This is a genomic window from Duganella sp. CT11-25 (assembly GCF_047302815.1).
Classification (GTDB): Bacteria; Pseudomonadota; Gammaproteobacteria; order Burkholderiales; family Burkholderiaceae_D; genus Rugamonas.
This window is the reverse complement of sequence record NZ_JBKBFD010000001.1, coordinates 1,490,530-1,546,748: the sequence shown is the minus strand read 5'-3', so window position 1 is coordinate 1,546,748 and position 56,219 is coordinate 1,490,530. Positions and strand designations below refer to the sequence as shown.

51 protein-coding genes and 1 tRNA gene (2 of these 52 only partly in view) are annotated in these 56,219 nt (G+C 64.3%); 32 read left to right on the top strand and 20 right to left on the bottom strand.

Going from position 1 to position 56,219, the window contains the following annotated elements; all coding sequences use genetic code 11:
- From ACEN9F_RS06340 to ACEN9F_RS06255, 18 genes are all read left to right on the top strand, one after another.
- Positions 1-822 carry the 3' portion of an MFS transporter gene (locus ACEN9F_RS06340; protein ID WP_413418933.1) on the top strand. Its footprint begins 531 nt before the window's first position, so 822 of the gene's 1,353 nt are visible here — the last part of the coding sequence; its start codon lies off the left edge, out of view; it ends in the stop codon at positions 820-822.
- Between the two features lie 19 nt (positions 823-841).
- Positions 842-1,801 (top strand): family 43 glycosylhydrolase, encoded by a 960-nt coding sequence (locus tag ACEN9F_RS06335; protein ID WP_413418931.1) that lies wholly within the window; start codon positions 842-844, stop codon positions 1,799-1,801.
- Positions 1,802-1,896: 95 nt separating this feature from the next.
- Entirely contained in the window at positions 1,897-2,961 is a 1,065-nt protein-coding gene (locus ACEN9F_RS06330) for an aldose epimerase family protein (RefSeq protein WP_413418929.1), read from the top strand.
- A 129-nt stretch (positions 2,962-3,090) separates the two neighbouring features.
- On the top strand, positions 3,091-4,833 hold the full coding sequence (locus tag ACEN9F_RS06325; RefSeq protein WP_413418927.1) for an IlvD/Edd family dehydratase: 1,743 nt from the start codon (positions 3,091-3,093) through the stop codon (positions 4,831-4,833).
- A gap of 21 nt (positions 4,834-4,854) precedes the next feature.
- Positions 4,855-5,847: an AraD1 family protein gene (araD1, locus tag ACEN9F_RS06320; protein ID WP_413418925.1), complete on the top strand. Its 993-nt coding sequence runs from the start codon at positions 4,855-4,857 to the stop codon at positions 5,845-5,847.
- Positions 5,844-7,412: an aldehyde dehydrogenase (NADP(+)) gene (locus ACEN9F_RS06315; protein WP_413418923.1), complete on the top strand. Its 1,569-nt coding sequence runs from the start codon at positions 5,844-5,846 to the stop codon at positions 7,410-7,412. Before araD1 ends, ACEN9F_RS06315 begins: the two co-directional genes overlap by 4 nt.
- Positions 7,413-7,452: 40 nt before the next feature.
- Positions 7,453-8,220, top strand: a complete 768-nt coding sequence (locus ACEN9F_RS06310; protein ID WP_413418921.1) for an SDR family NAD(P)-dependent oxidoreductase — start codon at positions 7,453-7,455, stop codon at positions 8,218-8,220.
- A gap of 87 nt (positions 8,221-8,307) precedes the next feature.
- The gene (locus ACEN9F_RS06305; protein ID WP_413418920.1) at positions 8,308-10,245 is read left to right on the top strand and encodes a glycoside hydrolase family 97 catalytic domain-containing protein; all 1,938 of its coding nucleotides are present in this window, start codon (positions 8,308-8,310) and stop codon (positions 10,243-10,245) included.
- 22 nt (positions 10,246-10,267) lie between these two features.
- Entirely contained in the window at positions 10,268-11,818 is a 1,551-nt protein-coding gene (locus tag ACEN9F_RS06300) for an alpha-N-arabinofuranosidase (RefSeq protein WP_413418918.1), read from the top strand.
- Between the two features lie 4 nt (positions 11,819-11,822).
- Positions 11,823-13,358: a glycoside hydrolase family 43 protein gene (locus ACEN9F_RS06295; protein WP_413418916.1), complete on the top strand. Its 1,536-nt coding sequence runs from the start codon at positions 11,823-11,825 to the stop codon at positions 13,356-13,358.
- Positions 13,359-13,371: 13 nt separating this feature from the next.
- Positions 13,372-14,394 carry an arabinan endo-1,5-alpha-L-arabinosidase gene (locus ACEN9F_RS06290; protein WP_413418914.1) on the top strand — a complete coding sequence of 341 codons (1,023 nt, stop codon included), beginning with the start codon at positions 13,372-13,374 and terminating at the stop codon, positions 14,392-14,394.
- A complete protein-coding gene (locus ACEN9F_RS06285) occupies positions 14,394-16,877 on the top strand; it encodes a beta-L-arabinofuranosidase domain-containing protein (RefSeq protein ID WP_413418912.1) in 2,484 nt (827 codons plus the stop codon). The genes ACEN9F_RS06290 and ACEN9F_RS06285 overlap by 1 nt, the downstream gene beginning before the upstream one ends.
- Before the next feature lie 109 nt (positions 16,878-16,986).
- Complete coding sequence (locus ACEN9F_RS06280) at positions 16,987-17,949, top strand: ABC transporter substrate-binding protein (protein ID WP_413418910.1); 963 nt, start codon at positions 16,987-16,989, stop codon at positions 17,947-17,949.
- A 3-nt stretch (positions 17,950-17,952) separates the two neighbouring features.
- A complete protein-coding gene (locus ACEN9F_RS06275) occupies positions 17,953-19,500 on the top strand; it encodes a sugar ABC transporter ATP-binding protein (RefSeq protein WP_413418908.1) in 1,548 nt (515 codons plus the stop codon).
- 100 nt (positions 19,501-19,600) lie between these two features.
- A complete protein-coding gene (locus ACEN9F_RS06270; protein ID WP_413426988.1) occupies positions 19,601-20,632 on the top strand; it encodes an ABC transporter permease in 1,032 nt (343 codons plus the stop codon).
- The gene (gene yjfF, locus ACEN9F_RS06265; protein ID WP_413426986.1) at positions 20,632-21,618 is read left to right on the top strand and encodes a galactofuranose ABC transporter, permease protein YjfF; all 987 of its coding nucleotides are present in this window, start codon (positions 20,632-20,634) and stop codon (positions 21,616-21,618) included. The genes ACEN9F_RS06270 and yjfF overlap by 1 nt, the downstream gene beginning before the upstream one ends.
- Before the next feature lie 25 nt (positions 21,619-21,643).
- The gene (locus tag ACEN9F_RS06260; RefSeq protein ID WP_413418906.1) at positions 21,644-22,618 is read left to right on the top strand and encodes a glycoside hydrolase family 43 protein; all 975 of its coding nucleotides are present in this window, start codon (positions 21,644-21,646) and stop codon (positions 22,616-22,618) included.
- 56 nt (positions 22,619-22,674) lie between these two features.
- Positions 22,675-23,613, top strand: coding sequence for a LysR family transcriptional regulator (locus ACEN9F_RS06255; RefSeq protein WP_413418904.1), 939 nt, complete (start codon positions 22,675-22,677; stop codon positions 23,611-23,613).
- On the opposite strand, the gene ACEN9F_RS06250 is transcribed toward ACEN9F_RS06255, so the two are convergent.
- Both ACEN9F_RS06250 and ACEN9F_RS06245 read right to left on the bottom strand, forming a co-directional pair.
- The gene (locus tag ACEN9F_RS06250; protein ID WP_413418902.1) at positions 23,610-24,029 is read right to left on the bottom strand and encodes a response regulator; all 420 of its coding nucleotides are present in this window, start codon (positions 24,027-24,029) and stop codon (positions 23,610-23,612) included. The genes ACEN9F_RS06255 and ACEN9F_RS06250 overlap by 4 nt on opposite strands.
- Positions 24,022-24,513, bottom strand: a complete 492-nt coding sequence (locus tag ACEN9F_RS06245; RefSeq protein WP_413418900.1) for a GAF domain-containing protein — start codon at positions 24,511-24,513, stop codon at positions 24,022-24,024. The genes ACEN9F_RS06250 and ACEN9F_RS06245 overlap by 8 nt, the downstream gene beginning before the upstream one ends.
- Positions 24,514-24,621: 108 nt before the next feature.
- On the opposite strand from ACEN9F_RS06245, the gene ACEN9F_RS06240 reads away from it, so the two are divergent.
- Positions 24,622-25,560: a GNAT family N-acetyltransferase gene (locus ACEN9F_RS06240; RefSeq protein WP_413418898.1), complete on the top strand. Its 939-nt coding sequence runs from the start codon at positions 24,622-24,624 to the stop codon at positions 25,558-25,560.
- A gap of 80 nt (positions 25,561-25,640) precedes the next feature.
- Positions 25,641-28,049: a penicillin acylase family protein gene (locus ACEN9F_RS06235; protein ID WP_413418896.1), complete on the top strand. Its 2,409-nt coding sequence runs from the start codon at positions 25,641-25,643 to the stop codon at positions 28,047-28,049.
- Here ACEN9F_RS06235 and ACEN9F_RS06230 read toward each other — a convergent pair.
- Complete coding sequence (locus ACEN9F_RS06230; RefSeq protein WP_413418894.1) at positions 27,985-29,196, bottom strand: acyltransferase family protein; 1,212 nt, start codon at positions 29,194-29,196, stop codon at positions 27,985-27,987. The genes ACEN9F_RS06235 and ACEN9F_RS06230 overlap by 65 nt on opposite strands.
- 191 nt (positions 29,197-29,387) lie before the next feature.
- Here ACEN9F_RS06230 and ACEN9F_RS06225 point away from each other — a divergent pair, with 191 nt between their 5' ends.
- A complete protein-coding gene (locus ACEN9F_RS06225) occupies positions 29,388-30,077 on the top strand; it encodes a PEP-CTERM sorting domain-containing protein (RefSeq protein ID WP_413418892.1) in 690 nt (229 codons plus the stop codon).
- Here the strand turns inward: ACEN9F_RS06225 and ACEN9F_RS06220 are convergent.
- The 4 genes from ACEN9F_RS06220 to ACEN9F_RS06205 all read right to left on the bottom strand — a co-directional run bounded on the left by ACEN9F_RS06220 (position 30,062) and on the right by ACEN9F_RS06205 (position 34,087).
- Entirely contained in the window at positions 30,062-30,562 is a 501-nt protein-coding gene (locus tag ACEN9F_RS06220; RefSeq protein ID WP_413418890.1) for a VOC family protein, read from the bottom strand. The two genes, ACEN9F_RS06225 and ACEN9F_RS06220, sit on opposite strands and share 16 nt — an antisense overlap.
- A gap of 78 nt (positions 30,563-30,640) precedes the next feature.
- A complete protein-coding gene (locus ACEN9F_RS06215) occupies positions 30,641-31,393 on the bottom strand; it encodes a LytR/AlgR family response regulator transcription factor (RefSeq protein WP_413418888.1) in 753 nt (250 codons plus the stop codon).
- Positions 31,381-32,388: a sensor histidine kinase gene (locus tag ACEN9F_RS06210; protein WP_413418886.1), complete on the bottom strand. Its 1,008-nt coding sequence runs from the start codon at positions 32,386-32,388 to the stop codon at positions 31,381-31,383. The genes ACEN9F_RS06215 and ACEN9F_RS06210 overlap by 13 nt, the downstream gene beginning before the upstream one ends.
- Before the next feature lie 64 nt (positions 32,389-32,452).
- Positions 32,453-34,087, bottom strand: a complete 1,635-nt coding sequence (locus ACEN9F_RS06205; protein WP_413418884.1) for a Na+/H+ antiporter — start codon at positions 34,085-34,087, stop codon at positions 32,453-32,455.
- A 114-nt stretch (positions 34,088-34,201) separates the two neighbouring features.
- Between ACEN9F_RS06205 and ACEN9F_RS06200 the strand changes: the two genes are divergently transcribed.
- From ACEN9F_RS06200 to ACEN9F_RS06190, 3 genes are all read left to right on the top strand, one after another.
- A tRNA-Gly gene (locus ACEN9F_RS06200) sits at positions 34,202-34,277 on the top strand.
- A 158-nt stretch (positions 34,278-34,435) separates the two neighbouring features.
- Complete coding sequence (locus ACEN9F_RS06195) at positions 34,436-35,398, top strand: chemotaxis protein (RefSeq protein WP_413418882.1); 963 nt, start codon at positions 34,436-34,438, stop codon at positions 35,396-35,398.
- An 84-nt stretch (positions 35,399-35,482) separates the two neighbouring features.
- Entirely contained in the window at positions 35,483-36,064 is a 582-nt protein-coding gene (locus tag ACEN9F_RS06190) for a DJ-1/PfpI family protein (RefSeq protein WP_413418880.1), read from the top strand.
- On the opposite strand, the gene fghA is transcribed toward ACEN9F_RS06190, so the two are convergent.
- The gene (fghA, locus tag ACEN9F_RS06185; RefSeq protein ID WP_413418878.1) at positions 36,054-36,899 is read right to left on the bottom strand and encodes an S-formylglutathione hydrolase; all 846 of its coding nucleotides are present in this window, start codon (positions 36,897-36,899) and stop codon (positions 36,054-36,056) included. The genes ACEN9F_RS06190 and fghA overlap by 11 nt on opposite strands.
- A gap of 85 nt (positions 36,900-36,984) precedes the next feature.
- On the opposite strand from fghA, the gene ACEN9F_RS06180 reads away from it, so the two are divergent.
- Both ACEN9F_RS06180 and ACEN9F_RS06175 read left to right on the top strand, forming a co-directional pair.
- Positions 36,985-38,172 carry a cation:proton antiporter gene (locus ACEN9F_RS06180; protein WP_413418876.1) on the top strand — a complete coding sequence of 396 codons (1,188 nt, stop codon included), beginning with the start codon at positions 36,985-36,987 and terminating at the stop codon, positions 38,170-38,172.
- On the top strand, positions 38,172-39,290 hold the full coding sequence (locus ACEN9F_RS06175; protein ID WP_413418874.1) for a YbdK family carboxylate-amine ligase: 1,119 nt from the start codon (positions 38,172-38,174) through the stop codon (positions 39,288-39,290). Before ACEN9F_RS06180 ends, ACEN9F_RS06175 begins: the two co-directional genes overlap by 1 nt.
- Here ACEN9F_RS06175 and ACEN9F_RS06170 read toward each other — a convergent pair whose 3' ends face one another.
- From ACEN9F_RS06170 to ACEN9F_RS06155, 4 genes are all read right to left on the bottom strand, one after another.
- On the bottom strand, positions 39,291-40,025 hold the full coding sequence (locus ACEN9F_RS06170) for a substrate-binding periplasmic protein (RefSeq protein WP_413418872.1): 735 nt from the start codon (positions 40,023-40,025) through the stop codon (positions 39,291-39,293).
- Between the two features lie 75 nt (positions 40,026-40,100).
- A complete protein-coding gene (locus ACEN9F_RS06165; protein ID WP_413418870.1) occupies positions 40,101-41,078 on the bottom strand; it encodes a gamma-glutamyl-gamma-aminobutyrate hydrolase family protein in 978 nt (325 codons plus the stop codon).
- A 99-nt stretch (positions 41,079-41,177) separates the two neighbouring features.
- Positions 41,178-41,549 carry a 4-fold beta flower protein gene (locus ACEN9F_RS06160; protein ID WP_413418868.1) on the bottom strand — a complete coding sequence of 124 codons (372 nt, stop codon included), beginning with the start codon at positions 41,547-41,549 and terminating at the stop codon, positions 41,178-41,180.
- 100 nt (positions 41,550-41,649) lie between these two features.
- Positions 41,650-42,549, bottom strand: coding sequence for a LysR family transcriptional regulator (locus ACEN9F_RS06155; protein ID WP_413418866.1), 900 nt, complete (start codon positions 42,547-42,549; stop codon positions 41,650-41,652).
- A 223-nt stretch (positions 42,550-42,772) separates the two neighbouring features.
- On the opposite strand from ACEN9F_RS06155, the gene ACEN9F_RS06150 reads away from it, so the two are divergent.
- The 3 genes from ACEN9F_RS06150 to ACEN9F_RS06140 all read left to right on the top strand — a co-directional run bounded on the left by ACEN9F_RS06150 (position 42,773) and on the right by ACEN9F_RS06140 (position 45,791).
- Positions 42,773-43,759 (top strand): DUF4105 domain-containing protein, encoded by a 987-nt coding sequence (locus ACEN9F_RS06150; RefSeq protein WP_413418864.1) that lies wholly within the window; start codon positions 42,773-42,775, stop codon positions 43,757-43,759.
- A 74-nt stretch (positions 43,760-43,833) separates the two neighbouring features.
- Entirely contained in the window at positions 43,834-44,574 is a 741-nt protein-coding gene (locus ACEN9F_RS06145; protein ID WP_413418862.1) for a substrate-binding periplasmic protein, read from the top strand.
- 248 nt (positions 44,575-44,822) lie between these two features.
- Positions 44,823-45,791, top strand: coding sequence for a glycosyltransferase family 2 protein (locus ACEN9F_RS06140; RefSeq protein WP_413418860.1), 969 nt, complete (start codon positions 44,823-44,825; stop codon positions 45,789-45,791).
- Here the strand turns inward: ACEN9F_RS06140 and ACEN9F_RS06135 are convergent.
- The 8 genes from ACEN9F_RS06135 to ACEN9F_RS06100 are packed head-to-tail and all read right to left on the bottom strand — an operon-like array spanning position 45,769 to position 53,279.
- Positions 45,769-46,485, bottom strand: a complete 717-nt coding sequence (locus tag ACEN9F_RS06135; RefSeq protein ID WP_413418858.1) for an ABC transporter ATP-binding protein — start codon at positions 46,483-46,485, stop codon at positions 45,769-45,771. The two genes, ACEN9F_RS06140 and ACEN9F_RS06135, sit on opposite strands and share 23 nt — an antisense overlap.
- Positions 46,478-47,191 (bottom strand): ABC transporter ATP-binding protein, encoded by a 714-nt coding sequence (locus ACEN9F_RS06130; RefSeq protein ID WP_413418856.1) that lies wholly within the window; start codon positions 47,189-47,191, stop codon positions 46,478-46,480. Before ACEN9F_RS06130 ends, ACEN9F_RS06135 begins: the two co-directional genes overlap by 8 nt.
- Positions 47,184-48,128, bottom strand: a complete 945-nt coding sequence (locus ACEN9F_RS06125) for a branched-chain amino acid ABC transporter permease (protein ID WP_413418854.1) — start codon at positions 48,126-48,128, stop codon at positions 47,184-47,186. The genes ACEN9F_RS06130 and ACEN9F_RS06125 overlap by 8 nt, the downstream gene beginning before the upstream one ends.
- Positions 48,129-48,163: 35 nt before the next feature.
- On the bottom strand, positions 48,164-49,036 hold the full coding sequence (locus ACEN9F_RS06120; protein WP_413418852.1) for a branched-chain amino acid ABC transporter permease: 873 nt from the start codon (positions 49,034-49,036) through the stop codon (positions 48,164-48,166).
- 6 nt (positions 49,037-49,042) lie between these two features.
- Positions 49,043-50,197 (bottom strand): ABC transporter substrate-binding protein, encoded by a 1,155-nt coding sequence (locus tag ACEN9F_RS06115; protein ID WP_413418850.1) that lies wholly within the window; start codon positions 50,195-50,197, stop codon positions 49,043-49,045.
- A gap of 10 nt (positions 50,198-50,207) precedes the next feature.
- Complete coding sequence (locus ACEN9F_RS06110; protein WP_413418848.1) at positions 50,208-51,749, bottom strand: class I adenylate-forming enzyme family protein; 1,542 nt, start codon at positions 51,747-51,749, stop codon at positions 50,208-50,210.
- Positions 51,746-52,903, bottom strand: coding sequence for an acyl-CoA dehydrogenase family protein (locus ACEN9F_RS06105; protein ID WP_413418846.1), 1,158 nt, complete (start codon positions 52,901-52,903; stop codon positions 51,746-51,748). Before ACEN9F_RS06105 ends, ACEN9F_RS06110 begins: the two co-directional genes overlap by 4 nt.
- A gap of 49 nt (positions 52,904-52,952) precedes the next feature.
- Positions 52,953-53,279, bottom strand: coding sequence for a flagellar basal body rod C-terminal domain-containing protein (locus ACEN9F_RS06100; protein WP_413418844.1), 327 nt, complete (start codon positions 53,277-53,279; stop codon positions 52,953-52,955).
- 180 nt (positions 53,280-53,459) lie between these two features.
- Here ACEN9F_RS06100 and ACEN9F_RS06095 point away from each other — a divergent pair, with 180 nt between their 5' ends.
- From ACEN9F_RS06095 to ACEN9F_RS06085, 3 genes are all read left to right on the top strand, one after another.
- Entirely contained in the window at positions 53,460-55,091 is a 1,632-nt protein-coding gene (locus ACEN9F_RS06095; protein WP_413418842.1) for an OFA family MFS transporter, read from the top strand.
- A gap of 86 nt (positions 55,092-55,177) precedes the next feature.
- Positions 55,178-56,047, top strand: coding sequence for an ABC transporter ATP-binding protein (locus ACEN9F_RS06090; protein ID WP_413418840.1), 870 nt, complete (start codon positions 55,178-55,180; stop codon positions 56,045-56,047).
- Positions 56,044-56,219 carry the start of an ABC transporter permease gene (locus ACEN9F_RS06085; protein WP_413418838.1) on the top strand. 1,396 nt of this gene lie beyond the right edge of the window, so the window shows 176 of its 1,572 coding nt (coding positions 1-176); its start codon is at positions 56,044-56,046; its stop codon lies off the right edge, out of view. Before ACEN9F_RS06090 ends, ACEN9F_RS06085 begins: the two co-directional genes overlap by 4 nt.

Sequence of the window (56,219 nt, the reverse complement as noted above, 5' to 3'; positions counted from 1 at the left end):
GCGGCCACCGGCTACCAGGCGGCGATGGCGGTGATGGCCGTCATGGGCGTGTTCCTGTTCCTGTTCTGCTTCTTCACCACCAAGGAGCGCGTGGTGCACAAGGTGCAGCGCCAGTCGCTGTCGGAGCAGATCAAGGTGCTGATGCTGAACGACCAGTGGCTGATCCTGTGCGCCGTGTGCGTCACCGGCACGATCGGCTACGTGGTGCGCGGCTCGGTCGCCATCTACTATGCCAAATACTACCTGGGCGCCGACGCGGCCACCGTATCGGCCTTCCTGTCGACCGGCGTGGCGGCGGCCATCCTGTCCATGATCGCCTCGACCTGGATCACCAAGTTCTATAGCAAGGTCAAGCTGTTCCGCTGGACCCAGATCGGCGTGGGACTGATCAGCGCCGCGATGTACTTCCTGGTCAAGCCGGGCGACACCATGCTGGCCTTTGTGCTGTACTTCCTGCTGTCCTTCGTGGTGGACCTGCACGCGCCGGTGTTCTGGTCGGCCATCGCGGAAGCCATCGACTATGGTACCGTCAAGACCGGCAAGCGCGTGTCGGGTTTCGCCTTCGGCGGCATCTCCGTGTGCCAGAAGGCCGGCATGGGCATCGCCGGCGCGCTGGTGGGCGTGCTGCTGACTTACTTTGAATACCAGCCGAATCACGAGCAGAGCGCCTTCGCCCTGCACGGCATCGTGCTGATGCTGACCCTGATTCCCGGCTTCTTCCACACTGTGATGGGACTGTTGATGTTCAAGTACCGTATCGATGACGAGTACTACGCCGAGGTCAAGGCGCAGATGGGAGTCAAGGGCTATGTGGCAGTCTAATTTTTTGGAAATCGAAGCAATGGATAACGTAGAAAATAAGGTCCTCACTCCGCTGATCGAGCAGCGCGCCGATCCGCACATCTATCGTCACACCGACGGCTATTACTATTTCACCGCGTCGGTGCCGCAGTACGACCGCATCGAACTGCGGCGCGCCAGCACCATCGCCGGCCTGGTGGAGGCCGCGAAGGTCGACGTCTGGCACAAGCCCGACACCGGTGCCTACAGCGAACTGGTTTGGGCGCCGGAGCTGCACTTCAACGACGGCGCCTGGTATGTCTACTTCGCCGCCGCGCCCAGCCGCGAGATCAAGCACAAGCTGTTCCAGCACCGTATGTACTGCATCCGCAACACCAGCGCCAATCCGCTGGAAGGCGAGTGGGAGTTCATGGGCCAGATCGATACCGGCATCGACACCTTCTGCCTGGACGCCACCACCTTCACGCACAAGGGCCAGCTGTACTACGTCTGGGCGCAGAAGGACGTGGCCATCGAAGGCAATTCCAACATCTATATCGCACCGATGAAAACGCCTTGGCAGCTGGGCGGCGCGCCGGTCATGCTGAGCAAGCCGGAATTCGACTGGGAGATCCGTGGCTTCTGGGTCAACGAAGGTCCGTCCATCCTCAAGCGCAACGGCAAGATCTTCATCAGCTACTCGGCCAGCGCCACCGACGAGAACTACGCCATGGGCCTGCTGTGGGCGGACGAAAATGCCGACGTGCTGGATCCGGCATCGTGGACCAAGCTGGCCGATCCCGTGCTGCAGACCTGCTTCGAGCACAAGGTCTACGGACCGGGGCATAACAGTTTTACCGTCGGCGATGATGGTGAAACTGTCATGTTGGTTTATCATGCACGTACCTACACCGAGATTATCGGCGACCCGCTGTGGAATCCGGACCGTCACACCTACGTCAAGCCGCTGAAGTGGGACGAGCAAGGCATGCCTGTCTTCGGAAAGCCGTCGATGGCCTGAAGCCGTCGCTCCCGCGCAGCGGGAGCCTATAGAACACATGCGGCGGCCGGCGTGGATTACATCCTGCCGGCCGCTGCGCCATTTGAGAGTCAACAATGTCGCAACCTAGTATCACCGAATCCCCATTTGGCCAACTGCCGGATGGCCGCGCCGCCACCCTCTACACGCTGACCAACGCCAACGGCATGATCGCCAGGATCAGCGACCTTGGCGGCGTGATCACGCAAATCCACGTGCCGGACCGCGACGGCGTGATGGCCGATGTCTGCTTCGGTTTCGACGACGTCGCGCCGTACATGGGCGAGTCGCATTACTTCGGCGCGCTGATCGGCCGCTATGGCAACCGCATCGCCAACGGCAGCTTCACGCTGGACGGCGAGATCTGTAACCTGGACCTCAACGACGGCGCCAACCACCTGCACGGCGGCACCGAGGGTTTCCACCGCCGCCTGTGGGAAGCCGAAACCTTCGTCACGCCGAAATCGGCGGGCCTGATCCTCAGCTACCTGAGCGCGGACGGCGAGCAAGGCTACCCGGGCAACCTGGAAACCACCGTGATCTACGAACTGCGCAACAATAATGAGTTGCGTATCGCGTTCCACGCCATCACCGACAAGGCCACGCCGGTCAACCTGACCAACCATGCGTATTTCAACCTGGCCGGCAAGGGCGACATCCTCGGCCACGAGCTGACCATCAACGCCGATGCGTACTCGCCGGTCGGCGCCGGATTGATACCGGCCGGCGCGCCGCTGCCGGTGGCCGGCACGCCGTTCGACTTCCGCGCGCCGCACGCGATCGGCGCCCGTATCGGTCAGGATGACGAGCAATTGCGTTACGGTTCCGGCTACGACCATAACTTCGTGCTGAAAAAATCGCAGCCCGAAGCGCTGGAAGTGGCGGCACGCGTGGTCGACCCGGCCTCCGGCCGCGTGCTGGAAGTGCTGTCCCAGGAGCCGGGCATCCAGTTCTACAGCGGTAATTTCCTGAATGACCAGATCACCGGAAAAGGGCAGATCTACGGTTATCGCAGCGGCTTCTGCCTCGAACCGCAGCATTATCCCGATTCGCCGAATCGCCCGGATTTCCCGTCGACGATCCTGCGGCCGGGCGCGGAATATACCTCGGTGATGGCTTACCGCTTCAGTATCGATCAGTGATATTGATTTCGGTATCAATATCGAATAATAATTTATTGGAAAGATATCTCAGTACATCTTAGTATGGCTTTATCGATGCGGGGGCATGACATTCACGTCCCTGCACAGGAAAATACTGAGGAGAAATGCATGTCTGAGAATGACAAGAAGGTGAAACTGCGCTCAGCCGAATGGTTTGGTACGCAAGATAAAAACGGCTTTATGTATCGCAGCTGGATGAAAAATCAGGGCATTCCTGATCACGAATTCCAGGGCAAGCCTATCATCGGCATCTGCAACACCTGGTCCGAACTGACCCCCTGCAACGCCCATTTCCGCAAACTGGCGGAACACGTCAAGCGCGGCATCCTCGAAGCCGGCGGCTTCCCGGTCGAATTCCCGGTCTTCTCCAACGGCGAATCGAACCTGCGTCCAACCGCCATGCTGACCCGCAACCTGGCCAGCATGGACGTCGAAGAATCCATCCGCGGCAATCCAATGGACGGCGTCGTGCTGCTGGTCGGCTGCGATAAGACCACGCCCGCGCTGCTGATGGGCGCCGCGTCGGTCGACATTCCCACTATCGTTGTCAGCGGCGGCCCTATGCTGAACGGTAAACTGAACGGCAAGAACATCGGCTCCGGCACCGCCGTATGGCAGCTGCACGAGCAGGTCAAGGCCGGCGAAATCACGATGCACGAATTCATGTCGGCGGAATCGGGCCACTCCCGCTCCGCCGGCACCTGCAACACCATGGGCACCGCGTCGACGATGGCCTGCATGGCCGAAGCGCTGGGCACCACGCTGCCGCACAACGCCGCGATTCCCGCGGTCGATTCGCGCCGCTACATCCTGGCCCATATGTCGGGCATCCGCGCGGTCGAGATGGTGAAGGAAGGCCTGAACCTGTCGAAAATCCTGAAGCGCGAAAACTTTGAAAACGCGATCCGCGTCAACGCCGCCATCGGCGGTTCGACCAACGCCGTGATCCACCTGAAAGCCATCGCCGGCCGTATCGGTGTGGACCTGGAGCTGGAAGACTGGACCCGCGTCGGCCGCGGCACGCCGACCATCGTCGACCTGCTGCCGTCGGGCCGCTTCCTGATGGAAGAGTTCTACTACGCCGGCGGCCTGCCGGGCGCCATCCGCCGCATGGGCGAGGGCAACCTGGTGCCGAACCCGGACGCGCTGACCGTCAACGGCAAGACCCTGTGGGAAAACTGCAAGGACGCGCCTATCTACGACGACGAAGTGATTCGTCCGCTGGAGAACCCGCTGCTGAAGGATGGCGGCATCTGCATCCTGCGCGGCAACCTGGCGCCGCGCGGCGCCGTGCTGAAGCCGTCGGCCGCGACCCCTGAACTGATGCAGCATCGCGGCCGCGCCGTGGTGTTCGAGGACTTCGAGCATTACAAGTCGCGCATCGTCGATCCGGATCTGGACGTCGATGCCAACTCGGTGCTGGTCATGAAGAACTGCGGCCCGAAAGGTTATCCAGGCATGGCCGAAGTGGGCAACATGGGCTTGCCGCCCAAGCTGCTGGCGGCCGGCGTCAAGGACATGGTCCGCATCTCGGACGCGCGCATGAGCGGCACCGCCTACGGCACCGTCGTGCTGCACGTGGCGCCGGAAGCGATGGCCGGCGGGCCGCTGGGCATCGTCAAGGACGGCGACTGGATCACGCTGGATTGCGCGGGTGGTTTGCTGAACCTGGAAATCTCGGAAGCCGAGATGGCGGAACGCCAGGCGGCCCGCGTGCCAGGCAGCGCGCCGGGTCCGAAGACCGGCTACCAGCAACTCTACATCGAACACGTACTGCAAGCCGACGAAGGCTGCGACTTCGATTTCCTGGTCGGGAATCGCGGTTCCGCCGTGCCGCGCCACTCGCACTAATAACGAAGCTACGGAGACATTATGCTGCTCGTACAATTCAAGAATGAACAAGGCGCGCGCCAGATCGGCGTGCTGGAACAGAACACCATCCGCGTCATCGACGGCTACGCCACGACCTACGCGCTGGCACAGCAAGCGATCCGCACATCGGTCGGCCTGGCCGCGCTGGCCGAGAAGTCCGTCGGCAGCGCCACCGCATCGTTCGACGCCGTTGCCGCCGCCGGCCGCCTGCTGGCGCCGATCGACCACAGCGACGACGCGCACTGCTACGTCACCGGCACCGGCCTGACCCACCTGGGCAGCGCCGACACCCGCGACTCGATGCACAAGAAAATCGGCGGCGACGTCGAGGCACTGAGCGATTCCATGAAGATGTTCCGCATGGGCGTCGAAGGCGGCAAGCCCGCGCCCGGCGCGGCCGGCGTGCAGCCGGAGTGGTTCTACAAGGGCGATGGCTCGATCGTGGCCGCCAGCGGCCAGGACCTGAGCATGCCCGACTTCGCGCTGGACGGCGGCGAAGAGCCTGAAGTGGCCGGCCTGTACGTGATCGGCGACGACGGCCAGCCGTATCGCGTCGGCTACGCCATCGGCAACGAGTTCTCCGACCACGTGACCGAGCGCCAGAACTACTTGTACCTGGCGCACTCCAAGCTGCGCGCATGCGGCCTGGGCCCGGCGCTGCTGGTCGGCGAAGCGCCGGCGAACATCGAAGGCACTTCGCGCATCTACGGCGTGGACGGCAAGGTACGCTGGGAAAAGGCTTTCTTCAGCGGCGAGCAGAATATGTCGCACACCATCGGCAACCTGGAGCACCACCACTTCAAGTACCCGCTGTTTAAGCGTCCCGGCGATGTGCACATCCACTTCTTCGGTACCGCCACCCTGAGCGTGGCCGACAACATCTCGGTGCAGCCTGGCGAGACCTTTGAAATCGAATCGCCGCAATTCGGCCCGGCCCTGCGCAACAAGCTGTCCGTGTTCAAAACCGACATCGCGAAAGTGAAAACCTTATGATCATCACCGGCGATGCACTGATCGGCGGCCAAGCCGTCAAAGGAACGGGCGCGGGCGTTCGCGCCTACAATCCGGCGCTGCAGCAGGTGATGGATCCCGAGTTCCGCACCGTGGACGCGGCGCAGATCGACCAGGCTTGCCGCCTGGCCGAAGACGCATTCGATACCTTCCGCGCGCTGAGCGACGAGAAGCGCGCGGTGTTCCTCGAAACCATCGCCGACCAGATCATGGAACTAGGCGATGTGCTGGTTGAGCGCGTGATGGCGGAGACCGGCCTGCCGCGTCCGCGCATCGAGGGTGAGCGCGGCCGCACCGTCGGCCAGTTGAAACTGTTTGCCAACCTGCTGCGCGAAGGCTCCTGGAACGACGTGCGCCTTGATAAGGCACTGCCGGAACGGACGCCGCCGCGTCCGGACCTGCGCATGCGCATGATCGGCCTGGGTCCTGTGGCTGTCTTCGCGGCCAGTAACTTCCCGTTGGCGTTTTCTGTAGCGGGCGGCGATACCGCGTCGGCGCTGGCCGCCGGCTGCCCGGTGGTGCTGAAGGCGCACTTTGCGCACCCTGGCACGTCGGAGCTGGTGGGCCGTGCCGTGGTCAAGGCGGTGGAGATCTGCGGGCTGCCGGCCGGCGTGTTCTCGCTGCTGACCGGCACCGGTAATGAACTCGGTATTGAGCTGGTGCGCCATCCCGCCATCAAGGCGGTGGGCTTTACCGGCTCGCGCGGTGGCGGCCTGGCGCTGATGGCCGCCGCGGCCGCCCGTCCGGTGCCGATTCCGGTGTATGCGGAAATGAGCTCGATCAATCCGGTGTTCCTGCTGCCGCAAGCGCTGGCTGCGCGCGCCGAGGAAATCGCCGCAGGCTTCGCCGGTTCGCTGGTGCTGGGCGTGGGCCAGATGTGCACCAACCCCGGCCTGGTGCTGGCGATTGCCGGTCCAGGCCTGGACCGCTTCACCACGGCGGCCTCGCAGGCGCTGGCCGGCGGCGCGGCTTGTTCCATGCTGTCTCCTGGGATTGCCGGCAGCTTCAAGCGCGGCATTACGCAACTGGCCGAACATGGCGACGTGAAGACGCTGGCCTTGGCGCCGCAGGCGGAAGGCAAGGGCGCTCCGGCGCTGTTCGTCGCCAGCGCGGCGGCCTTCCTGTCGCAGCATGCGCTGCAAGAGGAGATCTTTGGACCAGCTTCGCTGGTGGTTGCGTGCAAGGACGTGGCGGAATTGCGCCAGGTCGCGGAAAAGCTGGAAGGCCAGCTGACCGCCACGCTGCAGATGGACGATGGCGACCTGGATGTGGCGCGCGAGCTGCTGCCTGTGCTGGAGCGCAAGGTGGGCCGCATTCTCGCCAACGGTTTCCCGACCGGCGTCGAAGTGGCCAGCGCGATGGTGCACGGCGGTCCGTTCCCGTCGACGTCGGATGGCCGCAGCACGTCGGTGGGCACGGGTGCGATCACGCGCTTCCTGCGTCCGGTGTCGTACCAGAACCTGCCGCAGGCTTTGCTGCCCCAGGTCCTGCGCGACAACGGCACGGCCACCTGGCTGCGCCGCGAGGGTGAATTGACCCGCAGCTGATCAAACTCAGCATGTACCTATAAAAATAAACGGAGACTTCATGACTCAACTGGCCAAGTTTGGCAGTTTGCGCGGCAAGCGCGTATTCATCACCGGCGGCGGCACCGGCATCGGCGAAGCGATGGTGATTTCCTTCGCCGAGCAGGGCGCGCAAGTCGCCTTCGTCGACATCGCCCGCGACGCCAGCATGGCGCTGATCCGCCGCGTCAAGGAAGCAGGCTACCCCGAGCCGCTGTTCCGCCAATGCGACATCACCGATATCCCTGCACTGCAAGCGACGATGGCCGACCTGGCCGCTGCGGTCGGCGACTTCGACATCCTCGTCAACAATGCCGCCAACGACCAGCGCCACGAAACTTCGGAAGTCACCGTCGACTACTGGAACGAACGCATCGCCATCAACCAGCGCCCGATGTTCTTCACCTGCCAGTCCGTCCTGGACGGCATGAAGAAAAAAGGTTCGGGCTCGATCATCAATGTCGGATCGATCTCCTGGCACGTCAAGAACGCAGGCTATCCGGTGTACGCCACGTCCAAGGCCGCCGTGCATGGCCTGACGCGCGGCCTGGCGCGCGAGTTCGGCGCCCACGGCATCCGCGTCAACACCGTCACGCCGGGCTGGGTCATGACCCAGCGCCAGATCGACCTGTGGCTGGATGACGCGGGCGAGCAGGACATCAAACGCAACCAGTGCATGCCGACCAAACTGATGCCGCAGCACGTGGCATCGATGGTGCTGTTCCTGGCCGCCGACGACGGCGCCATGTGCACCGCGCAGGAATTTATAGTAGACGCCGGCTGGGTATAAACCACCGGCAGCAGCACCGTTCGCACCCCGGAGACAACCGTCCAGCATGAGGCGGCGGGGTCAATCACCCTAAAAAATGGTAGAACAATGGTGAAAACTTTATTATCCCTCGCGGTGGCTGGCACCGCCGCATGCATCGCATCCGCCGCCGCCGCGCAATCCCTGCCGGCGCTGACCAGCCCGGACCATCACATCAGCGTCAAGCTGAACGCCGTCGACGGCGCGCTGACTTACTCGATCGCGCGCGACGGCAAGCCGGTGCTGCTGGCCTCCGACCTCGGCCTGCAACTGGCGGGCGCGGACCTGGGCTCCGAGCTGTCGGTGGTGAGCACCTCCAAGCCGCAGCTGATCACCGACCAGTATCAGATGGCGGTCGGTAAAAAGCGCGACATCACCTACCGCGCCAACGAACAAACCTATTCGGTGCAGAACGCCCGGCAGCAGAAGATGGACATCGTTTTCCGCGTGTCGAACGACGGCGTGGCCTTCCGTTACATCGTCGCCGAGCCATCGCTGCCGCTGAAAAAGCTGGTGAGCGAACGCACCAGCTTCGCTCTGCCGGCCGCCTCCAAAGCCTGGCTGCAGCCGATGTCGGTCGCGCAGACCGGCTGGAGCAACACCAATCCTTCGTATGAAGAGCACTACCAGATGGAGATCCCGGCCGGCACGAAAGCGCCGACGGAAGCCGGCTGGGTGTTCCCGGCCTTGTTCCGCACCGGCGCAGGTACAACCTGGCTGGCGATCTCGGAAGCCAATATGGACGGCAGCTTCCAGGCATCGCGCCTGGCGCCTGATTCCAGCGGCGGAAAATACAGCATCGGCATCCCGATGGCGGCGGAAGTGTTCACCAACGGCGGCCTGCTGGCCGAAGTGGAGGGCACGCTGACGTCGCCTTGGCGCCTGATCGCGCTTGGCTCGCTGGCCACCGTCACCAACTCGACGCTGGGTACCGACCTGGCCGCGCCGGCGATCGCCTTCGACAAGCAGTTGGTCAAGCCGGGCCATGCTTCGTGGAGCTGGGCGATCCTGAAGGATGACGGCACCGTCTATGACGTGCAGAAGCAGTTCATCGACTACGCCGCCGACATGCAGTGGGACTACACGCTGATCGACGCCGACTGGGATCGCAAGATCGGCTATGACAAGGTCAAGGAGCTGGCCGACTACGCCGCGACCAAGGGTGTCGGCATTCTGGTCTGGTACAACTCGTCCGGCCCGTGGAACAAGACGGAGTACTCGCCGAAAAGCGCGCTGCTGACGCACGAGCAGCGCGTGAAGGAATTCAAGCGCTTGCGCGAAATGGGCGTCAAAGGCGTCAAGATCGACTTCTTCGGCGGCGATGGCCAGTCGATGATCGCCTATTACGTCGACATCCTGCGCGATGCTGCGGATGCGGGCCTGCTGGTCAACTTCCACGGCGCAACGCTGCCGCGCGGCTGGAGCCGCACCTGGCCCAACCTGATGACGATGGAGGCGGTGAGGGGCTTTGAATTCACGACCTTCGAGCAGGTCGACCAGGACAAGATGCCGGCCCATGCCGCCATGCTGCCGTTCGCGCGCAACCTGTTCGATCCGATGGACTTCACGCCGATGGTGTTTGGCGACATCCCCAAGATCAAGCGCGCCAGCCGCAACGGCTTTGAGCTGGCGACGTCGGTGCTGTACCTGTCCGGTATCCAGCACTTCGCTGAAACGCCGGCCGGCATGGCCACCGTGCCGGACTACGTCAAGCAGTTCTTGCGCGAGCTGCCGCGCAGCTGGGACGACAGCCGCCTGGTTGACGGCTATCCCGGCAAGTATGCGGTGATTGCACGCCGCTCCGGCGACACCTGGTATGTCGCCGGCATCAACGCCACAGATGCCGACAAAAAGCTGACGCTGGACTTGTCCTTCGTCGGCAGCAAGCAAGGTTTCATTATCGAAGACGGCGCCACAGAGCGCAGCTTCAGCCGGCGCAGCATCGCCGCTGGCAAAAAACTGGCAGTAACGATCAAACCGCATGGCGGCTTCGTCATCAAACAATAAGCAACTATAAAGGAGATTTGAAATGAATCACATCAAACGTGGCGTACTTGCCTTGTGCCTGCTGGCCTCCGGCGGCGTGTTTGCCGCCGACGCGGTGAGCCTCACTATCGACACCGCCAAGCCGGGCGCCGTCATCAACAAGGATGTCTACGGCCAGTTCGCCGAGCACCTGGGTACCGGCATCTATGAAGGCATGTGGGTTGGTCCGAAGTCCAAGATCCCCAACACCAAGGGCTGGCGCAACGACGTGCTCGGCGCGCTGAAAGCCATGCACGTGCCGCTGGTGCGCTGGCCGGGCGGCTGCTTCGCCGACGAGTACCACTGGAAGGACGGCATCGGCGCGCGCGAGAAGCGTCCCGTCAAGGTCAACACCAACTGGGGCGGCGTGGAAGAATCCAACGCCGTCGGCACGCACGAGTTCTTCGACCTGGTCGAGCTGTTGGGCGCGGACGCCTACGTCAACGGCAACCTGGGTACCGGCAGCAGCCAGGAGATGTCGGAGTGGGTCGAGTACATGACCTCCGACAGCAAGTCCACGCTGGCCAACCTGCGCCGCAAGAACGGCCGCGACAAGCCGTTCAAGGTCAAGTACTTTGCGGTCGGTAACGAGGCCTGGGGCTGCGGCGGCAATATGTCGCCTGACTACTATGCAGACTTGTACAAGCAAACCGAGACCTTCCTGCGCGCGCCCAAGGACTACCGCCCGCAGATGCTGGCCAGCGGCGGCAATGACAACGATACCGCCTGGACGGAAACGCTGAGCCGCCGCCTGAAAGGCCAGACCACCGGCATCAGCTTCCACTACTACACCATCCCTACCGGTAAGTGGGATGTGAAGGGTGCCGCCACCGGCTTCAAGGAAAACGAATGGTTCGCCACGCTGTCGAACACCCTGCGCATGGACGATTTCATCGTCCGCAACGTGGCGGTGCTGGACAAGAACGATCCTGAGAAGAAGATCGGCTTCATGGTCGATGAATGGGGCACCTGGTACGACGTCGAAAAGGGTACCAACGCGGGCTTCCTGTTCCAGCAGAATACCCTGCGCGATGCGGTTGTCGCTGCGCTTAACTTCAACATCTTCCACACCCATGCGGACCGCGTGCGCATGACCAATATCGCGCAGATGGTCAACGTGCTGCAGTCGATGATCATCACCGACAAGGACAAGATGGTGCTGACGCCGACCTACTACGCATACCAGATGTATGCGCCGTTCCAGGGGGCGACCTCGCTGCCGCTGAAGCTTGATAACAATCCGCAGTACGCGTTGGATGGCAAGAGCATTCCCGAGATCAGCGCATCGGCCGCGCGCGGCGCGGACGGCAAGCTGTATGTGGCCCTGGTTAACACCAATCCTGGCCGCGCCGCCGATGTAGCGCTGAACATTCCGGGTCAGGCGATCAAGGCCGTCAATGGCCGCGTGTTGACCTCCGATGCGATGGATACGCACAACACCTTCAAGTCGCCGCAAGCGATCAAGCCTATGCCGTTCAGTGCCGCTGCCGGTGCGGATGGCAAGCTGACCGTCAAGATTCCAGCCAAGGCTGTTGTCGTGGTGGCGGTGGAGTAAGCGCATGGATGAAGTCCTGATCTCGCGCCGCAAGGCCATCGCCGGCGGCGTCGCGCTGCTGCTGGCAGGCTGCGGCGGCGGGGGAGGTGGCAGCACGCCAACTCCGACACCGACGCCAACACCGACGCCAGCGCCGACGCCGACGCCGACGCCGACGCCGAGCATCGTCACCTTCGCGGAAGCGTCGGTGCACGATCCATCCGTGATCAAGGTGGATGGCACGTTCTACGTGTTTGGCTCGCACCTGGCTGCGGCCAAGTCGGCGGACCTGATGAACTGGACCAAGATCGCCGACGGCGTCACCGCGACCAACCCGCTGTTCAACAACGTCGTCACCTCGCTGGCGGACACCTTCGCCTGGGCGCAGGTGACCGACCTGTGGGCGCCGGATGTGGTCAAGCTGGCCGACGGCAAGTTCTATCAGTACTACTGCGCATGCAAAGGCGATTCCCCTCGCTCGGCGCTGGGTCTCGCGGTGGCGGACAAGGTCGAAGGCCCTTACGTCAACAAGCAGATCCTGCTCAAGTCCGGGATGTGGGGACTGCCGGGCGAAGACGGCGTCACGATCTACGATGCGCTGACAATGCCGAACGTGGTCGATCCGAACACCTTCTTCGACAAGGACGGCAAGCTGTGGATGATCTACGGCTCGTACTCGGGCGGCATCTTCATCCTGGAGATGGACGCCGCGACCGGCTTGCAGAAACCGGGGCAGGGCTATGGCAAGCATCTGCTGGGCGGTAACCATAGTCGCATCGAAGGCGCGTATGTGATGTACAGCCCGCAGTCCAGGTTCTACTATATGTTTACGTCCTTCGGCGGGCTGGATGCCAACGGCGCGTATAACATGCGTGTCGCGCGGTCGCTCAGTCCGAACGGGCCGTATGTGGACGCGAAGGGCACCGACATGGCCACGGTCAAGTCCAACCCGGCATTGCCGCTGTTCGACGACGCCAGCATCGCGCCGTTCGGCCAGAAGATCATGGGCAACCACCAGTTCGCGCTGGCGGAAGGCGAGACTGGCACGCCGCTGGGCTATGTATCGCCGGGCCACAACTCGGCATACTATGAAGCCTCGACCGGTCAGTACTTCCTGATCTTCCACACGCGCTTCCCGAACACGGGCGAGCTGCACCAGATCCGCGTGCACGAGATGTTCATTAACGCCGATGGTTGGCCTGTGGTGGCGCCGTTCCGTTACGCGCCGCTGAGCAAGAGCGCGGCCGTGCTGTCGGCCGAGGTGACTGCCGCCGATGTTGTGGGCAGCTACAAGATGATCAACCACGGCAAGGACATTTCGACGGCCATCAAGGCGTCGCAGGTGGTCAAGCTGGCGGCGGATGGCACGGTTTCAGGTACCGCAACCGGCACGTGGAAGCATGACGGCAGCAACAAGATCACCATTTCGCTTGGCGCGACCGGGACTTTCGTTGGCGTGCTGTCGCGCCAGTGGAATACCAACGCCAGCGCGTTTGTGGTGACGTGGACGGCGCAATCGGTGGACGGCGTGTCCATCTGGGGCGCCCGTACCGGCAACTAAGAAGAGGTTAGCAATGAAGTCTGTTTTATCGACGGTGGCGTTCGCACTGGGCATCGCGGCGCTTACGGCCTGCGCCGCCAAGGAAGTCAGCGTGCACGATCCGGTGATGGCGAAGGAGGGCGATACCTATTACGTCTTCAGTACGGGACCAGGCATCACCTTCTACAGCTCGACCAATATGAAGGATTGGACACCGGAAGGCCGCGTCTTCAAGGACCAGCCGGTATGGGCCAAGAAGGCTGCGCCGAGTTTCGACGGCCATATCTGGGCGCCGGATGTGCATTTCAAAAACGGACAATACTATTTGTACTATTCCGTTTCCGGATTCGGCAAGAACACCTCCGGCATCGGCGTCACCGTCAATAAAACGCTGAACCCGCGTTCTCCCGACTACCGCTGGGAAGACAAGGGCATGGTATTGCAGTCCGTGCCTTTGCGCGACGACTGGAATGCGATCGATCCCAATATCGTTGAAGACGGCAAGGGTAATACCTGGATGTCGTTCGGCTCCTTCTGGAGCGGCCTGAAACTGGTCAAGCTCAACGCCGAGCTGACCGGGCTGGCGGAGCCGCAGGAATGGCACGCTATCGCCAGCCGCTCGCGCGGCAAGTCGGTCGCGACCGCCGAAGCCGGACCGGACGAGATCGAGGCGCCGTTCATCTTCAAGAAGGGCGATTACTACTACCTGTTCGCATCGTTCGGGCTTTGCTGCCGCAAGGGCGACAGCACCTATAATGTGGTGGTTGGCCGGGCCAAGGACGTCACCGGCCCCTACATCGACAAGGCTGGCGTCGATATGTTGAAAGGCGGCGGCTCGCTGCTGATCGCCGGCGACAAGGACTGGAAGGGCCTGGGTCACAACAGCGCCTACACCATGGACGGCAAGGACTATCTGGTGCTGCACGCTTACGAGACCGCCGATAATTATCTGCAGAAGCTCAAGATCATGGAAATGAAATGGGACGCCAACGGCTGGCCGCAGGTCGACCAGGCGGACCTGAACAAGTACCGCAGCACCCAGCTGCCCGCGAGATAATGGCGCCGGCGCTCCATAAACCGGCACGCCGGCGCACCTTGCAACTGGCCGCCGCCGCAATGGCGGCTGTGGCGTCGCCGCTATCGCGCGCCACCGCGACAGCGGCCGGCAACGGCGCAGGCAATGGTGGTGACGGCGCGGCCACCCGCGCCGGTCAACCCGCACCAGGCCGCGCCGACGCGCGCCTGGCCGGCCCGGTCGCGCTGTTCCCCCTGTCCGCCGTGCGGCTGGGCGCAAGCCCCTTCCTGGAAGCCCAGCAGACCGACCTGCGCTACATCATGGCGCTGGATCCGGATCGCCTGCTGGCGCCGTTCCTGCGTGAAGCCGGCTTGCCGCTCAAGCAGCCGACCTACGGCAACTGGGAATCCAGTGGCCTGGATGGCCACATGGGCGGCCACTACCTGTCTGCATTGGCGTTGATGTACGCCGCCAGCGGCGACGCCGAGGTGCTCAAGCGCCTGAACTACAGTGTGGCGGAACTCAAGCGCTGCCAGGGCGCCAACGGCGACGGTTACATCGGCGGCATACCCGGCGGCGCAAGCGCGTGGCGGGATATCGCACAAGGTAAACTGCAAGCCGATAACTTCTCCGTCAACGGCAAATGGGTCCCGTGGTACAACCTGCACAAGGTCTATGCCGGCCTGCGCGACGCCTACAACTACGGCGGCAACAAGGATGCGCGCGCGATGCTGGTCGCGCTGTGCGACTGGACGCTGGAGCTGACCTCGCACCTGAACGAAGAGCAGATGCAGTCCATGCTGCGCAGCGAACATGGCGGCATGAACGAGGTGCTGGCCGACGTCTCGCAGATGACGGGCCAGCAGAAATACATGGATCTGGCGATTCGCTTCTCGCACCAAGCGATATTGCGTCCGCTGGAGGAGGGCAAGGACCAGCTCACCGGCCTGCACGCCAACACGCAGATTCCCAAGGTGATAGGCTTCAAGCGCATCGGCGATATCACCGGCCGGCGGGACTGGCAAAAAGCCGCGCAGTTCTTCTGGCAGACGGTGCATGATCACCGCACGGTCGCCATCGGCGGCAACAGCGTCAAGGAGCACTTCCACAGCGATAAGGACTTCTCGTCCATGATCGAAGAAGTGGAAGGCCCCGAAACCTGCAACACCTACAACATGCTCAAGCTTACCGAGCTGCTGTTCTCCGGTGACGCCAAAGGCAGCTACGCCGATTACTACGAGCGAGCGCTATACAACCATATTCTGTCGTCGCAGCGTCCGCGCAGCGGCGGCTTCGTCTACTTTACGCCGATGCGGCCGAACCACTACCGCGTCTACTCGCAGCCGCAGCAAGCCATGTGGTGCTGCGTCGGCTCCGGCATCGAAAGCCACGCCAAGTACGGTGAATTCATCTACGCGCATCGCGGCGACCAGCTATACGTCAACCTGTTCATCCCGTCGACGCTGGACTGGCGCGAGCAGGGCGTATCGCTGCGCCAGGCCAACCGCTTCCCCGATGAAGACACCAGCACCATCACAGTCAAGGGCAACAAGACCTTCACGCTGAAGATCCGCTATCCCGAATGGGTGGAGCAGGGCGCGTTGCGCATCGCCGTCAACGGCAAGCAGATCGCGGCCAGCATCGGCGCGGACCGCTACGTCAGCGTGCGCCGGCTGTGGCGCGACGGCGACAAGGTCGAGATCCGCCTGCCGATGAAAACCCATCTGGAGCAGATGCCGGACAAGTCCAGCTACTACGCGGTGCTGCACGGCCCCGTCGTGCTGGCGGCGAAGACCGATCCATTCCCGAACGAGAAGCTGAACTACCTGGCCGACGATTCGCGCATGGGCCATATCGCCTCCGGGCCGGTATGCCCGCTGGAGTCGGCGCCGGTGCTGGTCAGCGACAGCGCTGCCTTCAGCGACCGCTTCCGCCCTGTGGCCGGCCGGCCGCTGACCTTCACCGCGCCGGGACTGGTGCAGGGCAAGCAGGCCGGTACCACCACCTTCGTGCCGTTCTTCCGCGTGCACGATGCGCGCTACGTGATTTACTGGCCATACTCCACGCCCGGCGACCTGGAATCCCGACGCGCCAAGGCGGCCGAGGACGAGGCCGAGCGCCTGGCGCTGGACGCGAAAACCATCGACCAGGTGGCGCCTGGTGAGCAACAGCCGGAGTCGGATCATTTCTTCAAGGCCGACGGCGCCGACGCGGGCATCAACAAGGGCAAGCATTGGCGCCATGCCAGAAATTGGTTCAGCTACGACCTGACCGACCGGAAGGGCGAAGCGCGGACCCTGCGGCTGACGTATTCGACGCTGGATGCCGGCCGCCGCTTCGACATTCTTGTCAACGGGAAACTACTGGCCGAGGTCACGCTGGACGCGAAGGCACCGCAGGAACTCTACAGCCGCGACTACGCGATCCCTGTGGGAAGCGCGGTCGATGGCAAGCTGGTGGTCAAGTTCGTCGCCCGGAGCGGCTCGATCGCGGGCGGTCTGTACGGCCTCCGATTGCTGCGCTGATATACCAAAATCGATATCGAAGAGTGCAAAAATATCATTGGATAGATATTTGTGTTTCTCATAGTATGTATCCAAGAACATACATAAAAATCCATCAGGAGACCTTGCTATGACATGCAATCGCAGAACCGTATTGGCCGCCGCGTTCGTCGCCGCCTTCACCCTGAACACCCCGGCTTTCGCGGCCAAGCCGCTGGTGATCGGCTTCTCGCAAGTCGGCGCGGAGAGCGAATGGCGCACCGCCAATACCGTATCGATCAAGGACGCCGCGAAGAAGGAGGGCATCACCCTCAAGTTCGCCGACGCCCAGCAAAAGCAGGAGAACCAGGTCAAGGCGATCCGCTCCTTCATCGCCCAGCGCGTCGATGTGATCGCGTTTTCGCCGGTGGTGGAATCGGGCTGGGACACGGTCCTGCGCGAAGCCAAGGCCGCCAAGATTCCCGTCATCCTGACTGACCGCGCGGTCAACGTCAGCGATCCTTCGCTGTACGTGACCTTCATCGGTTCCGACTTCGTTGAAGAAGGCCGCCGCGCCGCCCGCTGGCTGGTGGAGCGCGCGAAGAAAACGCCCGATACCGTTTTGAATATCGTTGAGCTGCAAGGCACCGTCGGCTCCGCGCCCGCGCTGGACCGCAAGAAGGGCTTTGAAGAGATCATTGCCGGCAATCCGAAGCTGAAGGTGATCCGCTCGCAGACCGGCGACTTCACCCGCGCCAAAGGCAAGGAAGTGATGGAAGCCTTCCTCAAGGCCGAGGGCAAGAAGATCAATGTGCTGTACGCGCACAACGACGACATGGCCATCGGCGCGATCCAGGCGATCGAGGAAGCCGGCATGAAGCCGGGCAAGGACATCATCGTCATCTCGATCGACGGCGTCAAAGGCGCGTTCGAGGCGATGATCGCCGGGAAGCTGAACGTGACGGTGGAATGCAGCCCGCTGCTCGGCCCCCAGCTGATGCAGATCGCGCGCGACGTGGTGGCCAACAAGCCTGTACCTAAGCGCATTACGACCCAAGAAGGCGTGTTCCCGGCTGAAGTCGCGGCCAAGGAATTCCCGAACCGTAAATACTAAACGATGAGTACTCTCACTTCCGCGCCTGCGCCGGTGCTGGAGCTGCGCGGCATCAGCAAGGCTTTCACCGGCGTGCAGGCGCTGAGCGGCGTATCGCTCAACCTGTATCCGGGCGAGGTCCATACGCTGATGGGCCAGAACGGCGCCGGCAAGTCCACCCTGATTAAAGTACTGACCGGCGTGTATGCGCCGGACCAGGGCCAGATCCTGCTGGAAGGCCAGGCGATCCATCCGGCCTCCACGCTTGATGCGCAGAACCTGGGCATCAGCACGGTGTACCAGGAAGTGAATCTCTGCCCGAACCTGTCGGTGGCGGAGAATATCTTTATCGGCCGCTATCCGCGCAAGCTGGGGCGCATCGACTGGCGCGGCATGCAGCAGCAGGCCACCGAGCTGCTGGAGCGCATGCAGGTCCGCATCGATGTGACGATGCCGCTGGCGCACTATCCTCTGGCGATCCAGCAGATGGTGGCGATCTCGCGCGCGCTGCTGGTGTCGGCCAAGGTGCTGATCCTCGATGAGCCGACTTCCAGTCTCGACGAGAAGGAAGTCGACCTGCTGTTCAGCGTCCTGCGCGGCCTGCGCGAGCAGGGCATGGCGATACTGTTTGTCACGCACTTCCTGGACCAGACATACGCGATTTCGGATCGCATCACCGTGATGCGCAACGGCGAGCGCGAAGGCGAGTACCTGTGCAGCGAGTTGTCGCGGCTTGAGCTGGTCAACAAGATGGTCGGCGCGCCTGCCGGCAGCGATGCTCCCGGCGCGGCCGCCGCGTCGTCGGCGGGCGATGCGGCTTCGGCCCCGTCCAGGTTCGCGACCTTCCTGCGCGCCCTTGGACTGGGCCGCAAGGGCGCGTTGACGCCGATGGATATTGAGCTGCGCCAGGGGGAACTGCTGGGCCTTGCCGGCTTGTTGGGCTCCGGCCGCACCGAGGCGGCGCGTTTGCTGTTCGGCGCCGACAAGGCGGACAGCGGCAGCATCACCATCGACGGCAAGGAACAAAGCTTCACGTCGCCGCGTGATGCGATTGCCGCCGGCATCGGCTTCTGCTCGGAAGACCGCAAGCACGAAGGCGCGATTCTTGAACTGTCCGTGCGCGAGAACCTGATCCTGGCTTTGCAGGCCCGTACCGGCATCATGCGCGCCATCCCGTTGAAGCGTCAGCAGCAGCTGGCGGAAGAATACGTCAAGGCGCTGGGCATCAAGACCGCCAGCATCGAGACACCTATCGGTTCCCTGTCCGGCGGCAACCAGCAGAAGGTCTTGCTGGCGCGCTGGCTGGTGACCGAGCCGAAGCTGTTGATCCTCGACGAGCCGACGCGCGGCATCGACGTGCGCGCCAAGCAGGAAATCATGGACTACGTGTCGGCGCTGTGCCGCAAGGGCATGTCCATCCTGTTCATTTCGTCCGAGCTGCCGGAGGTGCTGCGCGTCAGCGACCGCATCGTCGTCATGCGCGACCGCAAGGCGGGCGGCGAGTATCCGCGCGGCGCGCTGGACGAAACCTCCGTGCTGCAAGTGATCGCTGCGGGAGATGCGCATGAATAGCCCACGCAGCGAGCTGTCCGCGCCATCCGGTGCAACCGCCGCGCGCCCTGCGCCGCCGGTCGGTCCGGCCGGCGCTTCCATTAACACATCCAAAGTACCCATGTTTGTGCGTCACCCACTTTTCCGGCCGCTGGCCGCGCTGGCGATCCTGCTGCTGATCGACCTGATCATGATCCCCGGCTTCTTCCACCTGGAGATCAAGGACGGCCACCTGTACGGCAGCCTGATCGACATCGCCAACCGCGCCGCGCCTTTGGTGCTGGCCGCGCTCGGCATGACGCTGGTGATCGCCACGCGCGGCATCGACATCTCGGTCGGCGCCACAGTCGCCATCAGCGGCACGGTCGCGGCGATGCTGATCGGCGGTACGATGGTGATGGAAAACGGCGTGCCCGAATACGTCGCCAACACGCCGATGGTTTGGGCGCTATGCGCCGCCATGGGCGCGGCCCTGCTGTGCGGCGCCTGGAACGGCGTGCTGGTCGCGGGCCTGGGCCTGCAGCCCATCGTCGCCACGCTGATCCTGATGGTGGCGGGGCGCGGCCTGGCGCAGCTGCTGACCGACGGCCAGATCGTCACCGTCTATTACAAGCCGTTCTTCTTCCTCGGCAGCGGCTATCTGTTTGGCCTGCCGTTCTCGATCTACATCGTGGCCGCCGTGTTCCTGGTGACCGCGCTGTTGATGCGCAAGACGGCGCTGGGCCTGTTCATCCAGTCGGTCGGCATCAACCCGGTCGCCGCGCGGCTGGCCGGCTTGAAAACGGCCGTGCTGATCTTCTTCGTTTATGTGTTCTGCGGTGCCTGCGCCGGGCTGGCGGGCCTGATGATCACCTCGAACATCAAGAGCGCGGACGCCAACAACGCCGGCCTGCTGCTGGAGCTGGACGCCATCCTGGCCGTCACGCTGGGCGGTACCTCGCTGGCCGGCGGGAAGTTCAGCCTGGCCGGCAGCGTCATCGGCGCGCTGATCATCCAGACGCTGACCTACACCATCTATTCGCTCGGCCTGCCGCCGGAAGTGAATATGGTGGTCAAGTCGGTGGTGGTGTTCCTGGTCTGCCTGTCGCAGTCGGCCGAATTCAAAACCATGTGGCGCCGTGTGTTCCCGGCCCGCGCAAAAGGTAACGCATGATGAGTACCATGACGCTTTCCGGACGTTCGCTGACGTCGTCGCCGTATTTCACCTCGCTGGTCACGGTGCTGCTGCTGGTTGTGCTGCTGGGCGCCGGCGGCTGGGCGTATCCCGGCTTCCTGTCGGAGCAGGTGCTGTTCAACCTCCTGATCGACAACGCCTTCCTGCTGGTGATCGCGGTCGGCATGAGCTTCGTCATCATCTCCGGCGGCATCGACTTGTCGGTCGGCTCGGTGCTGGCGCTGACCACCATGATCTCGGCCTGGCTGCTGCAGACCTGGCACTGGCCGCCGCTGGTGGTGATCGCCGTCGCGCTGGCGATCGGCGCCGGCTTCGGCGCCGCGATGGGCGCGCTGATCCACTACTTCAAGCTGCAGCCCTTCATCGTCACGCTGGCCGGCATGTTCCTGGCGCGCGGCCTGTGTTACCTGATCAGCATTAACTCGATCACCATCGACGACCCGATGTTCGTCGCCGTCTCGCAGGCGCAGCTGCCGGTGCTGGGCGGCTTCATCTCGCCGGGCGCGCTGATCGCCCTGATCACGCTGGCCGTCGCCATCTACGTCGCCCACTGCACGCCGTTCGGCCGCGCCATCTACGCGGTCGGCGGCAACGAGCAGTCGGCGTTGATGATGGGTTTGAGGGTAGGGCGCACCAAGGTGCTGATCTACGCCTTCAGCGGTTTTTGCGCCGCGCTGGCAGGTGTGCTGTTCTCGTTCTACATGCTGTCCGGCTATGGCTTGCATGCGCAGGGCACGGAACTGGACGCGATCGCGGCCGTCGTCATCGGCGGCACGCTGCTCAGCGGCGGCTACGGCTATGTGGCGGGTGCGCTGTCCGGTGTGCTGGTGCTGGGCGCGATCCAGACGCTGATCGCCTTCGACGGCACGCTCAGCTCGTGGTGGACCAAGATCGTGATCGGCGGCCTGCTGTTCATTTTCTGCGTCGTGCAGCGCCTGATGGCGATCGGCGCCGCCAAAAAATAATAATGCATTAAACCTGGAGAGCGCTTTGAAAAAGAGTCTGTTGAAATTTGCCGCCATCGCAGCGGCAGGCCTGATGGTGAACATGGGAGCCGCGCAGGCGGCCAACCCATTGTTCCCCAAGCTGTTCACCGCCGATCCGTCGGCCTTCGTCGAAGACGGCGTGGTCTACCTGTATGTCGGCAATGACCAGGCGGCGGCGACGGACAAGGACTATGTGATGAAGGAATGGCGCCTGTACAGCAGCTGCGACATGAAGAACTGGACCGACCGCGGCTCGCCGATCAAGCCGTCCGCGTTCAAATGGGCGATCGGCAAGGTCGACGCCTGGGCGGCCGACATCACCAAGCGCGATGGCAAGTACTATTTCTACGCGACGGTCGATCACGCGACCATTCCAGGCCGCGCTATCGGCGTCGCCGTGTCCGACAAGCCGGAAGGTCCGTTTGTCGACGCGCGCGGTTCCGCGCTGGTCACCAACGACATGACGCTGGAAACGCCGATCGCGTGGGACGACATCGACCCTGGCATTTTCCAGGACGATGACGGCCAGGCCTATCTCTACTGGGGCAACACGGTCCTCAAGTACGCCAAGCTCAAAGCCAATATGACCGAATTCGATGGTCCGATCCACACCGTCGGCATGGACCGCTTCACCGAGGCGCCTTACCTGCACAAGCACAAGGGCACTTACTACCTCTCGTACTCGCGCGATTTTCCTGAAGAGACGGCGTACATGACCGGCCCGAGTCCGGCCGGCCCGTGGAAGTACCAGGGCGTGATCATGTCGAAGAACGCCAAGGTCAAGACCATCCACCAGGCCATCGTCGACTTCAACGGCAAGTCCTACATCTTCTACCACAACGCCAAACTGCCGGGCGGCGGCGAGTACCGCCGTTCGGTCGCGGTGGAGGAGTTTGCGTACAACGCCGACGGCACCATCCCGTTCATCAAGCAGACCAAGGAAGGCCCGGCGGCCAATCCTGGTGCGGCGTGCAAGTGATATCCGAACAGTCGGTATTGCGTAATCATTAATATCGATTGTGATATCATTTTCCCATGGAAACTAACCCAAACTGGTTCTTGCGCGCGCGCCTCAAGACGCGCCAGCTGCTGCTGCTGATCGCGCTCGACGAACAACGCAATATCCACCGCGCTTCCGAAGAACTGCACATGACGCAGCCGGCGGCGTCCAAGCAGCTCAAGGATCTTGAGGAGATGCTGGGCGTGCAGCTGTTCGACCGCCTGCCGCGCGGTATGGAGCCGACCATCTACGGCGAAACGATGATACGTCACGCCCGCATGGCGCTGACCAGCCTCTCGCTGGCGCACGAGGACATCGTCGCCATCAAGGCCGGCTTGAGCGGGCAGGTGGACATCGGCACCATCATGACGCCGGGGATCGCGCTGCTGCCGCAGGCGATCACGCGCACCAAGCTGCTGGCGCCCAAGTTGCGCATCGGCGTCGAGATGGAGCAGTCCAACATCCTGCTGGAGCAATTGCAGCGCGGACGGCTGGACTTCATGATCGGCCGTATTCCCGAGCGCCAGAGCGCCGAGGGCCTGAGCTACGAGGAACTGGGCGATGAGCCGGCGTGCGCGGTGGTGCGTCCCGGCCATCCGCTGCTCAAGTCCAAGAGCCTGCAGCTGCGCGATATCTACAACCAGCCGTGGATTTTGCCGCCGCAGGGCAGCATCCTGCGCGCGCGCTGCGAACTGATGTTCCGCCGCGCGGGCCTGGAGGTGCCGGTCAACGTGGTCGACACCACGGCGGTGCTGCTGATTAAGCCTCTGCTGCAGCAGACCGACGCGCTGAACGTGATGCCGATCGCGGTGGCGCGCTACTACGAATCGCAGGGCGTGCTGAATATCCTGCCGATCGAACTGCCGTGCCGCATGGACGCCTACGGCATCATCACCGTGGACGGCCACATCCTCTCCCCCGGCGCCGAGCTGCTGCTGAAGGCGGTGCGCGAAGTGGCCAAGGAGCTTTACTAGTACTGGCGGGCGTCCGGGGCGAAGGTGGCGAAGGCATCCAGCAGCACCTTGGCGCGGAAGGGTCTGAGGATCACCCGGCTGACCCGGCGCTCCCGCAATTCCCTCAGCAGGTCGGTAGTGGCGCGGTCCACCATGACGGCGATCGGTATCGTCGGCACGCTGGCCGAGCCGCCGTTGCGGACTTTGTCCAGCAGCGACAGGTTGTATTCGCAGCCGCTCGCCAATCCGCAATCGAGCGAGATCACCGCGCCGTGAAAGGAGCGCTCACGCAGCATGCATTCGGCCGCTTCCACCGTGGCCGCTTCATGCACCGTCCCCAGTCCCAGCGAACGCGCCGTCAGCGACACCGTCTTGCGCAGCAGCGATTGCTCTTCCACCAGCAGCATGTCGAGGTTTTTGTTCGCGTTTTCAGGCATGTCGGGTCTCCAGCTCTTCCAGCAGCAGGTCGCGCAGCGTCGACAGGATCGCCAGCTCGGTGACGTCCAGTGTACGCGGCTTATGGTCGACCAGGCATAGCGTACCGACCGCGAAGCCGGATGCCAGTTTCAATGGCGCGCCGGCGTAAAAGATCACGTACGGTTCACCGGTGACGATGGGGTTGTCGGCGAAGCGCTCGTCGGCACGCGAATCGGGTATCACGAAAATATCCGGCTGCAGGATCGCGTGGCCGCAGAAAGAGATGTCGCGCCCCGTCTCACAGGCGTCCAGGCCGACGTTGGCCTTAAACCACTGGCGGTTTTCGTCGATCAGCGACAGCAGCGCTATCGGCATGTCGAATTCCTCGGCCGCGAACCGCACCACCTTGTCGAAGCGCTCTTCCGGCGGCGTGTCGAGTATCAGCAGCTCGCGCAGCGCGGCCAGCCGTTCTTTGTCATTGGCGGGAATCGGGGCAGCTAGCATGGGAGAGTGGCCGCATAGTGTTGTTATTGCAACTGTAGCATCGCTATCCCGCGCAGACAAGAATTGGATATAATGTTGACTGAGTCAATCATATTATCGGAGTTTTGCATGCCTGCCCCTGCTTTTGACGACCGCGTCGCGGCGGTCCGTTCGTTCAACCGATTCTTCACCCGCCAGATCGGCGTGCTGCGCGAAGGCCTGCTGCACAGCGATTACACGCTGACCGAGATGCGCGTGCTGTACGAGCTGGCCAATCACGGCGACCAGCCGGCCGCCGCGCTGGGCCGCGACCTTGGCCTGGACCGGGGCTACCTGAGCCGCATCCTGGCCAAGTTCGAAAGCGCGGGACTGGTGGCCAAGGTGCCGTCGGCCACCGACGGCCGTTCCAAGCTGCTGCACATGACCGAGCATGGCCGCGCCGTGTACGAACCGCTGGACCGCCGCTCGCGCGAGGAGGTCGGCGACCTGCTGGCGCGCTTCGGCGAGCCGGACCAGCTGCGCATGCTGGACGCGATGCGCACCATCCGCGAGCTGCTCGACGCCGGCAGCGGCATGAAATACGCCCAGCCCTTTGTGCTGCGCGCGCACCGCGCCGGCGACATGGACTGGATCACGCGCCGCCACGGCGAGTTGTACACGGGGGAGCAGGGCTGGGACAGCAGCTTCGGCACGCTGGTCGGCGAGATCTGCGCCGACTTCGAGCGCAACTTCGATCCGGCGCTGGAGCATTGCTGGATCGCCGAGATGGGCGGCCAGCCGGTCGGCTCGATCGCGCTGGCGCGCAGCGGCGAGGAGGGCGTCGGCAAGCTGCGGCTGCTGCTGGTGGAAGAGCAGGCGCGCGGCTACGGCCTCGGTTCGCGGCTGGTGGACGAATGCCACGCCTTCGCCCGCGCCGCCGGCTGCCGCAAGATGCGGCTGTGGACCACCGACCAGCAAAAGGAAGCGCGTCACATCTACCGCAGCAAGGGCTATGTGCTGGTGGCCGAAGAGGCGGTGCACGCCTTCGGCCAGGACATGGTCAACGAAACCTGGGAGCTGGATCTCTGACGTAATGTAGCTGATTGCCACCGCGCCCGGTTCTCTGGCACTATTCCCAACTTGATCCTGATAACAATCTTGGGGAACGTATGCAAAAGAGCGGGCTGGCGGTGTGGTCGAAGCGGATTTTATTGACGGCGCTGGCGTTGCTGGTGCTGGTGATGGCGGCGGCGTGGCTGTATTTGCGCGGCAGCCTGGCCAAGCTGGACGGCACGCAGCAGGCGCCGGGCCTGGAGACCACGGCCAGCGTGGCGCGCGACGCGCACGGCGTGCCGCTGATCAGCGGCGGCAGCCGGCTCGACGTGGCTTACGCCACCGGCTTCGTGCATGCGCAGGAGCGCTACTTCCAGATGGACCTTTTGCGCCGCGTTTCGGCCGGCGAGCTGGCCGAACTGTTCGGCGCCCGCGCGCTGCAGGTGGACAAATCGCACCGCCTGCACCGCTTCCGCGCCCGCGCCGAGCTGGCGCTGAAGACCATGCCCGCCGCGGACCGCGCGCTGCTTGACCGCTATGCGGCCGGCGTCAACGCCGGCCTGGACACCCTCGGCACCAAGCCGTTCGAATACGCGCTGGTCGGCATGGCGCCGCGCGCATGGTCCGCCGCCGATTCGCTGCTGGTGATCTGGGCCATGTACTTCGACCTGCAGGGCAACCAGGAGTCGCGCGAACTGGCGCGCGGCTGGTTCAAGGATCACGCGAGCGAAGAACAGCGCGCCTTCCTGTCGCCGGAATCGACGCCATGGGATGCGCCGCTGGATGCGCAGAGCATTGCCGCCGGCGACATGACCATTCCGGCCGCGCCGCCCGCATGGTGGGGCAAGCCGCGCTCCGCGCAAGGCGGCCTCGCGCCGCGCGTGGCAGCCGCCGAATTCCTCAACACCGTCGGCAGCAACAACTGGGCGGTGGCCGGCAGCCGCAGCGACACCGGCGCCGCCATCGTCGCCGACGACATGCACCTCGGGATCAACCTGCCGACCACCTGGTACCGCGCGGCCCTGCAGTTCCCGGACGGGAAGGGCGGCCAGCGCCGTGTGGTCGGCGTCACGCTGCCCGGCGCGCCGGTGGTGGTGGTCGGCAGCAACGGCCATGTGGCCTGGGGCTTCACCAACAGCTACGGCGACTACCTCGACCTGATCGCGCTCGACACCGATGCGGCCAAGCCGGGCCAGGTGCGCACGCAGGCGGGCTGGGAGACGCCGGTGGTGTACGAAGAAACCATCCTGGTCAAAGGCGCGGCGGCGGAAAAGCTGGCCGTGCGCGAAACCTCGCTCGGCCCGATCCGCGAGTCGGCCGGCCGCAGCTACGCCATCCACTGGACCGCGCACACGCCGGCCGCCGTCAACGTCAACGCGCGGAAGCTGGAGTTCGCCGATACGCTGGACCAGGCCCTGGCCATTGCGCCGACCATGGGCATCCCGGCGCAGAACTTCGTCGGCGGCGACGACAAGGGCAATATCGGCTGGACCATCGCCGGCCCGCTGCCGCGCCGCGCGCCTTTGGGCTCAGCCACCACCTACCCGCTGGGCGCCGACGACCAGGCCGGCGTCTGGAACGGCTGGCTCAAGCCGGAGGAATATCCGAAAGTGGTCAACCCGGCCAGCGGCCACCTGGCCACCGCCAACAGCCGCCAGTTGGCCGGCAACGGCGCGGAACTGATCGGCGACGGCGGCTACGACCTCGGCGCCCGCACGCACCAGGTGCGCGACGACCTGGCCGCGCTGGGCGACAAGACCGACGTGAAAAAAGTCTATGCCATCGGCCTGGACGACCGCGCGGTCTTCCTGGGCGCATGGCGCGAGCGCGCCATCGCCGCGCTGGACCCGGCCGCGGTCAAGGACCAGTCCAAGCGCGCCGAGGCGCTGAAGATGCTGAAGGAGAGCTGGAGCGGCCGCGCCAGCGTGGATTCGGTCGGCTACCGCATCACGCGCGCCTATATGTACGCGCTGTACGACATGCTGTATGACGGCGCCAACGATGAACTGGTCAAGCTCGATCCGAAAGCGACCATGGCGGCGGTGTCGTCGCGCTGGCCGGTGGTGATCGCGCGCCTGCTGGACCAGCAGCCGGCGGCGTGGCTGCCGCCGCAGTACGCCAGCTGGCAAGCCTTGCAGCTGGCCGCGCTGGACCGCGTGATCGACGACTTGACCAAGGACGGCAAGCCGCTGGTGGCCGCCACCTGGGGGCAGCGCAACATGGCGGCCAGCGCGCATCCGATGGCCTCGGCCGTGCCGCTGCTGGGCAAATACCTGCGGGTGGAGCCGGACATGCTGGCCGGCGACCAGCACATGCCGCGCGTGGCCGGTCCGACCTTCGGCCAGTCCGAGCGCCTGACCGTCTCGCCGGGCAAGGAAGAGCAGGGCATCTTCAACATGCCGGGAGGGCAGAGCGGCCATCCCTTGTCGCCCTGGTTCCTGGACGGCCGCGCCGACTGGCTTAGCGGACGGGAGTCGCCGCTGCTGCCGGGACCTGCGCAGCATACGTTGACGTTTGTGAAGTAATCCGGCCCAATCCGAACAGCGGGCGCAGCACGGCGATGCGGCGCACCGCTTCAAACACGCCGAAGCTGATGGCGAAGGTTAGCACGATCAGGAACACGCCTTCGATGCCGGGCGCCAGCTTGACCGGCTTGAGCCAGTGCGCCATCGTCACGATCAGCGTCTGGTGCAGGATGTAGACCGGGAACACGGCTTCGGTCAGGTAGCGGCGCTTGGCGCTGTCGAATGCGAGGTGGCGGTGGCCGAAGCCGCAGATGGCCAGCATCGGCGTCCATTGGCCCAGGCAGTAGATGGTGCGTAGCACCGGCTTCCATTGCGCCACTTCCGGCGCGGCGTGCATCGCTTCCGGGATCGACCAGTAGATCACGATCAGCGCCCAACTGGCCAGCCACATTCCCAGGCTGGCCCAGCGCAGGCCGTCCACCTTGGCCCAGAAGCCGTTCTGCATCGCCAGCATCGCGCCCAGCACAAACAGGAAGAAGTACTGCGCGTGGTTGTACCAGTCGCCGACCAGGGCGTGCGTGGCGGGATAGCGGTCGGCCAGCGCGAAGCGGGCCAGGGCCAGCACGGCCACCGGCAGCACGATGATTTTCCAGCCCGTCAGCAAACGGCCCAGCGCATCGGAGCCAGCCTGGAAGCGCGCGCCGCCCAATCCCCAGGCGATGCCGCCGATGATCATCGTGTACACCCACAGGTAGGCCACGAACCACAGGTGGTTCCAGGTCGGCATGGAGAGGCAGTCGCCGCCGCGGCAGAAGCCGTGGTAGCCGGTGACATAGAGCCGCATGAATTCGCCGTAGCCGCCTTTGTAGGCGACTTTTTCCACCACTTCAAAATACGCTTGCGGCGGCACGATCACCAGCATGCCGAACACCAGCGGCACCAGCAGGCGCCAGCTGCGCTGCCGCAGCAGCGCGCCGACGCGGATTTTCTTCAGCATGAAGGCGGTGGCGACGCCGGAAATCATGAACAGCAAGCCGAGGCGCCACGGCGACGACAGGATCATCAGCGGCTCGATGGCGTCGCTGGCGTAGGGGCTTTTGACATGCCAGTCCCAAGTCACGTAGTACATGCCGGTGTGATAGAAGATCAGCACGAAGAACGCGAAGATGCGGATCCAGTCGAGGAAGTAGAGGCGGTTGTTGTTCATTGCGGGCTCCTTGTTGATGCAACCAGATTAAGGAGGCGGCCCGCCAGCGTCCAGCGTTATGGGGCGAAATGGGCGCTTGGCGGGGTGAATCGGGGTGAAATAGCGGCTTGCATTAAACAATACACAAATTTACATTAAACATTACTTATTTGCTACAATAAGTGTTCTTTTTATAAAACTCTGGGGGTTGTATGAAACGTCTCAATGTATTTGGCAAGCTGGCTGTATTGACGCTGATGCTGGTGGCATCGGCCACTCATGCGGAGGTCGTGAAATACGACTTCACGGCACACGGAACCTCGGTCAACTATGGCGGCGGCGCGCCGGCCGACTTTCCGGGAAGCGCGGCCAGCGCGTACCTGCCGGTAGGCTCGACGCTTTCCGGCTCCTTCTTCTATGACACCACGCTCAACGCCGTCTTCACCGGCCCCAATTACAACGACTTTTACAGCTCGACCGGGATCGGCATCACGCTGACCAGCAGCGCCGGCTACCACTTCGCCAACAACGTCACGACCGAGTTCGGCCAGCCTTCGGCGCACGTTGACGATTCGAATCCGGAAGACTTGCTGCGCGTGGCCGGCACCGAGATCGACAGCCATGGCGCGAGCAACGATGTCACGCTGACCTTGACCGGCAAGGGCACGCAGGTATTGACCACCAGCGCCTTGCCGCACGCGCTGTCCTTGAACGATTTCAACGGCGTAGTGGATATTTACTGGACTGACGGCGCGGGCAAGGAATTCAGCTACAAAGCCGAGATCGACACGCTGACCGTGGCCGCCGCGGTGCCTGAGCCGGAAACCTACGCGATGCTGCTGGCAGGCCTGGCGCTGGTTGGCGTGGCCCGCCGCCGCAAACAAGGTCAGGCTTCGGCGTAAGCCTTTTTCAGGACCGCCAGATCGAGCTTCTTCATTTGCATCAGCGCGCTCATGACGCGGCCCGATTTGGCCGGATCCGGATCCAGCACCATCGTTTTCAGGACGGTCGGCACGACCTGCCATGACAGGCCGAATCTGTCGGCCAGCCAGCCGCATTGCTGGGCTTCGGGCGCGCCGCCTTCGGACAGGCGCTCCCAGAAGTGGTCGATCTCTTCCTGGCTTTCGCAGTTGATGGCGAAGGACACCGCAGGGTTGAACTGGAATACCGGGCCGCCATTGAGCAGCGTGAAGTCCTGCCCGTCCAGCTGGATGGAGACCGTCATGGCGCTGCCGGGCGGCTGGCCGTGCTGTTCCTGCCCGGCCTCCGTGTAGCGCGCCACGCCGCAGATCTTCGAATTGCGGAAGATGCTGACGTAGAATTCCGCCGCCTCTTCGGCTTGATGCGAGAACCAGAGGAAGGGTGTGATTTTTTGTAGGCTGTGCATGGTTGGACTCCCTGTCGATGACGGCGCCTGCTGTGCGGGCGCAGGCTGGCCCTTTGCTTCAAGAGGCTAGCAGGATGGCTATGCTTCAGGCGCACGGCTTGGCGGCGACGCTTGCAGGCTATCCATCAGTTCGGAGCGGTACTGGCGCGAGCACGGCACGCGCGCGCCGCCGCGCAGTATCAGTTCGCCGTCGCCCTTGTCCAGCGTCTGCACGCTGGCGATCCAGTCCAGCTGGACTGCGGCGCGGCGGTGGCAGCGCTGGAAGCGCGGGCCGAGCTTGTCGAGCAGGCCGGCCATCGTCTGGCGCATCAACGGCTGGCCTTCGGCGGTGTGCAGGACGACGTAGTTGTCGGCGGTTTCTATCCATTGGATTTGCTCGACCTTGACGATGCGCGTGCCGCCGCGCTCGGGAACCAGCAACTGGGCGACGGCCGGCATCGGCACGGCGGCCGGCGGCGCGCCGGTGGCGGTGCGGGCCGCCATGCGTTCGCGCACGCGCTGCAAGGCGCGTTGCAGGCGCTGCTGGTCGTAGGGTTTGAGCAGATAGTCGACGGCATTGGCGTCGAAGGCGCGGATCGCGTATTCGTCGTAGGCGGTGACGAACACCACCAGCGGCGCCGGCGACGGCAGCGATGCCGCGACATCCAGCCCGGTGATCTCGGGCATCTGGATATCGAGCAGCAGCAGGTCGGGCGCGAAGGCGGGCAGGCGCTCCAGCGCTTCCACGCCGTCGCGCGCTTCCTCGATGGCGGCGATGTCCGGCTCCTGCTCCAGCAGGCGGCGCAGCTTGTCGCGCGCGGGGCGTTCGTCGTCGACGATCAGGACGCGCATGGCAGCCTCATTTCCGCCCGCACGCCGGCGGGTGACAGCTGGGTCAGGGTGAACGCGGCGCGTTCGCCGTACAGCGCCGCCAGCCGCTCGCACAGATTGCGCACGCCGATGCCGCTCGCCGGCGGCGCTTCCGGCGCGGCGGGCAGCATGCCGCCGTCATCCTCCAGCCGCAGCACCACTTCATCGCCCTCGCGCAGCACGTTGATCGCGATCGCCGTCGACTGGCGGCGCTTCTCGACGGTATGCTTGAAAATATTCTCCAGCAGCGGCTGCATGCTCATCACCGGCACCTGCACGCCGAGCAGCGCATCGTCGACCTGCCAGGCGATCCGCACGCGGTCCGAAAACCGCTCGCTCATCAGCGCGGCGTAGCCGCGCAGCAGGCGCAGTTCCACTTCCAGCGACACGCTGTGCTGGCCGCTGACATCGAGCGTGGCGCGCAGCACATCGGCCAGCTGGATCAGCATGGCGTCGGCGCGCGCCACGTCGCTATGCATCAGCGACGAGATCGTATTGAGGGCGTTGAACAGGAAGTGCGGCTGCATCTGCTGGGTGAGCGTGAGCAGCTGGGCTTCGCGCATCGCCGCGCTGGCGCGTTCGACGCGCAGCTTTTCCTTCTGCATCGCATGGTAGGACAGCACACCGAAGGTAATCGTCGTGAAGGTGGTGAAGAACACCGTTATCTTGATGTCTTCATACAGGAACACCGGCAGCCAGGCCTGGTGCGTGTAGGCCTCGCCGGCCGCCGCATAGACCGCATGCCGGATGCCGAATGCCGCGGGAACGAACGTTACCCAGTACACCGGCAGCCACGCCAGCTGTCGCGCGAACCATCGCACCGGCGACGGCAGCAAGGGGTCATACTTGCGCGTGGCGCGCCGCTGCGCCAGCATCAGCAGGGTCGCAACCACGGCCGAAGAGCTCTCCCACAGGATCGGCTTCCACACGTCGTGATGATCGTCGCGCAGGTAGTCCTGCACGGCGGTGATGTTCATCAGAAGCCAGAATAAAAGCCAGGCGACGACGATCGTGATTTGAGCTCGTTTTGGTAGCATGGCGTCAGCGGTAGCGTGCTTCCATCAAATCGATTTCGCGCACCAGCTTGCGCGAGATCTCGTCGGAGATGCGGTCGTGCCGCGCCAGGTCGAACACCGTGCGGCGCTCGGCGTCCAGCGCCGCCAGCCGCAGTTCCTTTTCGGCGTAGTCGGTCTTGCGCCATGCCGATTCGCTGGCCGGGTCGATCTCCTTGAGCTTGTGCTCGTAGAAGGCGATCACCCGCGCCGCCGCCTGTGGATAGACGTCGGGATCGATGCAGGCTTCCGACTCCATCAGCGTGATCTGGGTTTTCTCGATGGCGGTGATGGCGGCGTTGGCCGCTTCGCGCCGCGCCAGGTCTTCCTCCTGCTGCTCTTCCGGCTCGGCCGGGAAGGTCATGCCGGCCAGCAGGCGGGGCAGGGCGATGCTGGCGGTCAGCAGCGAAATCAGGATCACCGAACACGCCAGGAAGATGGTCAGCGCGCGCGCCGGGAACGGCGAGCCGTCCGGCAGCACCAGCGGCAGCGTCAGCACGCCGGCCAGCGTGATGGTGCCGCGCGCGCCGGCCAGCGTGGTCGCCAGCAGCAGGCGCGGATTGATCTTCTTGCGCGGCAGATGGCGCATCTTCTGCTTGAAAATGGTCAGCCGCAGCGAGGCCCAGACCCAGAACATGCGCAGCGTCAGCAGGCCGGCGGTGATCGCGAACGCATACACGGCCAGCCACCACGGATTCAGGTGGCCGCTTTCCTCCAGCGAGATGCTGGCGCCGCGGAAGATGTCCGGCAACTGCTCGCCGAGCAGCACGAACATCACGCCGTTGAGCGAGAACTGCACCGTGTCCCATACCGCCGAACGCTGGATGCGGGTGTTGGCGTGCGCATGGCCGCTCAGTTCCACGTAGCTCATCGTCACGCCGGCCGCCACCGCCGCCAGGATGCCGGATGCGTGCAGGCGCTCGGCCACCAGGTAGGCGCCGAACGGCAGCAGCAGGTTGACCAGGATGGGCGAGCCGACCGGCTCGCCGAAGTGGCGCGTCAGCCAGCGCTGGGCCCAGGTCACCAGCATCGTCACGCCGACGCCGGCGGCGATGCCGGCCACCACCAGCCAGACGAAGGTCAGGGCGGCGTTGCTGGCCGAGAAGGTGCCGGTCAAGGCGGCGGCCACGGCGAAGCGGAAGCATACCAGGCCGCTGGCGTCGTTCAGCAGCGATTCGCCTTCCAGGATGTGCATCAGCCGCTTGGGAATCGGGGCGTTGGCGGCGATCGAGCTGACCGCGATCGGATCGGTCGGCGAGACGATGGCCGCCAGCGCAAACGCCACCGGCAGCGGCATGGCCGGGATCAGCCAGTGGATCATGAAGCCGGCGCCGACCACGGTGAAGATCACCAGGCCCAGCGCCAGCTCCAGGATCGTGCCCTTGTCGCGCAGCAGGCCGCTCTTGGGGATGCGCCAGCCGTCGAGGAACAGCAGCGGCGGCAAAAACACCAGGAAGAACAGGTCCGGCTCCAGGTCCACGCCGTGCGAGGATTTGGCGGCGATCAGCGCGCCCAGCGCGATCTGCACCAGCGGCAGCGGAATCGCGCGCGGCAGCAAACGCATGATGTAGGCGCTGGCCACCACGGCCAACAGCATGATCAGCACGACTTCGATCGAATCCATCCGTGTTTTTCTCCTGGCTAAAACGAGCCTAAGCTTACACTATCGTCCATTTTGTAAAAAGTTCCTCATAGGCACTGGCAAAATCCTCAACCTTCTGTCATAATTTCGTCTTCTGCGGGAGTAGCTCAGTTGGTAGAGCGCAACCTTGCCAAGGTTGAGGTCGAGAGTTCGAGACTCTTCTCCCGCTCCAGAATTCGGTAGCAATGTAGTAGCAAATAAAAAGGAAGCCCACGGGCTTCCTTTTTTGTTGTTTATCGTTCTCCAAAACAACATCGTTCCAGCCAAAATGTGACGCGGACTGTTGCAAACGTTATACTGGAATGAGGACCACCGACGGAGACGAAATCTATGAAATCAGTTCAGCAGGAAGTTGATGAGCGCAGTAATTTAACCAACTCCAATAAATTCGAACTGCTGCTGTTCCGCCTGGGCGGCGACGCCAACGGCGAACATTCTGAGTTGTTCGGTATTAACGTCTTCAAAATCCGCGAGATCGTGGCGATGCCCGAAGTAACTGCTGTGGCCGGATCCCCGCCACACATGTTGGGTGTCGTCAACCTGCGCGGACAAATCATCACGGTGCTGGATTTGCCAGGCATCGTCGGTGTGACCCCAAAAACCGGTCTGAATATCATGTTGGTCACTGAATTCGCGCGCACCACGCAAGCGTTCGCGGTCGAATCGGTGGATGAAATCGTGCGCCTGGACTGGAGCCAGGTGCTGACCGCCGAAGGCACGGCCGGCGGCAAGGTCACCAGCATCGCGCGCGTCGACGGCGACGTGCAAAACACCCGCCTGGCGCAGGTGCTGGACGTGGAAACCATCTTGCGCGAACTGGTCCCGCCGGAACGCGATGACATCGACCCGGAAACCATCGGCCCGAAAGTGCTGCTGAAAGCCGGTGCGGTGATCCTGGCCGCCGACGATTCCGTGGTCGCGCGCAACCTGATCGAAAAAGGCCTGGAAGCGATGGGCGTGCACTTCATCATGACCAAGTCGGGCAAGGAGGCGTGGGAGCGCCTGCAGCACATTTCCGACGGCGCCAAGGCCGAAGGCGTGCCGATCAGCGACCGCGTCGCCATGGTGCTGACCGACCTGGAGATGCCGGAGATGGATGGCTTCACGCTGACCCGCCTGATCAAGCAGGATGCGCGTTTCAGCAAGATCCCGGTGGTGATTCACTCCTCGCTGTCGGGCAAGACCAACGAAGACCACGTCAAGGGCGTGGGCGCGGACGCGTATGTGGCCAAGTTCTCGGCGGAGGATCTGGCCGGCACCATCCGTACGGTGCTGGGCAAAGCGGCGGCGTAAAGCGCGCAGGCTGGAATCGCGGTAGTATCGAAGGGCCGTGGCGGCGACGTCACGGCCCCTTTTACTTTTTCGAAAGGATATACCGTGGCAGCTAAGAAAATACTGTTTTTGACGGGCGACTTTGCGGAAGATTACGAGACCATGGTGCCGTTCCAGGCGCTGCAGATGGTCGGACATACGGTGCATGCGGTCTGCCCGAACAAGCAGGCCGGCGACACCATCAAGACCGCCATCCATGATTTTGAAGGCGACCAGACCTACACTGAAAAGCCGGGCCACCTGTTCGCGCTGAACGCCAGCTTCGCCGACGTCGACGTGGCGCAATACGATGCGCTGATGATCGCCGGCGGCCGCGCGCCGGAATACCTGCGCTTGAATCCGCGCGTGATTGAAATCGTGCAGCAGTTCGCGTCGGCCAACAAGCCGATCGCCGCGGTTTGCCACGGCGCGCAGTTGCTGGCGGCGGCCGATGTCATCCGCGGCAAGACCATCTCCGCGTATCCGGCATGCTCGCCGGAGGTCAAGCTGGCCGGCGGCAACTACGCCGACATCGCGGTCGACCAGGCTGTCACGGACGGCAACTTCGTCACCGCGCCGGCCTGGCCCGCGCATCCGGCGTGGCTGGGCCAGTTCCTGCAGCGCCTCGGCACGGAGATCAAACTGTAGCCAGGCGCTTCGCATGGAAGCGGATGTGGTCTTCCATGAAGGTGGAGATGAAGTAGTAGCCATGGTCGTAGCGCGCATGCCGCCGCAGTTCCAGCGGCTGCGCGGCGGTTTTGCATGCGGCTTCGAACACTTCCGGATACAGCTGCTCGGCCAGGAACTTGTCGCCCAGGCCCTGGTCGATCAGGATGCCGGCCGGGAAGGGCGTCTTCAGGCGCGCCATCAGCAGGCTGGCGTCGTACTCTTCCCACGCGCTGCTGTCCTCGCCGAGGTAGCCGTTGAAAGCCTTCTTCCCCCATGGGCACAGGGACGGCGCGGCGATCGGCGCAAATGCCGACACCGACTTGAACACGTCCGGCCGCTTCAGCGCCATCGTCAGCGCGCCGTGGCCGCCCATCGAGTGGCCGAAGATGCCGATGCGTCCGGCGTCGGCCGGCAGTTCCCGGACCACCAGCTCGCGCAGCTCATGGATGTAGCTGTACATGCGATAGTGTTTGGCCCACTTGTCCTGCGTCGCATCCAGATAGAAGCCGGCGCCGGCGCCGAAATCCCAGCTGTCCGTTTCGCCGTCGACCCCGGCGCCGCGCGGGCTGGTGTCCGGCGCGATCAGCATCATGCCCGCTTCGGCGGCTGCGCGCTGCGCGCCGGCCTTGATCATGAAAGTCTCTTCGTTGCAGGTCAGGCCCGCGAGATAAAACAGGGCCGGCACGCGGTCCCGGTCCGCGCTCGGCGGAATGAAAACGGAGAAGCGCATCGGCAGGCCGATCTCGCGCGATGCGTGACGATAGAAGCGCTGCACGCCGCCGAAGCAGGCGTGTTCACTGATTAATTCAAGCATAATTATTCCTTATGTTCCTTAGCGCACAGTGAGAGCGGCTGTAATTGTACAGAATTGTACAAGTATCTTAAAAAAGGAGAAGTACATGCCGGATATTCAGGTCATCATGACCGAACTAGGCTGGCCTCTTGCAGTTGCATTGGCTTGGTTGTCGGGAGAATTCATTCATCGCTGGACCCGTTTGCCGCGTATCAGCGTCTACGGTTTTGTCGGCTTCCTGCTGGCGCAGGCGTTTCCCGACGCGCTCAGCAGCGGTCCCTCAAGCACGGTCACCGTGCTGGCCAACCTGGCCTTCGGACTGATCCTGTTTGAATTTGGCTACCGCATCAATCTGCGCTGGTTGCGTATCAATCCATGGATACTCGTCAGCGGGCTGGCCGAATCGGCCGCCACCTTCGGCGTGGTCTACCTGATCTCGCACCTGACCGGCATGCCGCCGCTGACCTCGTTGCTGCTGGCCTCGCTGGCCATGTCCACCTCGCCGGCCGGCGTGCTGCGCGTGATTAACGAAGAAGACAGTTCCGGCCAGGTCACCGAACGGGTGCTGCACCTGGTGGCGATCAACTGCGTGCTGGCGGTGTTTGTGTTCAAGGTGGTGGTCGGCTTCTGGGTGTTCCAGACTTCCGGCAGCCTGACGCAAGCCGTCTCGCACAGCCTGATCGAGCTGGGCGTATCGGCGGCGATGGGCGCCGTGCTGGGCATGCTGGTGCCGGCGGTGCTGCGCCGCATGGGCAAGCTGGCGCAGGACGGCACCATCGCCTTTGCGCTGGGCGTGATCCTGCTGGTGGCGGCGTCGCGCGCGTTCGAAGTCTCGCCGGTGCTGGCCACGCTGACCTTCGGCCTGGCCGCGCGCCACAGCCGGGTGGCGTTCAGCCGCACCGAGCGCAACTTCGGCGGCATCGGCGAGCTGATGACCGTGCTGCTGTTCGTGTTCGCCGTCTCGACGCTGGAATGGGAGCGCGTGGTCGACGGCCTGGGCCTCGGCCTGCTGTTGCTGCTGGCGCGCTTTGTGGTCAAGGCGGTCGCCGTGGGCGCCTTCGCGCACGTCGGCGGCGTCTCGTGGCGCAAGGGCTTGCTGACCGGCGTGGCGCTGGCGCCGATGTCGGTGTTCGTCACGCTGCTGCTGGAACAAACCAAATACATGGGTATCGTGCTGGTCGACGAACTGGCCGCGCTGGCGGCCATGACGCTGGTGCTGGAAGTGGCCGGCCCGATCATCACGCAACGCGCGCTGATGTGGGCAAACGAAACCCCGAACAAGGAGGAACGCTAATGGCGTTGGAAGAATTCAAATCATCGAAGCCGCTCACCATGGGCGTGGAGCTGGAGCTGCAACTGGTCAGCCTGTCGGACTACGACCTGACCGCGTCCAGCCCGGACTTGCTGCACCTGCTGAACCGCAAGCCGTTTCCGGGCAACGTGACGCCGGAAATCACCGAGAGCATGATCGAGATTAACAGCGACGTGCACACCAACCACGCCGAACTGCTGGCGCAGCTGCAGCTGACGCGCGACGTGCTGGTGCAGGCCGGCGAGCAGCTCAACATCGGCATCTGCGGCGGCGGCACGCACCCGTTCCAGAAATGGTCGGAGCGGCGCATCTTTTCCAAGCCGCGCTTCAAGGAAGTGTCGGAGCTGTACGGCTACCTGGCCAAGCAGTTCACCATCTTCGGCCAGCACGTGCACATCGGCTGCGAATCGGGCGACGACGCGCTGTTCCTGCTGCACTCGCTGAGCCGCTACGTACCGCACTTCATCGCGCTGTCGTCGTCGTCGCCATATGTGCAGGGCAACGACACGCTGTTCAATTCCGCGCGGCTGAACTCGGTGTTCGCCTTCCCGATGAGCGGCCGCGCACCGTTCACGCAATCGTGGTCGACCTTCGAGCACGAGTACTTCGCCAAGATGGAGCACACCGGCGTCATCAAGAGCATGAAGGACTTCTACTGGGACATCCGCCCGAAGCCGGAATTCGGCACCATCGAATTGCGCGTGTGCGACACGCCGCTGACGGTGGACCGGGCGGCGGCGCTGGCGGTCTACCTGCAGGCGCTGTGCCGCTATCTGCTGGAGCGCAAGGAAGAACCGCCGGAGGAGGACGACTACCTGGTTTATAACTACAACCGCTTCCAGGCGTGCCGCTTCGGCCTGGACGGCACGGTGGTGCATCCGAAGACCTACGAGAGCCTGTCGCTGCGCGAGGACATCCTCACCACGCTGCGCAAGATGGAGCCGCACGGCGCCGCGCTGGGCGCCACGGCCGGCCTGCAGCACCTGGTGCAGGTCACGCACGAGGGCAGCGACGCCCACTACCTGCGCCAGCAGTTCGACCGCAGCGGCAGCGCCGAAGGCATGGTGGACGCGGCGATCCAGCGCTTCCGCCAGTGCTGATTATTTGAAGCTGATCGCCTTGTTCAGGCGGGCGATCACGTCGTCGGACACGCTCTTGCTGCACATGATGTGGCGGTCCGGCCCGCGCGGCATGTCCTTGAAGCGCAGCAGGCGCAGGTTTCTGGTCTGGTCCGCGGGGTGGTGCGCCAGGATGTAAGTGCCTTCCTCTTCGGAGACGAACATCATGTCGACCACGCCCTTGCTGATCGACTGCACCATCTTGCTGGTGAGCGCGGTGGAGACGGCGCGGGTGGTGCCCCATTTGCGCATCAGCGCATCCAGCTCGCCGCCGTAGGAAAAGTTATCCTTGACCAGGATCCGGGTTTCCCTGTGCCGCAGCAGCGCTTCCAGCGTCGGGTCGGCGCGCGCCGCCAGGTTGGCGTTGGCCAGCACCACCCATTCCTTGTCGCGATAGATGGGCTTGGTGAACTTGGCGAACTGCTCGCGTTCCGGCACCCAGAACCAGCCGATCGCGCAGACGCGCAGGCCCGGGTCCTTGATCATCATCAATTGGCGGTTGGTCGGCAGGTTTTGCCAGACGGCGGGGATGCCGGCCGCCTTGAAGGCCTGCGCCGCCTGCGTGGCGGTCAGGCCGCTGGGCACGCCGCTTGGCTGGGCCATCATGTAGGGCGGACGTTCACTGTAGGTGACGGTGATGGCGTCTTCGCTCGCGCCGGCCGGAGGGACGAGCAGGCAAGCTGCGGTAATTGCGGCGGCGCGGCAAAACGGCATCATGGGACGATCTCGGCTGAAGATGCCGTAGTGTATACCGGGCAAGCCGGCTTCGTCTAAGGGTTTTGGCGGCCGGTTTTAAAAACGCGTCTCGCGCGCCACGCGCAGGAAATTGTCCAGGATGCCGGTGCAGTCGAGCAGTTCGACGCCGCCGGCGCGGTGGAATTCCGGGTGCCATTGCAGGCCCATGACGAAGGGCGCCTTGCGGTAGCGGATCGCCTCGACCATATTGTCCGGCACCGACAGCGCCTCCACCGTCATCTCCCGCCCCAGCGTCTTGACCGCCTGGTGGTGGATGGAGTTGACCAGCCCGGTTCCCTTGCCCTTGAACATGCGCGCCAGCGAGGAGCCGGCCGGGAAGCTGATTTCATGGCGGTTGCGGTCGTATTCCTCGTTGACGTGGGCCAGCGATTCCGGCACGTCGGACGCGATGTCCTGGTACAGCGTGCCGCCGAAGGCGACGTTGATCAGCTGGCAGCCGCGGCAGATGCCCAGCACCGGCTTGCCGGCTTCGATGAATTCATGCAGCAGCTCCAGCTCGTACATGTCGCGCGCGCGGTCGCCGCCCCATTCCGGGCGGGTCGGCGTTTCCGAATAGCTTTGCGGCGAGACGTCGGCGCCGCCCTGCAGCACCAGGCCGTCCAGGTGCTTGGCGTAGTCGCGCAGGCGGATGTTGGACGGATGCAGCAGGCCGTCGGTATTGACGGTCGGGATCATGAACACCAGCACGTCGCGCGACATCACCCACTGGGCGATGGATTCTTCGAGGTATTGCAGGTTTTTGCTGCGCAGGCCGGTGGCGCCCGGCTCCGGGTGGAAGATCCGCGCCGACACGCCGATGTGCAGCGGCCGCTGGATGATGTGGCGGGTGGCGGCCGCCGCGATGCGCCGGTAGCGCGCCATGATAACCCGGCCCCACAGGCTGAACACGGTGTCGCCGGGGTCGAGATAGCGTGGCGTGCCGACTTCCGGGCGCGCGCCGCGCCGCTCATGGTCGCTGCTGCGGCGGTGTGGATTGTCCTGCGGTTTATCCGGGTTTTCTGGTCCTGCGCTCATGCGCGCTCCTGTCTGTCTGCCATGGCCATAGTGTGCCACACGTCGAGGTCATCAGTCGCCGCTTACACCTGTTACAACTGGCGGCGGATGGCGTCCCGGTCAGCTCAGTTGCAGCGAGTCGCCGCCGGCATACATCATCGCCGGCGGTGGCGGCGACGGCTGTGCGGCGGCCGGCGCGCGCACATGGCGCACCTTGAGCAGCGGAACCTGCGGACGGCGCGGGAAGGGCGGCATCTGCGCCGGCACGCGCGCGGCCAGCTGCGGCGTGCAGGCGTGCTGCAGCATGCCGACGATGTGGTTGTGCACATCGTACAAGGTGCTGATGTCGAACCAGCCGATGTGGTCGCCGTTGAGCGCGTACACCCCATTGCCGAACAGCCAGGACGTGACGTCGCCGCGCGGCGAGCGGAAGCAATACTCGTCCAGTATCAGCACCGGCGTGCCGTTGCGATCGATAATCCAGTCTGCCATAACGCCTCCCTATGTCGGTAAGGCCAGCATAGCCGCAATGGCGAGGCGGGTTTGTTCGCTGGCGTACACAGCGGACACGATGTTGTCATTTGACGCATCGCTAGTGCGTGCCGGCCAGCTTGCCGACCAGGGCATCGGCAAACGCGGCCACCAGCGGATCGGCCTCGCGGCGGCAGGCCAGGCCGACGCTGGTCGTCAGTTCGCCCTGCGACAGCGTGATGAAGCGCACGCCCGCCGGCGCCGTCAGCCGCATGCACTCGGGGACGATGGCGATGCCGAGATTGGCTTCGATCAGGTTCAGCTGCGACGACTTGCGCGACAGCGCGCGCGCCGGCCTGGGGAAGAAGCCCTGTTCCAGGCACAGGTTGGCCACCAGGTAGCTCAAGCCGCCGCGGTCCTTGTGCGGGATCGAGATGAAGGCTTCGTCGCTCAGGCTGGCCAGCTCGATGTTGTCCAGCGCGGCCAGCGGCGAGTGCTGCGACACCGCCACCATCAGCCGCTCGCTCGATATCTCGCGCACATGGATGTGGGGATGGCGGCGCAAGGTGGGCAGGCGCAGCAGGCCGATATCGGCGCGGCCTTCCTCGATTTCCAGCGTCTGGTTTTCCGACGGCAGCATGGAGACATCCAGCGTCACGCCGGGGAACTCTTCGAGCAGCTGGCTCAGCGCGGCGGTGAGCTGCGGCGTCAGGATCACCGAGCTCGAATGCTGCAGGCGGATCACGCCTTGCGCGCCCTGGCCGACGTGGCGCGCCTGCACCACCGTGTCGTCGATGTCTTCGAGGATGCGCTTGGCGCGCTCGAAGAACAGCTGGCCGGCCGGCGTCAGCTCGAACTGGCGCGCGTCGCGGGTCAGCAACTGGGTCTGCAGCTCGTCTTCCAGTTCCTTGATCTGCCGGCTCAGCGCCGACTGCGCGATGTACAATTTTTCAGCGGCGCGCGAATAGCTGCCGGCCTCCACGATCTCTACAAAATATTTGAACTGTTTAAGTGAAATCACCGTTATGCCGTTTCGAGATAGTTGGCCGCCATATTTGATATTGGATCGTCGGGGGCGGCGCGGTTAAAGTGAAGCGTCTCTTCTTCATTTACGGAATCAGCTATGTTGGCACTGATCGGTATCATCGGCGTGCTGCTGAGTATTGCAGCAAAAGTGATCTGCGTCCAGATCGGCTGCGCAAGCGGGGTCGACGACAAGCACGATTAGCCCCCATAATCGGGGCATGACCAAACGCTATCTGCTCGTCGCCGGCATGCTGCTCGGCTCCCTCGTCTTCGCGCTGCTCGCGGCATGGGGCGCTTGCGCGCTGTGGTTCCAGCTGCCGGCCACGCTGTTGGCGCGCAAGCTCGCGATCGGCGGCTGGATCGTGTTCTGCGCCGCCACGCTGGCGCTGTGGTGGTGGCAGCGCAACCTGGTGGTGCTGGCGCCGTGGCTGCTGGCGCTGGTCGTCATGATGGCGTGGTGGCGCACGATCCAACCGACGCACGAGCGCATCTGGGCCGACGACGTCGCGCGCATGGTCACGGGCAAGGTGGAGGGCGGCATCGTCACGCTGGACCAGGTGCGCAACTTCGACTGGCGCAGCGACCAGGACTACACCGTGCGCTGGGAAGCGCGCAGCTACGACCTGGACAAGCTGCGCTCGGTCGATGTGGCGATGTCCTACTGGATGGGGCCGGCCATCGCGCACACGCTGGTCTCGTTCGGCTTTGCGGACGGGCGCTACCTGACGTTCTCGATCGAGATCCGCAAGGAGCGCGGCGAAAGCTTCGACGGCCTGGCGGGCTTCTTCAAGAAGTACGAAACCGTGCTGATCGCCGCCGACGAGCGCGACATCCTGCGCGTGCGCACCAACGCGCGCGGCGAGGACATGTGGCTGTACCGGCTGAAGATGCCGCCGGCGACGATGCGCTCGCTGTTCATGGCGTACCTGGCGGAGGGCGAGGAGTTGAAGCGCACGCCGCGCTTTTACAACACCCTGGTCGGCAACTGCACCACCATCGTGTTCGAGATGGCGCGCCGCATCACGCCCGGCCTGCCGCTGGACTGGCGGCTGCTGGCGTCGGGCTATCTGGACCGCTACCTGTACGACATCGGCGCGCTGGCCGGCCGGGGCGATTTTGACGCGCTGCGGCAAAAAGCCGATATCACCGCCAGGGCCCGGGCTGCCGGGCAGGCCGACGACTTCTCCGAGCGCATCCGGCACTGACATCCGCGTCGAACTCAGGTATAACTAGCACGTCATTCCCGCGCACGCGGGAATCCATGCCGAGTGGAGACTGGATGCGGTACCTGATCGCAGCAATACTAGCCTTATGGTGCCATGCGGCGCACGCGCTGGAGCTGGTGGTCGCCACCAACGAATACCCGCCCTACATCAGCGCCGACCCCAAGCTCAGCTTCATCGGTGAACTGTTCGAGCATATCGGCAAGGACATGGGCGTCACGTTCACCTTCCGCTACATGCCTTGGAAGCGTTGCGTGGCCGCGCTGGATGCGCAGGAGGTGTGGGCGGTGGTGCCGTTCGTGCGCACGCCGGAGCGGGAGGGACGCTATCTGTTGTCCGACAAGCTCTACTCGCGCAAGGCCAAATTCTTTTACCACGACAGCAGCGCGCGGCAATGGCCGGCAGGGTACAGGGATATCGGCGAACTCAAGCAATTCAAGATCGGCGGCGTGGCGGGGTACTGGTATGAAGCCATGTTCGTCGAGGCCGGCATCATCATCGACCCCGCGATCACCGACGAGCGCAATTTCAGCAAGCTGCAAGTCGCCCGTTTCGACCTGGCCATTGCCGACGAAAACGTCGGCAACTACATCATCCACACCCAGTTCCCGCAGCAGGCCGAGCGCTTCCACGTGCTGGAGAGCCCGTTTTACCTGTCCGACAACATGCTGATGATGAACCGTCTTCCCGCCAACGCCGCGCTGCTGGCGCGCTTCAACCGGGCACTGGAGGGGATGCGCAAGAGCGGGGTGTACGATAGCATCGTCAACCGCCGGAAGTTGGTGCTAAGTAACTGATTAATCTGAATTTATTGTGTTCATGGGGCGGCGGCGCGCGACCCATTCCTCTTCGGCCACGCGGCCGTGCATCGATTTTCCCTCTTTCAGTGCGAAAAATATTGATTGGCACCAATGGGGTGCGCGCATCGTCTATTTTGGCTCAAAATTTACTATAATCACACGATCACACTTTATTCAATGATATAGTGTAGTAATTGCAATAGGTGTTGCTCGTTTGATTGCTGTAATTTTGATAAGGATGCGCGATGACGAATCATGTCGCGGGAGTACATAATTTCGGTGGACTGGTCATCGGCATTCCCACATTCCGGCGTCCGGAGCAGTTGCTGAAATTGCTGGAGACGCTGCTGCCCGAGATTGACGGACGACGCGTCCACATCGTGGTCGCCGACAACGACTGCGGCACGGATGCGCCGGCGGTGATCGAAGCCTTCCGCGCCCGCTGGCCGGAAACCCGCTGCATTCCCGTGCGCGAACGCGGCATCGCCCAGGTGCGCAATGCGCTGGTGGCGGAAGCCGGCCGCGCCGATCCGGACTGGAACTGGCTGATCATGCTGGACGACGACGGCTGGGTGACCCCGGGCTGGCTGGAAAAGCTGCTGGGCGCCGGCGTGAAGTTCGACGCCGACTTCGTCGCCGGGCAGGTGGATGGCCAGCTGCCGCAGGGCGCCAACTGGCTGGCCCGCAACAGCCTGTATGCATCGCGCGGCGGCCAGCCTACCGGCCTGGCGAAAACGCTGAAGGGCGCGCAAAACCTGGCGATCGCCCGCAAGGCGCTGAAGCTGGTGCCGCAGCCTGTGTTCCGCAACGAATACGGCGCATCCGGCGGCGAGGACTACGATCTGTTCCGCCGCGCCGCGCAGGTCAAGGCGCGCATGGTGTGGTGCGATGAGGCGATCGTCGTCGAGCCGACGCCCGAGGCGCGCCTGACGCCATCGAGCGTGCTGCATCGCTATTCGTCGACCGGCGTTTACATGGCGAAGATCGACCGCACCTATGACGGCATGCGTCCGGTCGTCGTCACTGCCTGCAAGGGCTTTGTCGGCGCCTGCCTGCGCACCGCGATGGCGGCGGTGACCTTCCGCCGCGACGACTGCGCGCGCTACGTGCTGCAGGTTGCGCACTTCTCCGGCCGCCTCTCGGCCTTGATGGGCGTGACCACCTCGCGCTATGTCAGCTCCTCCAAGCCGATCAAGAAACCGTCGGTGGTCTGAGGAAGTAGCGGTCGTGGAGGTCTTGCAGGTCGACCTCCGCGCTCCGCCGCGACAGCGATACTTTTCCACTTTGTAGCAGGCAGACGTGATCGGCGACGCCGACCGCGCGGTCGGTGTTTTGCTCGACCAGGATGATGGTGCGGCCGCCGGCCTTCAGCCGCGCCAGGATCTCGAACAGTTCATTGAGCACCAGCGGGGCCAGGCCCAGCGACGGTTCGTCGATGATCAGCAGGCGCGGGTCCGACATCAGGCCGCGCGCCATCGCCAGCATCTGCGCTTCGCCGCCGGACAGCGACCCGGCCAGCTGGCGCCGGCGTTCGAGCAGGCGCGGGAACATGGCGTAGGCTTCTTCCAGCCGCTGCTTCACATGCGCGCGGTGCGATTTGTGGAAGGCGCCCATGACCAGGTTTTCTTCAACGTCCATGTCGCGGAACACCATGCGGCCTTCGGGGATCATGGCGATGCCGTGATCGGCCATTTCCCACGTCGGCGTACCGTTCAGGCGCCGGCCGTTCCAGCGGATCTCGCCGGCGGTGACCGGCGCCAGGCCCATGATCGCGCGCAGCAGCGTGGTCTTGCCCGCGCCGTTGGGCCCGATGATGGTCGTGAGCTTGCCCGCTTCGGCGGTCAGCGATACGTCCCACAATACATTGATGGCGCCATAGCCCGCGCGCACGCCGTCCACTTCAAGCATGCGCGGCCCCCGTGTAGCTGCGGATCACTTCTGGATCGTTGAACACCGCTTGCGGCGTGCCGTCCGCGATCAGCTGGCCGAAGTTGAGCACCACCACGCGCTGGCACAGCATGTTGATGGTCTCGATGTCGTGCTCGATGATGACGATGCCGACGCCGAAGCGCGCGTGCATCTCCTTGAGCATACCCATGAAGCGGCGCTTGCCGTTGGTCTCCAGCCCGGCCAGCACTTCGTCCAGCAGCAGCAGCTTGGGCGAGGTGGCCAGCGCCTTGGCCACTTCCAGCGCTTTCAGTTCGGTCAGCGCCAGTTCCGTGGCGGCGTCGCGGCCGGCCTTGTCGGCGAGGCTGGTGAACTCCAGGATCTCGTCGATCTTGTCCTGGTCGACTTTACCGGCGCCGAAGCGCTGGGCGATGATGAGGTTTTCGCGTACCGTCAGCTCGTGCATCGGTTGCGGGATCTGGTAGGTGCGGCCGATGCCGAGCCGCGCGCGCCGGTACATGGGCGTGCGTATCAGGTCGTGGCGGTCGAAGCGGATGGTGCCGCCGGTCGGCCGTACCAGTCCGGAGATGGCGTTGAACAGCGTGGTCTTGCCGGCGCCGTTGGGGCCGACCAGCCCGACCACGTCGTGGCTGCCGATGTTCAGGGTGACGGCGTTGACCGCCGTGAGGCCGCCGAAGCGGACCGAGAGATGGTTCAGCTCAAGCATGGTCTTTCCTCCCTGGCTTGCGCAGCAACGGCAGCAGCCCGCCGGGGCTGAAGATGATCATCGCCACCAGCAGGCCGCCCAGTACCAGCTGGTGTCCGGTGGGGATCAGCGATTTGAAGACGAGTTGGTCGAGCAGGTACACCACCAGCGCGCCTGCGACCGGGCCGGCGATGGTGCGGTAGCCGCCGAAGATGGCGGCGACGATGGGGATGGTCACCCACGTGCCGTTGAAGGCATAGTCCGGTTCGAGGAAGTTGATGTAGTGGGCGTTGAAGGCGCCGGCGACGCCGCACATGAAGGCGGAGACCATCAGCATCAGGCCCTTGAGCAGGGTGTTGTTGACGCCGACCACGCGGGTGGCGTCTTCGCTGTCGTGCATGGCGCGCAGGGCGAGGCCGTAGTGGCTGGCGCGGATGGCGCGATAGGCCAGGGCGAACACCAGGACGATGGTGAGGATGACCAGGTAGGCGCCGGTTTTGGTGCCGAGGTCCTGGCCGAGGATGGTCGGCAGGACAGGGATGTTGGCGATGCCGCCGGAGCCGCCGGTGAGCGAAGTCCATTCGGTGGCGATGATGCGGAAGATGTGGGCGTAGGCCAGGATGGCCAGCGCGAAGTAGGGGCCGCGCAGGCGCAGCACGGGCAGCATGACGATGGAGGCGAGCAGGGCGCCGATGCCGCCGAGCAGGAGGCCGGGCAGGACGGGCACGCCCAGCTTGAGCGTGACCAGGGCGCTGACGTAGGCGCCGACGCCGAAGAAGGCGCTGTGGCCGAAGCTGACCATGCCGCCCATGTTGCCCAGCAGCGCCCAGCTGAGGGCGACGCAGCCGATCACCAGGGCGGCGACGATGAGGCTCATGATGTAGGTGTTGGAGCCCAGCGCCAGCGGGACGGCGAGGTAGGCTAGTGCGACTGCCGGTAGCGGCAGCCAGCGTTCCATGGGTCCCCGCTTGCGCGGGGACGACGGGGTCGGGTTCATCCGCGCCTCCGGGCGGCGCCCATCAGGCCATTCGGCATGACGAAGAGGACCAGCAGGAACAGGGTCATTCCCGCCAGTTCCTGCAGGGCGGAGCTGGCGAGGGTGACGGTCAGCGCTTCGGCCACACCCAGCAATACGGCGCCCAGCAGCACGCCGGGAATGGAGCCTATGCCGGCCAACACCGTGATGATGAACGCTTTGATCGTCAGCGCGCCGCCGTACGCCGGCTGGATCACGCCGTAGCTGTACAACGCCACGCCCGCGAAACTGGCCAGCATGCCGGCGACGATGAACGACACCAGCTCAGTGCGGCCGGGCGCGATGCCCATCAGCTTGGCCGCATCGCGGTTGCTCGACACGGCGCGCAGCGCGCGCCCGTACCAGCTGCGCGACAGCCACCACCACAAGCCGACCATCAGCACCAGGCTGACGACGAAGAAGATCAACTCGCTGCGCATGCTGTACAACGGCCCGGCCACAAACGCTTCCTGCAGCCAGCTGGAGCTGGTCGAGCGCACATCCGCCTTCCAGATCAGCAGGATCAGATTGGTCAGGATCACGCCGATGCCGAAGGTGAGTATCAGCGAATTGATCTCCCTGTCCTTCCTGATGCGGCTGACGATCCCGTACACCCCGGCCGACGTCGCGCTGACCACGATCAGCGCCACCGGTATCGCCCACGCCGGATTGAGCCCCAGCCCCGACTCCATCGTGTAGGCGATATACGCCGCCAGCAGCACCAGTTCTCCATGCGCGAGATTGATGACCCGCATGGTGCCGAACACCAGCGCCAGTCCGAGCGCGATCAGCGCATACGAACCGCCTTGCAGCAGGCCGGAATACAGCGCCTGGAGTATCAGTTCCGTCATCGCCGCTTACCAGGGCAGGCCGGGATAGACCATCTTGCCGGTGGCGTTTTCCTTCGGCCAGACGATGGCGATGTTCTTGCCCTGGTGCTGGCCCATGCGGTGCACGAAATTCAGATTGTCGCCGTTGGCGCCGAACTGCACGCGGCCGATCAGCGTTTGGCGGTCGGTCTTGCGCAGTTCGTCGGCGACGCCGCCTTGCTTCACAGTGCCTTTGTCGGCGGCACGGGCGATGGCTTCAAACAGCAGCATCGATTGCACGTAGCCGAACTGGCCCAGGTAGTCCGGCTCCTTTTTGTACAGCGCCTTGTAGGTGTCGGCGAAAGCCTTGCCGTCGGCCGTGTCGAAGGTGGCGGGAAAGGGCAGCAGCGCGGTGCCGTACACGTTGGGCATCAGGTCCGGGAATTCGGACGCCATCTTGGGCGTGGCCAGCGACCATACGCCGATCATGGCTTTGACGGGCGGCTTCAGCACCCGCGCGGCGCGCAGGATGCCGACATAGTCGTTCTCGTAGCCGACCATCAGGATGATCTCCGATTTGTCCTGCAGCTTGATCTTGTTGATGATGGGCTTGAAGTCGGTGATGGCCGGGTCGAACGAGTGCGTGACGGCCTTGACGCCTTTGGCCGCCAGCGCCTTTTGCACGGAGTTGGCCAGGTCGCTGGTGGCTTCCTTGGTGGAGAAGACGATGGAGACCGATTTCGCGCCCATGTCGGCAATCAGGCCTTGCACCGCTTTTTCGTAGCCTGCGGTGTTATTGATGCGGAAGAAGTTCTTGCGGCCGCTGCTCACCAGGCTGTCGTCGACGCCGCCGGAGGTCATGTACACCAGTCCCAGTTTGTTGGCGGTGTCGGAGGCGGGCGAGATGTTGTTGGAGCCGTAGCCGCCGGTGATGGCGATGGCGCCCTGGCTGGCCAGCTTTTCCACCGCCGCTACCGCCTTGGCCGGCGCGGACTCGTCGTCGACCGTGATGATCTTGATCTTGTGCCTGCCGTTGGCTTTGTTGAAGACCTCCGCCGCGACCATCACGCCTTCCTGCATGCCGGAGCCAACGCGCGCCAGCGTGCCGGTCAGCGGCAGTTCCGCGCCGACGATGAACTCCTCCGCTTGCGCGCCGCATGTCATCGCTGTTGCCATCAATGCTGCAATTATTGTGCGCTTCATGATTGTCTCCTTATTTTTGTGCCAGTTGCCGCAGCTGTCCTTTCAATATCTTTCCGGTGGCCGCTGCGGGCAGGGTTTGCATCACAATGACTTCGGACGGGCATTTGTACGGCGACAGCTGGCCCGCCAGATACTGCTGTAACTCTTGTTCGGACACCTGGTGGCGCGGATCGATTTCCACAAACGCCACCACTTCCTCGTTGCCGTCGGCGGCGGCGCGCCCGACCACCGCCGATTGCGTGACCGCCGGATGCGCGTTCAGTACCGTCTCCACTTCCAACGGATAGACGTTGAAGCCGGAACGGATGATCAGCTCCCTGGTGCGGCCGACGATGAACAGCGCGCCGTCCGCATCGCGGCGCGCGACGTCGCCGGTGTTGAGCCAGCCGCCGGGGCGCATCGCGGCCGCCGTCAGTTCCGCTTCCTGATAATAACCGCGCATGATGTTCGGGCCGCGCACCCATAGCTCGCCGTTGGCGCCGGGCGCGGCGTCGCCGCCATCTTCCTGCACGATGCGCGCTTCGACACCGGGGATCGCCAGGCCGACCGAGGTGTCGCCGCGCGGTTGGTCCAGGCGCGTCTGGCTGACGGTGGGTGAGGTTTCGGTCAGGCCGTAGCCGTTGTGCAGCGGCAGGCCAAACAGTTTTTCAACGTCGGCCTTGAGACTGGGCGACAGCGGAGAGCCGCCCGCGTAGATGAAGCGAAGCTGCGATTCCAGCCGTGTCCCGGCGCCGCCCAGCGTTTCCAGCAGCCGCGCGTACATGGCGGGCACGCCCTGCAGGATGGTGAGGCGGTCGTCGCGGATGGCCTTGAGCAGCGCGTCCGGCGTGAAGCGCGGGCACAGGTAGAGGCAGGCGCCCGCGTACAAGGTGCCGAGCATGACCGAGGCCAGCCCGTAGACGTGCGTGATCGGCAGCACGCCGTAGGCGCGGTCGTCCGGCGTCAGGCCGCGCAGCGTGCTCGATACGGCGGCGATGAACAGCAGGTTGCGGTGCGTGAGCATCACGCCCTTGGGATTGCCGGTGGTACCGGTGGTGTAGATCAGTGCCGCCACTTGCTCCACCGGCGAGGCATGCGCCTCTTCGCGCCTGCCGTCCAGGTTCAGCGCGCCCACCATCCACTCGCCGTAGGGCGAGTCCGCCGTCGCCGCGCCGTGGCGCTGGCCGTGCGCGGCCGCCTCCGGCGAGGCGGACGAGGTGTAGAACACGCGCCGCGCGCCGCTGTGTTCCAGGATCTGGTCGACCTCGCGCGCGGACAGGCGGCCGTTGACGTGGACGATCCACGCGTCGATCGCTGCGGCGGCCAACGTGAGCACCACCTGCGCGACGCAGTTTTCGCCCACCACCATCAGGCGGTCGCCGGGGCGGATCTTCAATGCGCGCAGCAGTACGGCGGTGTCGTCGACGGCGGCCGCCAGCTCGCCGTAGCTCCAGTGGCGCCGGCCGTCGTACAGCGCGGGCGCATGCGGCGCGCTTTCGGCCCAGCGGCGCGGGATGGCGCTGATGCGGGCCGGCAGCGCCGCCAACAGCTGGTCGGTATCGATATCGTTCATCCGCTTTGCGCCGCTTTGACCATGTTGCGGGCGATGACCAGCTGCTGGATCTGCGAGGTGCCTTCGTAGATGCGGAACAGGCGCACGTCGCGGTAGAAGCGCTCTGCCGCGTAGTCGGACACATAGCCGGCGCCGCCGTGGATCTGCACCGAGCGGTCGGCCACGCGGCCGCACATTTCGGAGGCGAACAGCTTGCAGCACGAGGCTTCGGTGGAGATGTCCTCGCCGTTGTCGCGGCGGCGGGCGGCGTCGAGCACCATGCTGCGCGCGGCGTAGATCTCGGCCTTGCTGTCGGCCAGCATGGCCTGGATCAGCTGGAATCCGGCGATGGCCTGGCCGAACTGCTCGCGTTCCATCGCGTAGCGCAGCGCGTCGTCCAGCATGCGTTCGGCGGCGCCGACGCAGACGGCGGAGATATGCAGCCGTCCCTTGTCGAGCACCTTCATCGCGGTCTTGAAGCCCATGCCTTCCTTGCCGCCGATGATGGCGCCGGCCGGCACGCGGCAGTTCTCGAAGATGACGTCGCAGGTGTGGGCGCCGCGCTGGCCCATCTTCTTGTCGATCTTGCCGAGCGAGAGGCCGGGCGTGTCGCGTTCGACGATGAAGGCCGAGACGCCGCCGGCGCCCTTGCTGCCGGCGTCGGTGCGCGCCATGACGGTGAACACGCCGGCTTCCGGCGCGTTGGTGATGAAGCGCTTGGCGCCGTTGATGATGTAGTGGTCGCCGTCGCGCGCGGCGGCGGTGGTCAGCGAGCCGGCGTCCGACCCGGAACCCGGTTCGGTCAGCGCGAAGGCGCCGATCACCTCGCCGGCGGCCATGCGCGGCAGCCAGGCGATCTTTTGTTCCTCGGTGCCGTCGATCAGGATGCCTTGCGAGCCGATGCCGTTGTTGGTGCCGATCAGCGAGCGGAAGGCGGGGGAGGTGCGGGCGATTTCAAACGCCACCATCACTTCTTCTTCCATGGTCAGCGCGAGGCCGCCGTATTGTTCGGGGATGCACAGGCCGAACAGGCCCAGTTCGCGCATCTGCGCCACGATGGCGGCAGGGATTTGGTCGGTGTCGGCCACTTCCTGCTCGCGCGGCACCAGTTGTTCGCGGACGAAGCGGCGCACGCTGTCCAGCAGGATGTTCAGCGTTTCCTGGTCTCTTATCATGGTCTCCCTCTCCGGCAGACCTCAATGTGGCCGATACGGCCACACCCTGTCAAGCTTTGATGTCGATGAGCGTGCCGAGATTCTGGTCGGCCGCTTGTATCACCTTGGCCGACAGGTCGAACTGCGCCTTGTAGACCAGCGAGTTGGTGGTTTCGGTGGCGAGGTTGGTGGCGCTGGGCGCGTCCACCTGCGCCAGTTGCTGGCCCTGCAGGGAGAGCGAGACGCCGCTGCCGGCCGGACTGCTTTCCTTGAATACCGCCTGCGCCGGCTGGAAGCCCTGGGTGCCGATGTTGGCGATCGCGTGCGCGCTATTGCCCAACGCGCGTTCTGCGGCGTTGAGCCCGGTAACTCCTGAGCTAAGTGCGGCGATGGCCATTTAATTTCCCTTCGGCAATGATTGGTAGTGTACACCCATGTCGGGAGGAATGCACGCCGTTGACTAAAATTTCAGCAGTTCCTGCTGCGGTGCGCCATTGCTGAACATTCTACTTTTCCATCATTTGTGCTACGCTCCGCCTTTAGTTGTTTTAAAGAAATAACAATTAAGGAGACATAAATGGCAGTGTTTGATTTTCTGGAAAAAGACCGCACCATCGCCGGCGCGGGCTTCAACCGCTGGCTGGTGCCGCCGGCGGCGCTGGCGATCCACCTGTGCATCGGCATGGCGTATGGTTTCTCGGTATTCTGGCTGCCGCTGTCGCGCGCGATCGGCATCAAGGAATCGCTGGCTTGCCCCGCCGACATGGCGCTGATGGCCAAGATCCTGTCGTCCACCTGCGACTGGCAGATCTCCATGCTGGGCTGGATGTACACCATGTTCTTCGTCTTCCTCGGCTTGTCCGCCTGGCTGTTCGGCGGCTGGCTGGAGCACGCCGGTCCGCGCAAGGCGGGCGTGGTGTCGGCCCTGTGCTGGTGCGGCGGCCTGGTGATCTCGGCGCTGGGCGTGTACCAGCACCAGATCTGGCTGATGTGGATAGGCTCCGGCGTGATCGGCGGTATCGGCCTGGGCCTCGGCTATATCTCGCCGGTGTCGACGCTGATCAAATGGTTCCCGGACCGCCGCGGCATGGCGACCGGCATGGCCATCATGGGCTTCGGCGGCGGCGCGATGATCGGCGCACCGCTGGCCACCACCCTGATGAAGCATTTCGCCACGCCCGACTCGGTCGGCGTGTGGCAGACCTTCCTGGTGATGGCGGCGATCTATTTTGTCTTCATGATGGCCGGCGCGCTGTCGTACCGCGTGCCGCCCAGCGGCTGGAAGCCGGCCGGCTGGACCGCGCCCGCCACCAACGGCAGCAGCATGATCACCACGCGCCACGTCCACGCCAGCAAGGTGTGGGGCATTCCGCAATTCTGGCTGGTGTGGCTGGTGCTGTGCCTGAACGTAACGGCCGGTATCGGCATCCTGGGCATGGCCTCGCCGCTGCTGCAGGAAATCTTCGCCGGCCAGCTGCTGGGCGTGACGGCGTCGTTCAACGAGCTGACGCTGGCGCAGAAAGGCCAGATCGCGGCCATCGCGGCCGGCTTCACCGGCTTGCTGTCGCTGTTTAATATCGGCGGCCGCTTCGTGTGGGCCTCGTGCTCGGACTTCGTGGGCCGCAAGGTCACCTACGGCATCTTCTTCGTGCTGGGTCTCGCGCTGTATGCGTCGATCCCGTCGATGGCCCACGGCGCCCACCTGGGTTTGTTCGTCGGCTTCTTCTGCGTGATCCTGTCGATGTACGGCGGCGGCTTCGCCACCGTGCCGGCCTACCTGGCCGACCTGTTCGGCACCCAGATGGTGGGCGCGATCCACGGCCGCCTGCTGACCGCCTGGGCGGCGGCCGGCGTGTTCGGTCCCATCCTGGTCAACTACGTGCGCGAGTACCAGATCGGAAACGGCGTGCCGAAGGCGCAAGCCTACGACATCACCATGTATGTGCTGGCGTCGCTGCTGGTGGTGGGCCTGGTCTGCAACCTGCTGGTGCGTCCTATCGCCAACAAGCACTTCATGACCGACGCCGAACTGGCGGACGAGAAGAAGCTGGCGCATGAGCGCGACGCGGCCGCGTCGACCGGCGCCGCGGTGACCGCGAACGGCAAGACCAGCCCTGTGACGGTGGCTTTCGGCTGGCTGGCGGTTGGCATTCCGCTGGCGATCGGCATCGCCATCACCGTGGAAAAAGCGGCCGTGCTATTTAAATAACAAGGTAGAATAAATATCCAGCCTGCGGGGCCGGCTCCAGCGTTTGCTGGGCCGGCCCCGTTTCCATTTCCAGGAGCCGCTTGTCCATGCTTGAGATACGCAACGTCGTCAAAACCTACGCGAAGAACGTCAAGGCGGTGGACGACGTCAGTTTGAACCTGCCGGCCGGCGTGGTCGGCTTGATCGGCCATAACGGCGCCGGCAAGACCTCGCTGATGCAGATGATCGCCACGCTGACCAGGCCGACCAGCGGGCAAATCCTGTTCGACGGCGTCGACATCGCCCGCAAGCCGGAGGCGATGCGCGGACGGCTGGGCTTCCTGCCGCAGGACTTCGGCGTATATCCGAACCTGACGGCGCTGGAGTTCCTGCAGTACTTCGCGGCGCTGAAGGGTGTACGCGATCCGGCGCGCCTGCGGCTGCTGCTGGAGATGGTCAACCTGCACGAGCATGCGGACCGGCAGGCGGCCGGCTTCTCGGGCGGCATGCGGCGCCGGCTCGGCATCGCGCAGGCGCTGCTCAACGACCCCGATGTGCTGATCGTCGACGAGCCGACCGCCGGACTCGATCCGGAGGAGCGGCTGCGCTTCCGCCATCTGCTGTCGGAGATCGGCTTCCGCAAGCTGGTGATCGTGTCGACGCATATCGTGTCGGACATCGAGAACATGGCCAGCCATCTGGCCATCATGAACAAGGGCAAGCTGGTCGGCTACGACACGCCGGACAGTTTTGTGCGCGAAGCGCGCAGCCAGGTGTGGTCGGCGACGGTGGAGCCGCAGCACTACGAGACCCTGCGCGCGCAGGTGCGCGTGCTGCAGGCGCAGCGCAACGAACACGGCATCCATCTGCGCATCGCGCATCCGTCGTCGCCCTGCGCCGGTGCGCTGCCGGCCGAGCCGACGCTGGAAGAGGCGCTGATGACGCAGCGCTACGCCATCCAGGAACAGGCGGCATGAACGCGCCGGCGCTGAAGATGGTGCTGCTGACCGAGGTGCGCCTGCGCATGCGGCGCACCGGCACGCTGGTGGCGGTGCTGGTGCTGATCGTCCTGACCTGGCTGATGGTCGGCGATCCCGCCAAGGGCCAGGCGCTGCTGGTGGCCGGCAAGATGCGCGTGGCCTATACCAG

What these genes read in the sequence shown, in the direction of transcription:
- ACEN9F_RS06335 (WP_413418931.1), top strand. Translation starts at nt 842, where the DNA reads ATGGATAACGTAGAAAATAAGGTCCTCACTCCGCTGATCGAGCAGCGC.
- ACEN9F_RS06330 (WP_413418929.1), top strand. Translation starts at nt 1,897, where the DNA reads ATGTCGCAACCTAGTATCACCGAATCCCCATTTGGCCAACTGCCGGAT.
- ACEN9F_RS06325 (WP_413418927.1), top strand. Translation starts at nt 3,091, where the DNA reads ATGTCTGAGAATGACAAGAAGGTGAAACTGCGCTCAGCCGAATGGTTT.
- araD1 (WP_413418925.1), top strand. Translation starts at nt 4,855, where the DNA reads ATGCTGCTCGTACAATTCAAGAATGAACAAGGCGCGCGCCAGATCGGC.
- ACEN9F_RS06315 (WP_413418923.1), top strand. Translation starts at nt 5,844, where the DNA reads ATGATCATCACCGGCGATGCACTGATCGGCGGCCAAGCCGTCAAAGGA.
- ACEN9F_RS06310 (WP_413418921.1), top strand. Translation starts at nt 7,453, where the DNA reads ATGACTCAACTGGCCAAGTTTGGCAGTTTGCGCGGCAAGCGCGTATTC.
- ACEN9F_RS06305 (WP_413418920.1), top strand. Translation starts at nt 8,308, where the DNA reads ATGGTGAAAACTTTATTATCCCTCGCGGTGGCTGGCACCGCCGCATGC.
- ACEN9F_RS06300 (WP_413418918.1), top strand. Translation starts at nt 10,268, where the DNA reads ATGAATCACATCAAACGTGGCGTACTTGCCTTGTGCCTGCTGGCCTCC.
- ACEN9F_RS06295 (WP_413418916.1), top strand. Translation starts at nt 11,823, where the DNA reads ATGGATGAAGTCCTGATCTCGCGCCGCAAGGCCATCGCCGGCGGCGTC.
- ACEN9F_RS06290 (WP_413418914.1), top strand. Translation starts at nt 13,372, where the DNA reads ATGAAGTCTGTTTTATCGACGGTGGCGTTCGCACTGGGCATCGCGGCG.
- ACEN9F_RS06285 (WP_413418912.1), top strand. Translation starts at nt 14,394, where the DNA reads ATGGCGCCGGCGCTCCATAAACCGGCACGCCGGCGCACCTTGCAACTG.
- ACEN9F_RS06280 (WP_413418910.1), top strand. Translation starts at nt 16,987, where the DNA reads ATGACATGCAATCGCAGAACCGTATTGGCCGCCGCGTTCGTCGCCGCC.
- ACEN9F_RS06275 (WP_413418908.1), top strand. Translation starts at nt 17,953, where the DNA reads ATGAGTACTCTCACTTCCGCGCCTGCGCCGGTGCTGGAGCTGCGCGGC.
- ACEN9F_RS06270 (WP_413426988.1), top strand. Translation starts at nt 19,601, where the DNA reads ATGTTTGTGCGTCACCCACTTTTCCGGCCGCTGGCCGCGCTGGCGATC.
- yjfF (WP_413426986.1), top strand. Translation starts at nt 20,632, where the DNA reads ATGAGTACCATGACGCTTTCCGGACGTTCGCTGACGTCGTCGCCGTAT.
- ACEN9F_RS06255 (WP_413418904.1), top strand. Translation starts at nt 22,675, where the DNA reads ATGGAAACTAACCCAAACTGGTTCTTGCGCGCGCGCCTCAAGACGCGC.
- ACEN9F_RS06250 (WP_413418902.1), bottom strand. Translation starts at nt 24,029, where the DNA reads ATGCCTGAAAACGCGAACAAAAACCTCGACATGCTGCTGGTGGAAGAG.
- ACEN9F_RS06245 (WP_413418900.1), bottom strand. Translation starts at nt 24,513, where the DNA reads ATGCTAGCTGCCCCGATTCCCGCCAATGACAAAGAACGGCTGGCCGCG.
- ACEN9F_RS06240 (WP_413418898.1), top strand. Translation starts at nt 24,622, where the DNA reads ATGCCTGCCCCTGCTTTTGACGACCGCGTCGCGGCGGTCCGTTCGTTC.
- ACEN9F_RS06235 (WP_413418896.1), top strand. Translation starts at nt 25,641, where the DNA reads ATGCAAAAGAGCGGGCTGGCGGTGTGGTCGAAGCGGATTTTATTGACG.
- ACEN9F_RS06230 (WP_413418894.1), bottom strand. Translation starts at nt 29,196, where the DNA reads ATGAACAACAACCGCCTCTACTTCCTCGACTGGATCCGCATCTTCGCG.
- ACEN9F_RS06225 (WP_413418892.1), top strand. Translation starts at nt 29,388, where the DNA reads ATGAAACGTCTCAATGTATTTGGCAAGCTGGCTGTATTGACGCTGATG.
- ACEN9F_RS06220 (WP_413418890.1), bottom strand. Translation starts at nt 30,562, where the DNA reads ATGCACAGCCTACAAAAAATCACACCCTTCCTCTGGTTCTCGCATCAA.
- ACEN9F_RS06215 (WP_413418888.1), bottom strand. Translation starts at nt 31,393, where the DNA reads ATGCGCGTCCTGATCGTCGACGACGAACGCCCCGCGCGCGACAAGCTG.
- ACEN9F_RS06210 (WP_413418886.1), bottom strand. Translation starts at nt 32,388, where the DNA reads ATGAACATCACCGCCGTGCAGGACTACCTGCGCGACGATCATCACGAC.
- ACEN9F_RS06205 (WP_413418884.1), bottom strand. Translation starts at nt 34,087, where the DNA reads ATGGATTCGATCGAAGTCGTGCTGATCATGCTGTTGGCCGTGGTGGCC.
- ACEN9F_RS06195 (WP_413418882.1), top strand. Translation starts at nt 34,436, where the DNA reads ATGAAATCAGTTCAGCAGGAAGTTGATGAGCGCAGTAATTTAACCAAC.
- fghA (WP_413418878.1), bottom strand. Translation starts at nt 36,899, where the DNA reads ATGCTTGAATTAATCAGTGAACACGCCTGCTTCGGCGGCGTGCAGCGC.
- ACEN9F_RS06180 (WP_413418876.1), top strand. Translation starts at nt 36,985, where the DNA reads ATGCCGGATATTCAGGTCATCATGACCGAACTAGGCTGGCCTCTTGCA.
- ACEN9F_RS06175 (WP_413418874.1), top strand. Translation starts at nt 38,172, where the DNA reads ATGGCGTTGGAAGAATTCAAATCATCGAAGCCGCTCACCATGGGCGTG.
- ACEN9F_RS06170 (WP_413418872.1), bottom strand. Translation starts at nt 40,025, where the DNA reads ATGATGCCGTTTTGCCGCGCCGCCGCAATTACCGCAGCTTGCCTGCTC.
- ACEN9F_RS06165 (WP_413418870.1), bottom strand. Translation starts at nt 41,078, where the DNA reads ATGAGCGCAGGACCAGAAAACCCGGATAAACCGCAGGACAATCCACAC.
- ACEN9F_RS06160 (WP_413418868.1), bottom strand. Translation starts at nt 41,549, where the DNA reads ATGGCAGACTGGATTATCGATCGCAACGGCACGCCGGTGCTGATACTG.
- ACEN9F_RS06150 (WP_413418864.1), top strand. Translation starts at nt 42,773, where the DNA reads ATGACCAAACGCTATCTGCTCGTCGCCGGCATGCTGCTCGGCTCCCTC.
- ACEN9F_RS06145 (WP_413418862.1), top strand. Translation starts at nt 43,834, where the DNA reads ATGCGGTACCTGATCGCAGCAATACTAGCCTTATGGTGCCATGCGGCG.
- ACEN9F_RS06140 (WP_413418860.1), top strand. Translation starts at nt 44,823, where the DNA reads ATGACGAATCATGTCGCGGGAGTACATAATTTCGGTGGACTGGTCATC.
- ACEN9F_RS06135 (WP_413418858.1), bottom strand. Translation starts at nt 46,485, where the DNA reads ATGCTTGAAGTGGACGGCGTGCGCGCGGGCTATGGCGCCATCAATGTA.
- ACEN9F_RS06130 (WP_413418856.1), bottom strand. Translation starts at nt 47,191, where the DNA reads ATGCTTGAGCTGAACCATCTCTCGGTCCGCTTCGGCGGCCTCACGGCG.
- ACEN9F_RS06125 (WP_413418854.1), bottom strand. Translation starts at nt 48,128, where the DNA reads ATGGAACGCTGGCTGCCGCTACCGGCAGTCGCACTAGCCTACCTCGCC.
- ACEN9F_RS06120 (WP_413418852.1), bottom strand. Translation starts at nt 49,036, where the DNA reads ATGACGGAACTGATACTCCAGGCGCTGTATTCCGGCCTGCTGCAAGGC.
- ACEN9F_RS06115 (WP_413418850.1), bottom strand. Translation starts at nt 50,197, where the DNA reads ATGAAGCGCACAATAATTGCAGCATTGATGGCAACAGCGATGACATGC.
- ACEN9F_RS06110 (WP_413418848.1), bottom strand. Translation starts at nt 51,749, where the DNA reads ATGAACGATATCGATACCGACCAGCTGTTGGCGGCGCTGCCGGCCCGC.
- ACEN9F_RS06105 (WP_413418846.1), bottom strand. Translation starts at nt 52,903, where the DNA reads ATGATAAGAGACCAGGAAACGCTGAACATCCTGCTGGACAGCGTGCGC.
- ACEN9F_RS06100 (WP_413418844.1), bottom strand. Translation starts at nt 53,279, where the DNA reads ATGGCCATCGCCGCACTTAGCTCAGGAGTTACCGGGCTCAACGCCGCA.
- ACEN9F_RS06095 (WP_413418842.1), top strand. Translation starts at nt 53,460, where the DNA reads ATGGCAGTGTTTGATTTTCTGGAAAAAGACCGCACCATCGCCGGCGCG.
- ACEN9F_RS06090 (WP_413418840.1), top strand. Translation starts at nt 55,178, where the DNA reads ATGCTTGAGATACGCAACGTCGTCAAAACCTACGCGAAGAACGTCAAG.